Origin of the sequence: Bradyrhizobium sp. (assembly GCF_027307225.1) — a bacterium.
In the GTDB taxonomy this organism is placed as follows: Bacteria; Pseudomonadota; Alphaproteobacteria; order Rhizobiales; family Xanthobacteraceae; genus Bradyrhizobium.
In genome coordinates this window covers 1-53,028 of sequence record NZ_DAHUXJ010000041.1, presented here as the reverse complement: position 1 = coordinate 53,028, position 53,028 = coordinate 1, and the positions used below count along the sequence as shown (strand labels likewise).

Genomic DNA, 53,028 nt, shown 5'->3' with positions numbered 1-53,028 from the left:
GGTGGTCTCGCAATTCGAACTGGTCGATCGCGGCGCATAACGCGTCAGCGGCGAAGGCGTCTACCTCCGTTCGCGCACCGAGCCTTCCTGCGCAACGGAAGCCACCAGCGTGCCGTCCTGCTTGAAGATCAGCCCGCGCGTCAGGCCGCGGCCGCCTTGCGCGCTCGGCGAGTCCTGGGCGTAAAGCAGCCATTCGTCGGCGCGAAATGGCCGGTGAAACCACATTGCGTGATCGAGGCTCGCCGGCATCATGCGCCGGTCGAACAGCGTCCGGCCGTAGCGCGCCATGACCGCGTCGAGCAGAGAGAAATCCGAGGCATAGGCGAGCGCGCACATGTGCAGCGCCGGATCGTCGGGCAGTTTTGCCGCCGTCCTGATCCACACGTGGATGCGGCCGTCATCGATCTTTTGGCCGAAATAACGGCCGAGTTCGACCGGGCGCAGTTCGATCGGCCGGTCGGACTCGTAATAGCGGCGGATGAATTCCGGCATGTCGCGGAACATCGGCTGCTTGGCCATTTCCTCGGCGGTCAATTTCTCCGGCGGCGGCACGTCGGGCATCTTGTCCTGGTGATCGAAGGCGCCCGGCTCGGCGACGTGAAACGACACCATGATCGAGAAGATGGCATGCCCGTGCTGAATCGCGGTGACGCGCCGCGTCGAGTAGCTCTTGCCGTCGCGCAAGCGCTCGACCTGATAGATGATCGGAATCAGCGGATCGCCGGGCAAGATGAAATAGCAGTGCAGGGAATGCGGCAGCCGGCCCTCGACGGTGCGACATGCCGCAACCATTGCCTGCCCGATCACCTGTCCGCCGAACACCCGTTGCCAGGATGTCTTCGGGCTCTTGCCGCGAAACATGTTCACTTCGATCGGTTCGAGATCGAGAACGGAAATCAGGTCGATCAGGCTCTTGGACATCGGAAGCTTTCTCTCATCATTCCAGCCCCTTGCTTATAGACCCTGTTTCGCCCAGCTATAATAAGGTAGCAAGGCCGGTGGAGTGGATTTGACATTCGCTACCCACTTGGCTGCACGTTCGGAACGCGAATGTTAGAATCCGACCACTAGTTTCATTGATTTCGAGCGGGTCCAGCATGTCGGTTCAACGAGGCATTGTCATTGGCGGCGGCGCATTTGCCGGTCTTGCGCTCGCTTTGGCGATACGCCAAGGCCTCGGAAACGACTTTCCCATCACTGTCGCCGATCCGGCGCTCGCCACGCGACCGAGCCGTGACCCGCGCGCGACCGCGATTGTCGCGGCCTGCCGCCGTCTTTTTGAGGCGATTGGGGTCTGGGACCAGGTTGCGGCGAGCACGCAGCCAATCCTGGACATGGTTGTCACGGATTCGAAGTTGGAGGATGCGACGCGACCGGTGTTCCTGACATTTTCCGGAGATATCGAGCCGGGCGAACCCTTCGCCCATATGGTCGAGAACAGATATTTGATCGACGCGCTGGTTCAACGCGCCGAGGCTGAAGGGGTCGATCTTCGCGCGCTTGCGGTTTCCGATTTTTCGACCCATAGCGGGGGCGTCGACGTCACGCTTTCGGACGGCAACATCATCGAAGCGAGCCTTCTGGTGGCTGCCGATGGCGCGCGGTCGAAGCTACGCGCGCGCGCCGGAATAGCCACCCATGGCTGGGACTACAATCAATCGGGAATCGTGGTCACCGTCGGACATGAGCGGGAACATCAGGGCCGCGCCGAAGAGCATTTTCTTCCCGCCGGTCCCTTTGCGATTCTGCCGCTTTCCGGCAAGCGCTCGTCACTGGTCTGGACCGAGAAGCGCGACGAGGCGGCGCGGATCGTCGCGCTCGCCGATCAGGAGTTTCACGACGAACTCGAGCGGCGCTTCGGTTTGCGTCTCGGCGAGGTGAGGGCGCTCGACAGGCCGCGCGCCTTTCCGCTTGGCTATTTCGTGGCGCGCTCTTTCATTAGCGAGCGCCTGGCGCTGGTAGGCGATGCCGCCCATGTCATTCATCCGATTGCGGGGCAGGGGCTCAATATGGGTCTGAAGGATGTCGCCGCGCTCGCTGAGGTGCTCGTCGATGCGGCAAGGCTCGGCATCGATCCCGGCCAGGCTGACGTGATCGAGCGCTACCAGCGCTGGCGGCGGTTCGACACCATGGCGATGGGCTTAGCTACCAACTCGCTCAATTTCCTGTTCTCCAATCAATCGACGCTGCTACGCACCGTGCGCGATATTGGTCTCGGTCTGGTCGATCGCGCCCCGCCGCTGAAAGGCATCTTCATTCGCCAGGCTGCGGGCCTCGCCGGCGAGGTTCCCCGGCTTCTCAAGGGCGAAGCGCTGTAACGCATGATCCGGACCCGGAGGGCCGCGTTAGCGCAAAGTGTGAAGCGGTTTTCCCTCGCGCCAAACGCTTGAGCGTTTGCGCGTAGATCAGCGCCGGTCTTCCGACTGGATGAAAGCGGCGACAGCTTCGACCATCTTCGCGTCGAGCGCACGCTCCGGCTGATTGTAGGCGGCGAGATTATCGGCGTCGTCGGTCACGTCGACCAGAACGTGATTCATTTCCGGCTGCCAAAGCGTTTTGGCCAAGGGTGCAGCCGTAGCGAGCGCAAAGAAATCAAGCCGCGCCACCTGCAAGTCGTGGCCGCCGCCGACAATCAGGATCGGTTCGTCGATCGCTTTCAAGGGATCGATCGGATCGATAACAAAGGCCGAGGCGAGGCTCGGCTGCATCGACGGCGGCACGTCAAAGCCCCGGGGCGGCGGGTCGACGGTCCGCCCGGCCATGATGCTGTCGATCGCGTTGGCGATTGGATCCAGGATGTCGGGCGGGATCTGTCGCTTTTCAAGCTGCGCCTTGACGAGATCGCCCTGACGCCGCGCCGCGGTGACGAGCAGCACCAGCCGGTCGATCTGCACCTGCCGTGCGGCGAGGATCGCAACCAGGCCGCCCTCGCTGTGCCCGACCACGGCCACGCTGGAATATTTTCCGCTCGCGCGCAGGTAGTTCACCAGCGATGCCGCGTCATCGACATAGTCCTTGAAACGAAAATCTTCGGGTTTGCCGAATTCTGGCTTCCATCCGCCCGCGCCGCGCTTGTCGTAGCGAAGCGTCGCGATCTTCTGCGCCGCCAGTTGCTCGGACAGCTTCTTCAAGGTTGCAGGCTTGGCCCTCGGTCCGTTGCCGTCGTGGTCCGTTGATCCGGAGCCCGCGATCAGCAATGCGACCGGCGGTTTTTCGACCCCGGGCGGGGTGGTCAAAAAGGCATCGAGATTGCCGACGCGGATTTGGGTCTCGTCGGCCGAAGCACTCGTCACTGCGCAGCAAAGGCCGAGGAAGGCGAGCGCCACGATCAGCCTGCGTTTGCGCATGGCTCTTTCCTTCAATCGATCTTTCTTGCCTCTTCGGGCAGCATGATCGGAATGCCGTCACGAATGGGATAAGCAAGCTTGGCGGCGCGCGAGATCAGCTCCTGCCGTGCGGCGTCATATTCAAGCGGGCCCTTGGTCATCGGGCAGACCAGGATTTCCAGCAATTTGGGGTCGACGGCGCCTTCGGGGCGTTCGGGCAAGGCGGTCATGCTGGGCTCTCCGTGCAAATGTTGGAATCAGGCCACCGGTTACGTTCCCTGTATCATATTCGGACGCAGCGTATAGCGGGGCCAGAGTTCGGAGCGGCGGCCCTTGTGCAGGCGCCCATTCAGTAAAGGAAACTCGAATCAATCCGCTCAATTGCGATCTGAACTAATAGGTAGATTCCAACACTTCTCCGCTAAGACGGCAGGGTGCCAGATGGTTCTCTATCGGGCGGGCAAGGATCGACATGTTTGCAAATCGACGTACGAGCGAACGGCGCGTGTGCCGGAGTTTCGCCAAAATTCAGTTTGGGACGGGCTCGCTGCCGCGCGACTGTACTATCACCGATATCTCCTCGGGCGGCGTCAAGGTCATCGCCGAACACCTTGATGTTCCTTCGGAGTTCACCATCATCATGTCGGAAGGCCGGCCGCGGCAATGCCGGATGGCGTGGCGGATCGGCTACGAGTTCGGCGCCCAGTTCCTCGACTGAAGTCACAGGCAATTCGCGGCTAGTACCCACTTTCCGAAGTTCAAAACGTGGCTCCGCAAAATGCTGCGAACTTCGGAATCCGGACACTAGTGGAGTGGATTTGACATTCGCTACCCATCCGGCCGCGAGTTTGGAAAGCGAATGTCAAATCCTAAGCTCCACTAGAAACGGACATTTGCTAGTGGTCCTTTGATTCTAACATTCGCAAAAGTGCACGCTGAGAAGGGATGCGAATGTTAGAATCGGACCACTAGCGATCACGCCGGCTTAACCGGAATTTAGGGTTAAGCTGCAAGCATTTCTGGGACGAGTGCCGCCTGTTTGAAGTTCCTGCGCCCCCCAGCGGCGAAACCTGTTCAGGAACTTCAAATGGAAAGCGGCCCTCGAATTGTAACGTTGCTGGTGACCATAACCTTCGGAAGTTCGTGAACGGTGAGTGCTGCGAGGGCAGTACGAACTTCGGAAAGTGGTCACCAGGTGGTTCAGGTTCCAGAATGCATCTGCGATTGCCCCGGCCGTCCGGCCTTGCGAGACTTCGTGCCGCGCCGGTGTTATCGGCCATTCTGCTGCTGGGGCTTTGCGGCTGCCAGACCGACGGTCTGTCGGACATCACCGGATCGCTCGGCGACAAGTCGGAACAGGCGACTCCCGCACGGAGCCTCGATTTCTACCGCGATCGCTATCGCGCCCATCCCGACAGTGTCGAAGCGGTCCTGGCTTACGGGAAGGCGCTGCGTGCGAATGGGCAACGGTCTCAGGCGGTTGCGATATTGGAACAGGCCGCGATAGCTCACCCCAAGGACAAGGCCTTGCTCGCCGGCTTTGGCCGCGCGCTGGCGGATAACGGCAATTTCCAGCAGGCCTTCGAGGTTCTCGGCCGCGCCCACACGCCCGAGGACCCGGATTGGCGAATTCTGTCGGCGCAAGGCGCTGTTCTGGATCAGCTCGGCCGCGGCGAGGAAGCCAGGCAATATTACGCCCACGCGCTGCGCATCGTGCCGGATGAGCCGACCGTCCTGTCCAACCTGGCGCTCTCCTACGTTCTTTCAAAGGACCTCGCCATGGCAGAGGAAACGCTGCGGCGCGCCAACAGCCGTCCCGATGCGGATCCGCGCGTGCGGCTGAATCTCGCGTTGGTGCTGGGTCTGCGCGGGCACATGGCGGAAGCCGAAAGCCTCGCGAGAGAGGGCCGGCCTCCCGAGGAAGCGGCCGCCAATGTCGCTTACCTGAAGCGGATATTGGCCAAGCAGGCCGCAGCCAAACCTGCGCCAGGCAGCGTCGTCCGTACGGACTAGTGCGGCGAATTTGAAGTTCCTATCAGCGTTGCGGCAAGTTCTTCATAGGAACTTCAAATTCAAAGCCGCACTAGAAATCAATGAGTTACTAGAGCTCCTTTGATTCCGAAGTTCGCACCAGAGTTTGCCGCGATCGTTTGCGAACTTCGGAATCGGAGCTCTAGTGGAGTCAATTTGACATTCGCTACCTGAGAAGGGGATGCGAATGTTGGAATGGGACCACGAGGCGTGCGATCAAACTCGCGCGCGCCGGCGTGATCAGCCTTTGGCGCGCAGCTTGTTGATGATCGGAGCGAACAGCGAGCTCTTCGGCTTCTTCGGTTCGCCGCGCCCGGTGAGCTGATTTGCGATGTGCACGAAGGTCTTGCTGATGCGATGACCGGCGGAGATTTCAGCAATCATCTGGCCGTTATTGGCGGCAGTGCCGAACATCTTGGGGTCGAACGGTATAGCGGCGAGAGAAGGGCCTTCGATTGCCTTGGCAAATTCGCGCGGGGAAATTTCCGGCCGCCTCGACATGCCGACCTGATTGAGACAATAGAGCGGCGACCGGTCGTTCGGTCGCGCGGCCTTGAGCATGGTCAGCATGTTCTTGGCGTTGCGCAAGTTGGCGAGGTCCGGTTCGGCGACGATCAGGATATCGTCGGCTCCGACCAGTGCACGGCGCGTCCATCCTGACCATTGGTGCGGAATATCCAGAACGATCACCGGCGTCGTCAGGCGCATGGTATCGAAGACCGCGTCAAACGCGTCGACGCCGAAATCGTAAACGCGCTCGAGCGAAGCGGGCGCGGCCAGCAGGCTGAGATGATCGTTGCACTTGGCGAGAAGACGCTCGATGAAGGCGCTATCGGGCCGCTCAGCGGCGAACACCGCGTTGGCGATGCCCTGCAGCGGGTCCTTGTTATAGTCGAGACTGGCCGTACCGAACGCCATATCGAGGTCGATCACGACCGAATCAAGCGCGAGGTCTCGCGCGATGGCCCACGCCACATTGTGGGCGACGGTGGACGCGCCGACGCCGCCCTTGGCGCCGACCACAGCGATGATGCGCCCGACCGGCGTGTCTTCGGACGCCGAGAACAGGCCGCAAATCGCGCGGACCACGTCGAGCGTTTGGACGGGACCGATCACGTAGTCGCTGACGCCGCGGCGTACCAGTTCGCGGTATGGCGCGACATCTTCGTCGCTTCCGATCACGACGACGCGCGTTCCGGCGTCGCAGACGCTCGCGAGTTCGTCGAGGCCGGTCAGGATGTCGTGGCCGGCCTTGGTCTCCAGAATGATGACGTTCGGGGTGGGGACGCTGTGATAGGTCTCGATGGCGCTTTCCATGCCGCCCATCTTGATCGTCAGATGCGCTTTCGCCAGCCGCCGGTCGACGCCTGCCGATTGCAGCGCGTCCGCAGTTGCCGTGGTTTCGCAGAAAGCCTGCACCGACACCCGTGGAGCCGGCGCGATATAGTCGTCGCTGAGCGGGGGCAGTTCATCCGGCCCGTCGGAATTGTCACGCGAATAGATCATTTGCCTGCATCGCTGAGTTTGGCCTTATCTGCATCGGGATATTCGGTCGCGGTGCTCGTGCCCTTGCGGTATTTTTCAAAGCCTTCGGTGCGCCGTACCGTATAGGCCGGGGTCTCCGGCCGCGGCTGCGCGAGGTCCGACGGATTTGCCACCATCGCCGCCATGTTGCGCTGATAGGCGCAGCCGAAATTGTAATAGGACTTGTTCTCGAAGTAGCCCGGGTTCTTGATGGACGGCCCGAGATCTTCAGGCCACTCGCCACAGGGGCCTGCGACCGCCGTCATCCGCGGATAGGTCAGGCGCACGGTTGCCAGCGTGCGGGGATCGTCCGGCGTGTAGCGATGCAGCTTGATTCCATTCGCCGGCACGCCGCCCGCTTCGAGCAGGCTCCTCGCTTCGCGAACCGCGCTTTCCGCTGCACGCGAATTGGGCGCGTTGACCGGCACATCAATGACAACGGCGCCGGTGCCCTCAGCGACCCAACCGCGTGCGAGGCCGAAGACGTCAGCACGCTGGGTTGCCGACAATCCGCCGCGCGCATGGCCGACGAAGAGAACAATGGAGTGGTTGGCTTCCTGGACCGCGATCGGATGCCGCAAGCGATAATCGTCCGAAGCGCTCACGGGCTGCGCCACGCTTCCGGTCGTCTCGGAGCAGGCGCCCAGGATGACCGCAAGTCCGACCATCGCGCCGGTCATTGCCGCCCATTTGAAATCCCTGTGTCGCAAGAGCGCTCTCGCGCGATCGACCGACGTCTCGTTTGTCATCGTGCTTCCCCCGCCACGGCCGGCCTAGTCGATGATGAAGCCAAAATTGGCCTGATAATTTCCGATCTGTTCCACCCGCGCCGGAACGCCATAGATGCGGTTGATCTGCGCAAACAGCGCCGATTGAGCATCGGAAGCCGGCGCGAAACCGTCATCCGGCCGCGAGAGCTCTTTCTGGGCGACCGCGCGCACTACATAGGGCGTGACGATGACCATCAGTTCGGTCTGGTTCTTGACGAAGTCCTGGCTGCGGAACAGCTGGCCGAGCACCGGAATCTGGTCGACACCGGGCATGCCGTTGATGGCCTGTTTGGTCTGCTCCTGAATGAGCCCTGCCATCGCGAGCGAGCCGCCCGAGGGAATCTCCACCGTCGTTTCGGCGCGGCGAGTCTTGATCGAGGGAATCGTCGTTCCGCCTGAGCCGCCCTGTAGGGCGTTTTCCAGCGAAACTTCGGACACTTCCGTCATGACGCGGAGGCTGATTTTGCCTTCGGTCAGCACGACCGGGGTGAAATTGAGCGAGATGCCGAATTTCTTGAAGCTTACGGTCTGAACGCATTGTCCAATGGCGCCCGCGGTCGTGGTTTGACAGGTAACGCCGGTCGGAATTGGAAATTCGCCGCCGGAAATAAAGGTCGCCGACTCGCCGGAGATGGCGGTCAGATTGGGCTCCGCCAGCGTATGCACGACGCCGGCGCTTTCCATCGCGCGCAGGGTTGCCGTCACCGTCGGGATGCCGGCCTTGTTGAGGGCCGCGGCGGCGAGGCCATTGCCCGAGACAAGTGGCCCGCTGTTCGCGGTGAAGGGGTTGGAGTTGTTGAAGTTCACCACCGCCGTGCCGTAGTTCATGTTGGCGCCGATATCGATGCCAAGCTGCTTGATAATGCTGCGCTGGACTTCCGCGACGGTGACTTTCAGCATCACCTCGTCGCGGCCACGAACCACGATGGAATTGACCACCTTGTCCGCGCTGCCGACCAGCCGCGCGACGACGTCGCCGGCCTGTTGTGACTCGATCGGGGTCGCGACCGATCCGGTCAGCATCACACTGTCACCGATGCCTTCGGCCTGGATCGCGGCGGCCGGCAAAAGCTGCTTCAGCGCGGCGCGAACGCCGTTCAGGTCGCGCTTGATCGCGATGTCGTAGGCCGCGATCTGCTGGCCGTCCGCATCAAAGAACACGACGTTGGTTTGTCCGACAGCCGAGCCGATGATGTAGGCGCGCTGCGACGACCGGATCACCGCATTTGCAATCTTCGGATCGGCCACGAGCACGTCCTTGGCGTCGCGCGGCAGGTCGATGACGGCCGACTTGCCAACGCCGAGCGCAAGAAAGCGCGTCTTCGTCACATCGTGCGGGATGCTGGACGTCGTCGCCAGCGCGGCGCTTGCCGACGAGGTGCTCGCGGCAGCCATCGACGCCGGAACGCTGATGATGGCCGGGCCGGATTTCGGCGCGGAATCACCGTCGGCTGCGGCGGCTGGCGCCAGACTTGATGCAAGCGCAAGCGCAGCCGCGGAAGCCGACAGGGCACCGATCAATAAGGTCCGCATCGGCGTCCGGCTTCCCCTGCTAGCCATATTCTTCGTCCTTCTGGTCATAGGCGCCGTTCGGGTCACTTCGTCGCCGCGGTACTTGGATTGGTGACGCCGTAGCGGACCACGTTGATGCTGGGATGCTGGATCTGTTCGTTAGTGCTGACCGCAACCTGGTTGGCGTCGGCGATGCTGCGCAGGGCGAGCGACAGCGTTCCAGCCTGTCGCGCGGTCGCGAGGTGGGTTGTCTCCTCGGGCTTCAATGCAAGCGTGACCGTCCGGCCGATGACGCTGTTGGTGCCGTCTTTTTCCTTGGGTGCCTGATCAATCGCGAGCACGCGAATATTGGTCAGCGCGACCTCCGAGACGACGATGTCGGGCTGGGTAGGGTTCGGATTTTTGAGGTGACGGGTCAGAATGACGTCGACGCGGTCGTTCGGCAGAATAAAGCCGCCGGCACCGGTCTCCGCTGAAATTTCCGTCGCTACCGCGCGATAGCCGCTCGGCAGGATCGCAGCCATGAAACCGGAGCCGTCGGCCTTCACCAGCTTGGCTTCGCGGATCGGCTCGCCTGCAACAAAGGGAGCGCGCGCGATCGAGCCTGCAATCTGGTTGGTGGCGTCCGGGCGATCGCTGCGGCGAATGAAGCTGCCGCTCGCCGTGGACGCCGGCCAGGTCTGCCAGATCACGTCATTGGCGTTCAGCGTCTGGCCGAGACCGATGTCGGCTTTGGCTACCAGGACATCGACGGTCTGAAGCTGGGCGACGGGTGCGGCTGCGGGAGCGGGCGCCTTGCTGTCGGTCATTCCGCTGGCAAGATACGCCGCGACTCCGCCGGCGCTGAGAGCAATGGCTAATACAACAATGCGAGCGATGTTCATGCGCGATCTACTGTTACGCCAGGGTACAAACGGTCCTGGAGGCTCCCCTCCAAGGATGACTAAGCTGTAAAGGTATAAGCGACCTTGAATGCTGCGGCCTTTGCGCAGGACCGGCCGCCGATTTGTCCCGCATGGTGAACGCAAGGTTTATCGCTTCGAACATGCCGCGCAGAGGCGACGCCGAGATGCCGATTTCAGCTGGATTTCCCGGACAAAAGCCGTTGGCGATGACGCGCACGAGCGCCGCCGCAAATGGTGGCCGATGAGGTGGCGCATTCGAAAACGGATTGGTTTACCATCCGGACAGAAGCCGCGCGGCTGTTCTTCGAACGCCGGTTCTCAAGGAGACGCCTGTGATCGGATCGGCCCAAAACCAGATCATTGGCCAATCTGTTCACCTGGCCGTGAAATTACCGGGCATCGCAGACCGTCTGCGGCGCGGCTAACGGGGCATGTCAGTTTAAAATCCCTCTAAGATCACGGTGTTTTAGCCCGCCAAGCTTGACCTCAAGGCCTGTCGTTGAAAATACAGATTATGACCGCCATCGATATAACTGCCATCGATATGAACAGCACGACGCGCGAGACGCGACTTGGCTCGGCCAAACGCGGCTATGCCGGCGTGATCCGTCAGGTTGCCGCTGACGGGGTGAATTCCTCGCTTCCTCCGCTCGAGCTTGAAAGCCGCCTGCTTGAGCTCGGCTTTGTCGAAGGGGCCAGGGTCGAGGTGCTTCACGAAGGCATTGTCGGTGGCGACCCGATTGCCGTCCGCATCGATAACGTCACGGTCGCGATGCGCCGGCGCGAGGCGATGGCGATCATTGTCGTCTGAGTGGTGCGGCGAATTTGAAGTTGCTGCCAATGGGTCTGCAATCTCGTCATCGGAACTTCAAATTCGAAAAGCCGCACCAGAAACAATAGATTTCCAAAGCTCCTTTGATTCCGAAGTTCGCATCAGAGGCCGCCGCAATAGCTTGCGAACTTCGGAATCAGAGCTTTGAACTGTACGCCGTCATGGAAGCTCCGTTGATGCATCTGGCCCTGGTGGGCACGCCCAATAGCGGCAAGACCTCGCTGTTCAATGCGCTGACGGGCAGCCGTCAGAAGGTTGCGAACTATCCGGGCGTTACCGTCGAGCGCAAGGAGGGCTTTTTCGTCACCCCGCTTGGCCGTCAGGCGTCGGTGGTCGATTTGCCCGGCACGTATTCGCTGCGCGGCCGCAGCCCCGACGAGGAAATCACCCGGGATTTCGTGCTGGGACGTGCGTCGGGCGAAATGCCGCCCGATCTCGTGCTGTGCGTCGCCGATTCCACAAATCTACGGCTGACCATCCGCCTCTTGCTGGAACTCAAGCGGACCGGCCGGCCGTTGATGCTTGTGCTCAACATGTTCGACATCGCAACGCGGCGCGGCGTGACCGTCGATGCCGCGCGCATGTCCGAGATGCTCGGTGTTCCCGTGGTAACATCGATCGCGGTACGCAAGGCCGGAATCGCCGACCTGTTGCGCAAGACCGACGAATTCGCGCTGCAGGCGCAGGCGTCGGCGCGGCAAAATCTCTGGAAGGCGCTTTCAGTCACCGAGTTGCGTGCCACCCAGCGCGAAGCCGACCGCATCATCGCGGCGACCGTCAGCCTGCCGGCGCGGCCCGATACCTGGACGGCGCGAATCGACGCGGTCGTGCTGCATCCGGTGGCGGGCCTTTCGATTCTCGCGCTGGTTCTGTTTGTCATGTTCCAGGGGGTGTTTGCCTGGGCGCAGCCGCTGATGGACCTTCTGTCGGATGCATTCTCGACGCTCGGCGTGCTCGTGCACGACACGCTGCCGGCGGGGCTGTTGCAAAGCTTCCTGCAGAACGGCGTGATCTCCGGTGTCGGCAGCGTCATCGTCTTCCTGCCGCAGATCATCATCATCTTCCTGTTCATCCTGCTGCTCGAAGATTTCGGCTACATGGCGCGCGCCGCGTTCCTGATGGACCGCATCATGGGCGGTGCAGGCCTGCATGGACGGGCCTTCATCCCGCTGCTTTCGAGCTTTGCCTGCGCCATTCCCGGCATCATGGCGACGCGCGTCATCGACAACCGGCGCGACCGGCTGACGACGATCCTGATCGCGCCGCTGATGACCTGCTCGGCGCGGATTCCGGTCTACACCCTGATCATCTCGGCTTTCATCCCGGACCATCTGGTTTGGGGCTGGGTCAATCAGCGGGGCCTCGTGATGTTCGGCCTTTATGCCGCCGGCATCACCAGTGCGCTTGGCGTGTCGTTCCTGATCAAGTTTTTCATGCTCCGCGATTACGCGCCGGCCCCGTTCATGCTGGAACTGCCGGATTACAAATTGCCGCGCCCCAAGAGCATCGCGCTCGGCGTCTATAATCGGGCGAAGATGTTCCTGCATCGCGCCGGCACCACGATCTTTTCGATGATGGTGCTGATCTGGTTTCTCGCTTCGTTTCCGCAGCCGCCCGTCGGGGCAGACCAGCCGGCCATCAACTACAGTCTGGCCGCGATCATTGGCCACGCGCTGGCGCCACTGTTCGCGCCGGTCGGCTTCAACTGGCAAATCGTGGTCGCGCTGATTCCAGGCATGGCCGCGCGGGAAGTCGCGGTCGCAGCGCTTGGCACGGTCTACGCCATCGAAGGCGGCAAGGAAGCCGCCGATCAGATTGGGCAGGTGCTGGCCACCAAATGGAGCCTGGCGACGGCGCTGTCGATGCTTGCCTGGTATATCTTTGCCCCGCAATGCGCGTCCACGCTTGCCGTCATCCGGCGCGAGACCGGCGGCACCAGATGGATGGTGCTCACCTTCACTTATATGTTCGCGCTGGCCTATGCGGCGAGCCTTCTGACCTACAACGTCGCGGTTGCGCTCGGCGCAGGCTAGTGTCCCGGTTCTGACATTCGTATCATATCGCGGCGGGTTCGTTTACGAATGTCAGAACCAAAGGGACACTAGCAACCATATGATTCCAGTGTGGCTTTGACTCTGACGTTCCTTCGGAGAACTCGCTGCAACACTGAAAGGAACGTCAGAGTCGCCACACTAGTGGGGCGCGGCTGACGTTTGCCGTCGTCAAACGTCGCTCCCAACCTGGCTCTCGATGTTTAGTTTTGTTCTAATTCTAAAGTAGAGAGATTCCAGTCTCGCCAGCCCATTTTCGAATCCCGGAAATTGCTGGCAATGATTACTACGTGCCCGCGAAATCGCGGAGCTCCTGATCTCCGCGGATTGGGGGCTTCATGTCGCGGTGTCATTCTCTGCACGTCTCTTCGTCGCTATTGCCTTTGCTGGGCCATTCGATGCGGCGGATGCTGCTCGCCGCGACCGCGGTATCTCTCGTCGGTTGCAGCAGCGCCTGGGCTGCCGACGGCGACGTCAACGCCGCCGTATTGAAAAAAATGGAGGCGATGGAGAAGCGCATCGAGTCGCTTGAAGCTCAGCTCAAGCAAAAGCGTATCGCCGATGCCGCAGGGCCGGCATTGTCGGCCGACAAGCCGGCGCCTGCCGACAGGAAGCAAGCTATCGGATCAGAAAAGGCGCAGAAGAAGCCGCCCGCGGCCGAGGCCGACAAAGGACCCCAAGTCGCCGCCGCACCGGAGCCGGCGCTGGATCCGAAAGGCAAGGCGTCATCAAAATCCAAGACCCCCGACTTTTCCACCGTGCCGTCGGATCTGCCGATCCTGGGCGTCGCTCCATCACCGGTGGCGGGCCTCAGCATCGGCGCTTACGGCGAGGTCAAGTTCGGGTCGATGCAAAATCCCGCCGCCAACGGTCAATGGCAGAATGGCTTCGATACCGCGCGCATGGTGCTGTTGCCGACCTATGCGATCACCGACAACATCATCTTCAACGCCGAAATCGAATTCGAACATGCCGGTTCGGGCTTCGACAACGATGACAAACTGCATGGTACCGCTGAGATCGAGCAGCTCTGGATCGATTTCAAGATCATCGATCAGTTCAACTGGCGCGCGCCGGGCATCGATCTGGTGCCGATCGGATACATCAATCAGCATCACGAGCCGACGCAATTCTACAGCGTCAACCGGCCCGAGCTCTACAACAGCATCATTCCCTCGACCTGGAAGGCGCCGGCCACCAGCGTCTACGGCACGATTACCGACGGCTTGACGTATCAGGTCATGCTCAGCGCGACCAACGAGGACTTTGGCGATTCCTTTGATAATCGCACGGATGCCAAGACCGTGCCCCCGCCCGGCACGCCCTATTTTCCGGGTATTGACGGGCTCAATGCTCTGGCATTCTCAAACCCGCCGCTTGGGAGCTTCCAGCAGCTCTCCAACGCGCTTGCCGCATCCGGTCGGCTTGACTTCGCGCCAAGCTTCCTTCCGGGCTTTAACGGCAGTGTCAGCGGCTATTTTTCGCCAAACACGACGCCGCGCGGCGCCCACGACGATTTTGGCAACTTCCTCGGCAGTTCGAGCCTTGCCATGTTCGACGCCGAATTCCGCTATCGCGTCCCCGATACGGGTCTCGAACTCCGCGGCGAATTTGTTCGTGTCGCATTCGGTAATCCTGCAAACCTGCGCGCCAACAACGACAGCGACCCAACCGACAATGTCGGAAACGCGATGTTCGGCTATTCCGGCGAGATCGCCTATCACGTTCCGCTCGGCACCATTCTGAAGAGCGATTGGGAAGCCGTGCCGTTCTATAACTACACTTACGAAAATCTCCAGGCTGGCGGGTTCGCCGGAACCGACGCCAACTTGCCGACCGGGGCCGGTCAGCGCCAATTCCATACCGCGGGCGTTGCCGTATTCCCGTCGCCCAAGATCGTGCTGAAAGCGACCTATCAACACGTCATAGACAAGAGCCTCGTCGGCGCGCTTTCGGATTCGTACCTGGGTGGCGTGGGCTTCTTCTTTTAGGGCGGTGAGAAGCAAGTATGAAGAAACCGCCCTGGAGGGAGGGCGCGGCTGAATCGAATGACGGAAATCGGGTGAACTATGACGGAATGGATTCGATATGTGTTGCCGGCGGCTGCGATCGCGTCGGTCGCATCGCCTGTCTATGCGATGGAATATCTGTCGATTGAGGAAGCGCAGAAGCAGGCGTTCCCGTCCGCGACCCAGTTCATCGCTATTCAGGCAGGAAGGATATGGAAGGCCGAAGCGGGCGGACGCGTCACCGGCTATTTCATCTTCGACCGGGTCGTCGGCAAACATCTTTATATCGACTACGCCGTTGCGCTGACTCCCGCGGGAGCCGTACACAAGGTCGAAATCCTGCAATATCGCGAATCTTACGGAGGCGAGGTCCGAAGCCCCAGCTGGCTTGCGCAATTTGTCGGGAAAACGAACGCCAGCCCGCTCAAGATCAACGGAGATATCAGGAATATTGCAGGTGCGACGCTGTCATCGACGCACGTTACCGAGGGCGTGAAGCGGATATTGGCAGTCTATGGCAGCCGACTTAAATAGGGTGCGCCGCGCCAGACCGTTGCTCGGGACCTTCGTCGAAATCGAAGCGGCGGGGCCCGTGCAAGCCGAGGTCATCAGCGCGATCGATGCCGCGTTCGAAGCGGTCTCGATCGTGCATACGCTGATGAGTTTTCACGACCCGGACAGCGATGTGAGCCGCCTCAATCGGGAAGCTTTCGACCAGCCAGTCAAGGTTCATGAATGGACCTTGGATGTTCTCAAGACGAGCATTGAGCTTCATCGCAGGTCGGGCGGCCTCTTCAATGTTGCCGTCGCGCCAATCCTGCAGCGCATGGGACTGCTGCCGTCGCCTGATGACGCCGCCACAGGGGGGCGGAGGCCTGTGCTTGATGCGGTCGAACTGCTCGAACGTTCGATGATCCGCTTTCGCCATCGCCATGCGAAGATTGATCTCGGAGGAATAGCAAAGGGCTTTGCCGTCGATCGCGCGCTGGATGCGCTGCGCGGATCGGGCTCGCTAGCCTCTGGCATCGTCAATGCCGGCGGCGATCTCGCCGCCTTTGGAGCGGTGGTGCAATCGGCTCACATTCGCCATCCGCGCGATCCAGGCCGCGTAGTGTGCCGCGTCGATTTCGCCAACGAAGCGCTGGCATCGAGCGCGCGGCGGTTCGATTCCTTTCGGTCGACGGAAACCGCGGTGTCCGCGATCGTTGATCGCGACGGTCAAACTCCAGCAAATGCAATCGACGGCGTGACGGTGCGGGCTCCATCCTGCATGATCGCCGACGCGTTGACCAAGATCGCCATGATTTCCGGGACGGACGCGGGCAGCTTGCTTGAGCACTACAATGCAAGTGCGCTACTGATCACCTCGGACGCCGAAATCCAGATCTCCCCTGATTGGCAAAACGCAGTGCACCTTGCGGCTTAGTTCTTCATTCCGATACGCGATCTATGCGACCTTTGCGATCCTGGTGCTCACCGGGGCCGGTTGGCTTGTGGCGGATTGGCAAAAGGATATCTCGAGCGACGAAATCTGGCAGCAAAGCATCGCCTATCTCCTGATGGTGCATGGCGGCGCCGCAATGGCGGTGCTTCTCCTGCTCGGCGCCCTCATTCCGGTTCACCTGTTACGCTCGTGGCGGAGCCGGAAGAACCGCATTTCCGGATCAGCGATGGCAATTTTCAACGCGATCCTGATCGCGACTGCTTTCGGGCTCTATTATCTAGGATCGGAAACGTTGCGGCCGTGGATAAGCTGGATCCACATCGCCGCCGGATTTTCATTGGCCATGCTGTTCCCGCTGCACATTTACTGGGGTCGGCGCAAGCTGCCTTAGGGTCTCTGTCTGCGTTATTGCAATCCAGTGTCGTTGCTGGTGCGCTTCTTGGCGAGATCCATTTCGGTGATCGCGATCAGGATTTCGGCGCGGGTCTTGAGGTCGGGCGCCTCCAGCATCGCCTGCTTTTCCGGCGGCCCGTAGGGCGACATCATCGCAAGCGCATTGACCAGGGCCTCGTTGGGCGCGTTTTCGATGCCTTCCCAGTCGACCTTGAGGTCGTTGGCCTTCAGAAAATCCGTCAGCGCTTTCAGCAGAGCCTTGCGATCGACGGCGTTCTCGCCCTTTCGCGCCGTAAAGTCGTCGAGATAGGGAAAATAATCCACCCTGCATTGCCGATAGGCGGTCAGCACGGTCTGTTCCTCGACGATCTTGAAGCGCGAGATACCCGTGAGTTCGAGGACGTAGCGGCCGTCGCCGGACTCGGCGAGCTGTGTGATACGTCCGACGCAGCCGACGTGAAACAGCTTCGGTCGTGCCTCGTCCGGCGAGTGCGCGACATCGGGCTGGATCATTCCGATCAGGCGATGGCCGTCGCGAAAGGCGTCGTCGACCATGGCAAGATAGCGTTGCTCGAAAATATTGAGCGGCATTTGCCCGCGTGGCAGCAACAGCGCGCCCGGCAGCGGAAACACCGGAATGATCTCGGGCAGGTCGGAAGGTCCGCGATATTCGGCATTGATCGGCATTGCGGTCACCAGCGCATATCGTGGCTCTAGTGCGGCGAATTTGAAGTTCCGATCAGTTTCGCCGCGAGTCCATCATAGGAACGTCAAATTCAAAGCCGCACTAGAATTCATTAAGTTGCTAGAGCTCCTTTGATTCCGAAGTTCGTATAAGAGGTCGCCCAAATTGCATACGAACTTCGGAATCGGAGCTCTAGTGGTCCGATTCTAACATTTGCATCCCGATATGGCAGGCACTATTGCAAATGTTAGAATCAAAGGACCACTAGCAAATATGAGTTTCTAGTGGAGTTTTGAATTTGACATTCGCTTTGCGCATTTCCGGCTACGGGGGTAGCGAATGTCAAATCCACTCCACGTGCGGCGAATTTGAAGTTCCTATCAGCGTTGCGGCAAGTCCGTTATAGGAACTTCAAATTCGAAGCCGCACTAGAAATCAATAAGTTACTTGAGCTCCTTTGATTCCGAAGTTCGCATCAGAGATGCCGCGGATAGCTTGCGAACTTCGGAATCGGAGATCTAGTGCGGTGAATTTGAAGTTCCTATCAGTTTCGCGGTAATCTCGTCATAGGAACTTCAAATTCTAAACCGCACTAGAATCATATAATTGGCTAGTGCTCCTTTGATTCCGAAGTTCGTAAACGTGGAGCCCCAATATGATACGAACTTCGGAATCGGAGCACTAGTCAGCCCACGTCCTTCGTACCCTTGATGAAGCGGGCCAGCCCGTGGCCGCGGCAGGTTCGAAAACTACGAGAACAGGATCGTCGACAGCCGCTTTCTTCCTTCAACGGTCGCTTCGTCGGTTGCGCCCCACGCATCGAAGAACTGTACCAGCTGCTTGCGGGCGCCGTCGTCGCTCCACTTGCGGTCCCGCTTCACGATTTCGAGCAGCTGCTGGGTTGCCTCGGTACGCTGGCCGGCCGCGTTGAGCGCGGTCGCGAGATCGAACCGCGCCTGATGGTCTAGCGGGTTTGCGGCGACTTTCTGTTCAAGTTCGGCGAGCGGCCCAAGCGAGCTTGCCTGTTCGGCCAGATCAATTGTGGCCTGGACAGCCTTGACCGCGGCATCGCCGCGCTTGGATTCGGGAACCATCGCCAGCGTTTGCTTTGCCTGGTCGATCGCGCCGGTCGTGGCATAGCATTTCGCCAGCCCGGCAAGCGCTGCGATATTGGTGGAGTCGGCGGAGATGACTTCCGTGTAGATCGAAGCGGCGGTCGCGGGATCGCCTTCGGCGAGCACCGCCTCGGCCTCCTGGAGCACCTCCGCGATGTTAGGGCCGCTCGGCATGCCGGCGGTCAACTTGTTGACGAAGGCCGTGACCTGGCTTTCCGGCAAAGCACCCATAAAGCCGTCGGCCGGCTGGCCGTTGACGAAGGCGATGACAGCCGGAATCGACTGGATGCCCATCTGGCCCGGAATCGCCGGATGCTCGTCGATGTTCATCTTGACCAGCTTCACCTTGCCGTTGGCGGCGCGGACGACCTTCTCAAGAACCGGCGTGAGCTGCCGGCACGGTCCGCACCACTGAGCCCAGAAATCGATCAGCACCGGCTGCCGCTTGGATTCCTCGATCACGTCCTTGACGAAGGTCTGGGTGGACGTGTCCTTGATCAGATCGGCCGTTGCCTGCGGTGCGGCTCCGTTACCCTGCTCTACTATCGTCACGGGAATCCTCGTCTGATGTCATGCCGGTCGTCTGGCCGACCGCGACTGTCTAGCACGGTCCGGCCTCGCCGTTCAGAACTTCTCACCCCCAAATGGCGGCTGCTTGCGAAATTTCAATCGATTCTCCGCGATTTGGCCCGAGGTGCGCCCCGGTCGAAGGCTGCCGGAGAACGGGTGGGCATCGGCCCCCTGTCTCCTCAAAATGGCAGGGTATTCCGAGCTTCAGGAAGGCAAGCCATGGCGAAGGCCTATTACAGCACCGTGTTCGAGCAGCCGGCCCAGGGCATTTGGGAAATCATCCGCGATTTCAATAACTATACGGTGTGGGTACGCGGCGCCGGCGAGAGCCGGATCGAGGACGGGAAATCGGGCGACTGCGTCGGCGCCGTCAGAAATGTGCTGTACCAGGGCCGGCGCATCCGCCAGCGGCTGATCGCTCAATCCGATGTCGAGCGGTCGCAGACGTACGAGTTTTGCGAGGCTCCGACATTGCCGATGACCGGCTTCCAGGCGACACTGCGGGTCACCCCCGTGACCCACCGCGATCATGCGTTCGTTGAGTGGTGGACCCATTTCGATTGCGAACCCGCGCGCCGCGATGAGCTCGTCGAAACCTTGAAGGGTTGGTTCGGAAGCTGGCTCCAATCCCTGCGTGACTCGATGGAGTCCCAGCCAGCGCAGTTCCCGGCCGCGGTTGGTTCAGGCTCTGAATAGGCCATTTCAGGCCGATTTCGCCAAAATGGCTGCGATATCGGACGTTTAAGCTATTTTCGATTGCCCGCTGCTGGCTGTTGCATTCGCGGTCCGCATTTGGCATAGGTCTGCCGGTCGCTCAGGCGACTCCCTAAGGATGCGGGTGTAGCTCAGGGGTAGAGCACGACCTTGCCAAGGTCGGGGTCGAGGGTTCGAATCCCTTCGCCCGCTCCAGGTTTCCGCCAATACAGCGGCAGGTATATCCGATCGACCTGTCGTTTGGTGGAATTCTATTTTCCGAAAATGTGCGCAATTCGCATCGAGCGGATTCGATATCGACTTTAGGCCCGGGCTTTGCGCGCTTCTCTCCCGCAAAGGATGTGCTAGGATTTTTCCGGCCTCGCACGCAGATCAAGGTTCTGCCGCAGAGGTGTTTGAAAAAACGAAAATCTCAGCCGTGTCGGCTGTACAGGGAGAGAGACGCGATGAAATCGGCTTTCAATCGATGTATTCTTGCGTTCACAACGGTCCTCGCGGTGGGGGCAATCGGTGGTCAGGCCTGCGCGCAGGACAAGCCTCTGAAAAAATACGAATCCGGCAACAAGGAATTCTGGACTCATCCGCCGGATGACTGGTTCCTCGGCGATGAGACCCAGGCCCAGAAGGGTCTGACACCAAAAGCTGGTCCGCCGACCGGTTCCTCCGACGCCGAGCTCGCCGCAACGCTCAAGAACATCAAGCTGCCGCCGGGCTTCAAGATTGAGGTCTACGCCTCCGGTGTTCTTTCGGCGCGGCAGATGGCCTGGGGCGACAAGGGCACGCTCTTTGTCGGCTCGTTCGGCCTCGGCAACGTCTATGCCATCACGGACAATGGCGGCAAGAAACAGGTCAAGACCATCCTCAAGGGTCTCAATCCGCCGATGCCCACCGGCATCGCTTTCAAGGATGGCGCGCTGTACGTCATAAATGTCAACAAGCTGATTCGGTATGACAATGCCGAAGCCAATCTCGACAAGCTCGGCGAAGGCAAGGTCGTCTATGACGACATGCCATCCTATGCCGCACATGGTTGGAAATATCTCGCCGCCGACAAGGATGGCTGGTTCTATATTCCGTTCGGACCTCCTTTCAACATCGGCATTCCGCCGACCAGCGTGTCGCAGATCCGGCGCGTCGATCCCAAGACCGGCAATGCCGAACTGGTCGGGCTTGGCGTCCGCAACAGCGTCGGCGGCGACGTCGATCCACGCACCGGCAAATACTGGTTCACGGAGAATGCGCGCGATTGGCTGAGCGACGATACGCCAAGCGACAAGCTCAACATGATCTCGAAACTCGGCGAGCACTTCGGCTATCCCTATTGCCACGAGGGCGACATCCCCGATCCGAAGTTCGCCATGGGCCACAAGTGTTCGGAGTTTACGCCGCCCGTGCTCAAGCTCGGTGCGCACGTCGCTCCGCTCGGCATGAAGTTCTATACCGGCAACATGTTCCCGGCCGAGTACAAGAACTCGATCCTGATCGCCGAACACGGCTCGTGGAATCGGCATAAGTATCAGGGCGCCCGCATCGTCCGCGTCACGGCCGATCCGGACGGCAAGAATGCGAAGGAAACGGTGTTCGCCGACGGATGGCTCGATGGCGACCAAAGCTTTCACGGCCGTCCCGACGACATCCTCCTCAACAAGGATGGCTCGATCCTCGTCGCCGATGACTGGGCCGGTGCGATCTATCGCATCAGCTACAGCAAGTAGAGGCTAAATTTAAAAAGAGCTGCGGCCGCCCGGCAACGGACGGCCGCAGATTTTGCTTCTGGTGCCCACTTTCCGAAGTTCGTGCAATACCTCAGCTTCCACTTTCACGAACTTCGGAAAGTTATGGGCACCAGCAAATTTGATTCTAGCGTCGCTTCTATTGAAGTTCCTGGATCGAATTCGCCGCTTGTGGTGCAGGAACTTCAAATAGGCGGCGCTAGGCAGCGAATGAAATGTGATGGTGCCGCTCATGCTCCGATCTCTTCTCAGCATCCTCTGCGCAACCGCCGTGTCGGCTGCTCTGACCGCAGCCTCATTTGCCGCCGATCTCGAGGCGGCAAAGAAAAAGGCCGAAATTTGTGCCGGCTGTCATGGCGAGAACGGCATCTCGCAAATGGAAGGCGTTCCCTCGCTGGCGGGACAGCCCGACCAGTTCATTCAGTGGCAGCTGGTGTTCTTCCGCGCCGGCTCGCGCAAGAACGAGCAGATGCAGTCAATCGTCGAACAGCTCGACAACACGGATATCCGCAACCTGGGGGCCTATTTTGCTTCGCTCGCGCCGCCAAAAGCGCCGCCGGACAACGATCCCGATCTATCGAAGAAGGGTGCGCAAGCCGCCGTCGGCCGGCGCTGTGCCAACTGCCATACCGATAGTTTTGCGGGCACCAACGCGGTGGCGCGCATCGCCGACCAGCGCGAGGAATATCTCCTGAAAGCGCTGCACGACTACAAGTCGAGCGTGCGATCGGGCGGCGGGATGGCGGCGATGGCCGACGTCGCCTACCCCTTGAGCGAGGAAGAGATCACGGCGCTGGCGCATTATCTCGCGCATCTGTAGAGCATGATCCGGAAAAAGTGTGTAGCGGTTTTCCGAAAAGATCATGCTCGATCAAAGATCTAAAACGCGATCATGATTCAACCCAATCTCATCGCGCTCTAGCGGCCTTATCGCCTGGGGAGCGGCGACTTCGCCGCGTCTCGAAGGAGTATATCGAGGAAGTCAGCCGCGCTGGTTCTCATACGTCTTCAGATGCGTGTAGGCGATCTTGAGTTTCGGCAACGGCACCTTCGCGGCGTCGCCACGCGCGATCAAGTCGCCGATGATGTGATCGGCCTCGACCTTCAAGCCAGCCTTGACGTCGCGGAACATCGAGGCGGTGAGTGGCGAGCCCTCCGCGGTCAGCAAGCCCCGAACACGTTCGAAGAACGGGCCGGTGGGCCTGTGACCTTCGCTTGAAGCAACGGCGCTGCATTCATCGAGCATGCCGAGGATGAAATCCCTGCCTCCCGGGGCTGCAAGGATATGACCTATCGGCGCACGCATCGTGCAGGTGGAAGCGGCAAGCGAGGCGAGGAAAACCCATTTCTCCCACATGTCCTGGATCACTTGTTTGCTCGCCGCCGCGCCGAATTTGCCGCTCGCCATGGCGTCCGCGATCGCCTCCACCCGGTCCGAGACCTTGCCGTCGCGCTCGCCAAATCCGAGCGACTGCATCGGCGCCAGCTGAACGATCTCGCGCTGCTCGTTGAGGGTCACGGCAATCGCGCACAGCCCGCCCAGCACGGCAGGGGCGCCGAACCGTCGGTCGAGCACGTCGAGATGACGCATGCCGTTGAGCAGCGGCAGAATGGCGGTTTTCGGTCCGACGGCCGGCGCGAACGATTTGATCGCGTCATCCAGGTCGAAGGCCTTGCAGCTCAACAGCACGAGATCGAAGGTCTTGTCGAGCTTGTCGGCCTGCACCGTCGGTGGCGCTGTCAGGGTGACGTCGCCGCTCGGGCTCTTGATGACGAGGCCTGCGGACGCAAGTTCAGACGCGCGCCGCGGCCGGACCAGAAATGTCACGTCACGGCCGGCCTGCAACATGCGGCCGCCGAAATAGCCGCCGATGGCTCCGGCGCCAACCACGAGAATGCGCATGGGATGGGTCCTTCTTTCACGTCAAGAGCGGGTAGGCGAATAGCGAATAGGGAGTAGCGAGTAGTAAGGGAAGTTCGGCTTTGGCATTGCTTCCATTCGCTATTCGCTACTCCCTATTCGCTCCCCTCCGCTATTCGCCGCTCACCATTCGCTTCCTCACCACTTTTCGCCGAACGGACGAATTTCGAGCTCAAACGTCCAGGCGCTGCGCGGCTGCTGATAAAGCTGCCAATAGGATGCCGCGACGGAAGCGGGCGGCATCAGCAAATCCGGATTGTTGAGCGCTTCCTTGCCCCAGAGCTGCTCGCGCCGCTCCCGCACCCAGGCGGTGTCGACGCCTGAATCGATAATCAGATGTGCGACATGGATGTTTTTCGGACCCAGCTCGCGGGCCATCGATTGCGCCACCGCACGAAGGCCGAACTTGGCGCTCGCAAAGGCGGCAAAGCCGCTGCCGCCGCGCAGCGATGCCGTGGCGCCGGTGAAGAAGATGTTGCCCTGGCCTCGCGGCATCATCAGCCGAGCCGACTCGCGGCCGGCCAGGAAGCCCGCCCAGCACGCCATCTCCCAAACCTTCCGGAACACCCGATCGGTCGTTTCCAGGATCGGGAAATTGACGTTGGCGCCGACGTTGAAAATGGTCGCCTCGAGCGGCGCGTGCTTGTCGGCGTCATTCAGGAAGGCGGCGACCTCGTCTTCCTTTCGCGCATCGAGAGCGCGCGCGACAATCGACCCACCTGAGGCTTCGATCTCGCGAACGAGCGGCTCGAGCTTGGCGCCGTCGCGCCGGCCGGCGAAGACGGTGAACCCTTCAGCGGCAAATTTCTTCGCGATCTCGGCGCCGATATAGTCGCCGGCGCCGATCACGGCCACGGTGGCGTTGCGTTTTTGCATGTGACGGTCTCCTGCGCCTCGTCTTGAAGAATGGAGGTTCAATTGACGTCATTCCGGGATGGTGCGCGAGCACCAGACCCGGAATCTCGAGATTCCGGGTTCGCTCATATTATTCGCCCCGGAATGACGGCACAGTGCGACGCTTCGCTCGCATTCGCGACGTCAACTCCCCAGCACCATCTCCTCAACGTCGCGCAACTGCTCCTTGCCGAAGAAGATCTCGTTGCCGACGAAAAATGTCGGCGAGCCGAACGCGCCGCGTTCGACGGCAGCTTGCGTGTTCTCGATCAGTTTTGTCTTCACGTCGGCCTCGCTTGCGCGGGCGAACAGCTTTTTTGAATCAAGACCGGATGCCTCGAGCGCGCCAAGCGCGACTTCCGGATCGTCCATTTTCTTTGGCTCGACCCACATATGATGAAAGGCGGCATCGACGTATTTCTCGAAAACGCCCTCGAGCTGGGCGGCCACCGCTGCACGCATCAAATTCAGCGTATTGACCGGAAAGAACGGATTCCAGGTGTACGGCTTGACCTGAAAGCGTTTCAGGAATCGTTGCGTCTCGATCTCCTGGAATTCGCGCTTGTTCTTGATCCCGGCAAGTGTCTCAGCCGGCGAGCGGTTGTTGGTGGCCTTGAAAATGCCGCCGAGCAAGACCGGCACGTATTCGAATTTCGCCCCGATCCGTTTCTCGATCGGTGGGATCGCTTCATGGCTGAGAAAGGCGTTCGGGCTGCCGAAATCGAACATGAATTGCGGTGCTGTGGGGCTCATGAGCGTCTCCAGGGTGCCGGAACGAGTCATCATTGTGACGCAACCGAAGTGTCGCGTCCATCCTTTTTATGATGCGTATCATACCTTGACTCAGATCAGCCGCTTGATGGCACGTTTGCGCCATACCATCAGGTAATAGCTCATTTGCAGGAAGAACATCGCGCTGAACGTGATCGGATAGGCGGTCCAGATGCCGTCGATTCCGATCGTCCGGCCGAGCAGGATCGCGGAGGGAACTTCGATGCCGGCAATTGCGAACATCTGGATCGACAGCGGCGCCCATACCGTTCCGCTTGAGCGCATCGCCCCCGAAAACACCAGCGCCATCCCGAACACCACCGAACTCCACAACACGATGCGCAACAATCTTTGCGCTAGCTCAAGAACGGCGGGGTCGGTGATGAAGAAGCCCATGATGAGCCGCGATAACAGATAGGCCACGGCCACCAGGCTGCCGGTCAGGACGAGATTCATGACAAGCCCGGTGCGCACGATGGACCCGATCCGGTTCGACTGACCGCGGCCGATGGCCTGCGCACCAAAGATCGAGACGGTAATGGCGATCGACACCGCCGGGAACTGGGCAAACCCCAAAACCTGATTGACCGCGCCATAGGCGGCGGTCGCGCCAGCGCCGTAGCCGTTGACGAGACCAAGCAGGACCAACTCCGCCACCGACATGGTCACGATGCCGGCGGCCGAGGGAATTCCAATGTTGAGGACCTTGCGCAGGAAGGTTCTGTCGATCCACATCGCGCGCAGAAATGCGCCATCGAAGGCAAGGACATGTCGACGGCGCCGAAGGTCCAATGTCAGCCATAACAGCGTGAACACGCCTGAGATCACCGACGCCCATGCGGCGCTGGCGGTGCCGAGCCGCGGCAGGCCGAGCCAGCCCTTGATCAAGGCAGGCGTCGCCACAAGGCCGAGCCCCGCCGAGATCGCGAGCGCCACCAGCGGCGTCAACGTATCGCCGGTGCCGCGTAGCATCGAGGTCAGCAGAATAAAAACGAACGTCAGCGGCATCGAGACCAGCATGATGCGGGCATAGGATTCCGCTGCGTCGAGAATGGCAGGCGGCGTGGCGAGCGCGATCAGGATTTGCCGGCAGAACAGGCCGCCGAAAACAGCGATCATCGCCGAACCAAACAGGGCGACGGTCAAGGTCGTCCCCGCGACGGCCCTCACCTTCTCCGGTTCGCGCGCGCCCCAGGCTTGGCCGATCAACACGCTGGCGCCAGCGCCTAGCCCGATGACGAAGGAGATGAAGAAGAACATCATCGGGAAAAACGCCGACACAGCCGCCAGTGCGTCCACGCCGATCATCTGGCCGAGATAGATGCCGTTGATGGTGCCGACCAGGGATTGCAATATGTTGGTCAGCATCATTGGCGCCAGGAAGACCAGAAATGTCCTCCAGAGAGGCGGGGAATCGGACACGGGCTTTTCCTGGTTGACGTGGCGCAAGGGGTTGGCGCCCGCAATCTGGCGGTTCGAGGTTGCAGGGGTTAGAGAGCGATTGTGTTTAGTTAGGGATCAGCGCGGTCGCTAAAGGCAAGCTTGACGATGTGGTCGCGGATATCGTCGGGCCAGCCGGCGATCTGTTCGCTGAAACGCCGCCGCGCGCCGGCGAACAAGGCGCGCGAGGCCTCCTCGAAGCCGGGCAGGTTGCCCGCCATCGCGGACATGAAGTGATACGCCGCGTCCCTTGCCGCACGATGACGGTCGGCATCGCCATTGCTGCGGCGCGCTTCCTCGACCAGTTTTCGTAACGCCACGGACGCCCCGCCGGGCTGAGCGGCCAACCAATCCCAGTGACGTGGCAACAACGTCACTTCGCGGGCCACCACGCCGAGCTTTGGCCGGCCGCGACTGCGGGTCTCCGATGCAGTCGGCTCAGCGGCTGGCTCTTCCGGGGTCGAAGGCGTCAGTCGCGCGACGATCTCCTCGTCCGTGCCGCGCAGGTCGACGTCGATCGACCGCCCACTGGAGTCATCGAAGATCAGGACTGGCTCAGCGGTGACCGGTCTTGTCGTTTTTCTGACCGCAAGGGCCACATCGGCCAGTGAGCCGGAGGCGAGTTGCCGGTGGCCAATGAAGGCCGTGAACCATTGGGAGTGGGCTTGAAGCATTGTGAAAGCTCGAATTTTTGATTTTCTTCCGTAATTATACCCGGACAAATTAGGAAGTCAATATTACCCGGGTATAACTCATCCGGGCGCGGCCTCATTCTTCGCCCCTATTGGATCGATGGGCCGAGACTCATCGCCATCACGCCCGTCCGCTGCTAGGAGATCGAAAGCCAGAAATGACAGGCGCAGGGGGACGTCGCGATGCTCACGGTTCATCATCTCAACAATTCGCGTTCGCAGCGGGTGCTCTGGCTGCTGGAGGAACTCGGCGTCGCCTACGACATCGTGCGCTATCAGCGTCAGTCGGACATGCGGGCGCCGGCCGACTTACGCGCGATTCATCCGCTCGGAAAATCGCCGGTCATCACCGATGGCGGCAAGACGATCGCGGAATCCGGCGCGATCGCCGAATACCTCGTAGGCACTTACGGCAACGGAAGCCTGATCCCGCCGCCCGATACGCCGGAACGTTTGCGCTACACCTATTGGCTGCACTATGCGGAAGGTTCCGCGATGCCGCCGCTCCTGATGAAGCTGTTGTTCACGCTCATGCCACGGCGCGCGCCCGCCTTGCTTCGTCCGCTGGTGCGCAAGGTCTGCAATCAGGCGCTGTTGGCCATCGTCAATCCGCAGCTGAAGCTGCACATGGCGTTCTGGGAAGGCGAACTCTCCAAGAGCGAATGGTTCGCAGGCGACGCCTTCACCGCCGCCGATATCCAGATGAGCTTTCCGCTGGAGGCCGCGGCGGCGCGCGGCGGCCTCGAACAGGGCCACCCCAAGGCGATGGCGTTTCTGGAGCGGATCCACGCGCGGCCCGCCTATCAGCGCGCGCTGGAAAAAGGCGGGCCTTACGCGGTCGGGCGCTAAGCCCGGCCATTTTGCTGCGGCGCTTAATGCCGGAAGTGACGCACGCCGGTGAACACCATGGCGATGTTATGGGCGTCGGCGGCTTCAATGACTTCGTTGTCGCGCACGGAGCCGCCGGGCTGGATCACTGCGGTGGCGCCTGCTTCAATGCAGGCCAGCATGCCGTCGGCGAACGGGAAGAAGGCGTCGGAAGCGACGACGGAGCCCTTGGTGAGCGGCTCGGCCAGCTTCAATTCGCGCGCGGCATCCCCGGCCTTTCGCGCGGCGATGCGCGCCGAATCCACCCGGCTCATCTGGCCCGCGCCGATCCCGACGGTGGCGAGATCCTTCGCATAGACGATCGTGTTCGATTTGACGTGCTTGACGACGCGGAAAGCGAACATCAGGTCGCGCATTTCTGCTTCAGTCGGCTCGCGTTTGGTCGCGACCTTCAGCACCATGTCATCGACCACAGCGTTGTCGCGGCTCTGCACGAGTATACCGCCCGCGACAGTCTTTGCCGTCAGCCCCACCGCACGCGGATCGGGCAGCCTGCCGGTGAGCAACAGCCGAAGATTGCGCCGTTTGGCGACGACCGCGGCGGCTTCGTCCGTCGCCTCGGGTGCGATGATGACTTCGGTGAAGATTTCAGTGACGGCCTTCGCCGTTTCCGCATCGAGCCTGCCGTTCAGCGCGATAATGCCGCCATAGGCCGAGGTTGAATCGCAGGCGAGCGCCCGGCGGTAGGCGGTGACGAGATCAGGCCCCTCGGCGACGCCGCAAGGGTTGGCGTGCTTGACGATGACGCATGCCGCTGTGCGCCTGGGGTCAAACTCGGCGACGCATTCGAAGGCCGCGTCGGTGTCGTTGATGTTGTTGTAGGACAATTCCTTGCCCTGCAACTGCAGCAGGGTCGAGACGCCGGGCCGGCTTTCGGGCAGGCGATAGAACGCAGCCTTCTGATGCGGGTTCTCGCCGTAGCGCAGCGCCTGAATCAGGCGTCCGCCAAAGGCGCGGAAATCCGGCGCTTCGGTATTGAGTTCGGACGCGAACCAATTGGAAATCGCGGCGTCGTAGGCGGCGGTGCGCGCGTAGGCCTTCGCCGCAAGACGCCGGCGCAGGTGCAACGTGGTTGCGCCCTGATTGGCCTTGAGCTCATTGAGAACGGCCTGATAGTCGCTGGCGTCAACGACGACGGCAACGTCGTTGTGGTTCTTGGCCGCGGCGCGGATCATCGCGGGCCCGCCAATATCGATGTTCTCGACACACTCCTCGAAATCGGCGCCTTTATCGACGGTGGCTTCAAACGGATAGAGGTTGACCACCAGAAGGTCGATGGGCTCGATATCGTGCCTCTTCAGCGCGCTGGTGTGATCGGCTTTGCCGCGGATGGCGAGCAGCCCGCCATGCACTTTCGGATGCAGCGTCTTGACGCGGCCATCCATCATTTCCGGAAAGCCGGTCAGCTCAGAGACGTCCTTGACCTTCAATCCGGCTTCCGCGATCGCTTTCGCCGTGCCGCCAGTGGAAATGAGCTCGACGCCGTGGAGGGCAAGCGCACGCGCAAATTCGAGCAGGCCCGATTTGTCGGAGACGGAGAGCAAAGCACGGGTGATGTGGCGAAGTTGATCGGTCATGGGCAAGATCCTCTGTTCAAAGGGTGCTTTTGCCCAGGCGCGCGGCGGCTACTCTCACGCTTCCCGATGGTGCTCCATCCAAAGTCGCCAGTCGCGCGAGCGATGGCTGGTTAGCAGTTTTCAGCCGCGTTCACAACCGCCAGGCCTTGGCCTCATACCTTGGGCAGCATCTTCCTAGTGTGGCGGTTCAGAAGTCCGCATCATTACTGCCGCGGGCTCGTCATGCGGACTTCTGAACCAAAGCCACACTAGATCAATAGGCTTGCTGGTGTCCTTTCGATTCCGAAGTTCGAATCGTGGCTCCGTAAAAGGCTACGAACTTCGGAATCGGGACATTAGAGCGGCAGCTCCGGCTCGCGGCGGGTGCTGCGCTTTGCTGCTATGGTCGATGGCGACGACGTCGAGCGCGCGAAATTCCAGCGGATCGACGGCGCATGGTGCGACTCCTGGCGGATCACGATCTGGGAGGTGCGGCGCGGTCCGTCATTGCCGGCCAGAAACACGCTGTCCTCGAGTTCGACCCTGTCGTCGAGCGCCTCGAACGTCCAAACGTCGCGGTTCGGCAATACCAGCATGACGCCTCTGGCGTCGCTGAGACGGCTTGCCTTCACCGAAGGGTGAAGGTGGAACCGGAGCGCATAGTCGGTTTCGTTGGCCTTGCTTCGTCCCTCTGGCGCCAGCACCGCGGTGTCTTCACCGTCGAGCCGCGTGCCATCCGGCGCGAGCATCAGCGTTCGGCGATGGATCACGCCGAACCGGTGGAGGTAGCCGTCGTGCGAAGCCGTCAGCAGTATGCCGTTGGCGACGGCCTCGCGATGGCTTTCGACCTCGGTCGGACCGCTGACGATCGGCGCTCCTTGCAACAGCCGCTTCATCGCGGAAAATTCCACGAACTGGCACGACGACGTGTCGTGATAGGTCAGCGTCGAATGGGCCACCGTGCCTCTGGCAAAGCTGCGCCAATTGTCGCGGCTGGTCGACGGCATGCCGCAATTGGTGACGATCCGGCTCGTGCCTGCGGACAGTTCGAACGAAAGGCAGCCGGCATGCGCATCCTGGCTGACGCTTGGCGGCGGCGCCGGTCCGGTGTCCATGATCACGACGGTGTTGCCGGCATCCAGCCGCTGAAATCCGGTGTGCGGCATGTTCGACATCGGCGCACCGTGGGTGTCGTCATAGGCGAGCAAGGTCGCAAGCACGTCGGAAGGGGTGCCGCTCATTCCGTTGAACAACGCAAAACTGCCGTCGCCGTGCCGGAAGAAGCGCAACATCGGCATCATGCGGTCGATGGCGTTCAACAAGGCGCCTGGCGGGGCGATATTGCGCGCGGCGAAGGTCTGACGCAGCGGCAAAAGATCGGTCAGAAGCTCGATCAGCGCGCCGGGGTTGCGCGAGATGTGGCCTCCGTCGGGCAGGATCTGCCGCTGCAACTCCTCCGAAAGCTTGCGCGCGGCGTTCCGAATCTGGTTTGCCTGATTGGCAAGACAAAGCGAGGAATAACACAGAGCGATGAGCACCTGCAGCCGCGGCACGCCGTCCGCGATGTCGATCGTCGCGGAACGCAAGTATCGGATTTCGCGGGAAAGCCCGCGCAGATAGCGCCGATAGAATTTGCCGTCGGTGTCGCCGAGAACCAGCGGGGCTTGCGACAGCAAGGAGATGACGCGGCGCGCGCGCACGTCGGCGCGCCGCGCCAGCGGCCGCTTGAAATTTGGATTTGAAAGCCAGTCGTCGACCAGCGCGCGGGCGTTGGCGCGGGTCAGCGCGGTATCGGCGGCGCGCAAATGCCGCAACCATCCGAACCCGAGGAGCGCCGTTTCCCAATCCTCCGACGGCGGCTCGAGCTCGAAGATGGAGCGGCCGTGGCAGGTGACGATCTTGCCCGCGAAGACGAAGCGGCCGGCGTAGATCTCAGCCGCGCGCGTTGCGTCCGCGGTGCGCAGGTCGTGCGGCGCGATGATGAGGCGGTCGGTCCGGCTCGGCCACAATGACGACAACGCCACCGAGCCGGCGCCCGCCCGCGCCATCAGGTTGCGTGCAACGCGGCTGAGGATCAGCGTCGAGATACGTCTGCGTTGTGACACGCCCTGCCTTGGCTGGGAGGATTCTTTCCGGCCCCTTTTAATCCGGAAATGCCGCCAAAACACCACCTTGAAACGGTCCGAATCAGCGCAGCAGGCTCAAAAGCGGTGCAAAATCAGGATTTAGCCAGGTAGTACCCGTCTAATTCCGCCGCACCAGCCGCGCCGCGTAAAACCCGTCGAGGCCGCCAAGCCTCGGATCCGGATGCGGCAGGTGGCTGGGAAGGGTACGCAGATCGCCGTCGGGATTGAGGATTTCGCCGAGGCCTGCGACCTCGCTCGCCTCGATCCGCATGCGCTGCATCGTTGTTTCGACCTTCAGAAGTTCCGATATCGCTTGCTCACCTTCTTCCGGCTCGAGCGAACAGGTGCAGTAGACAAGCATGCCGCCAGGCTTGAGGGCGCTGACGGCGCGTTGCAGCAGTCGCTTCTGCGCGGCCGCCAACGGCGCAATGTCGGACTCCTGCCGCAGCCAGCCGATGTCGGGATGACGCCGGATCGTTCCGGTCGAGGTGCAGGGAGCATCGATCAAGATGCCGTCGAAACCTTCGCCCTGGTTCTGGCCGAGCCATTCGGCGCCGTCGGCCACCGCTAACTCCGCATTCAACGACAGCCGCTCCAGGTTGTCACGCAACCTCGCCATGCGGGCGGGCGAGCGATCGACCGCCGTCACCTGCGCGCCGCCGTGGACGAGTTGAGCGGTCTTGCCGCCCGGCGCGGCGCAGAGGTCGACGATCTTCTTGTTCGCGATGTCGCCGAACAGCCGAGCCGGTAGCGCCGCGGCGGCGTCCTGCACCCACCATTGGCCCTCGGTGAAACCGGGCAGCGTCGTCACCGAGCCCTGCAGCAGCGTGCGGACGGAGCCGGTCGGCAGCGTTTCGCCATGCAGCCGCGTCGCCCATTGCGTCGGGTCGGACTTCACGCTGATATCAAACGACGGTTCCTGCCCGAGCGCGGTTGCGATGTCGCGCGCAGCCGTGTCGCCGTAATGGGCCGACCAGCGCGCGAGCAGCCACGGCGCCACGTCGAGATTCTTCGACTTCACTTCGTCGATCAGCGGCTGGCCTTCACGCGCGCAGCGCCGCAGCACCGCGTTGACGAGGCCGGCATATTTCGCGGCGCGCCGATCCGATTGCACGAGCCGTACCGACAGATCGACAGCGGCATGGTCGGGCACATCCATCCAGAGAATTTGCGCGGCGCCGATCAAAAGCGCGCTTTGCGCGCGGGGCGCGTCGGTCGGAACGCCGCGATCAAGGAGCCGTGAAAGAACATGGCCGAGCGTGCCCAATCGCCGCAGAATCGTTGCGACCAGCCGCCGCATCAGCGCGCGGTCACGGTCGGAAAGACCTTTCAATGCAGGATGGGCGGAAGCGCCGTCGAGCTGTTCGTCGAGCGTGCGGTGCTTGTGCAGGACGCCGTCGAGAATGTCGGCTGCGATCCGCCGCGCCGCGAGGCCAGGCGCTTCAGTGGGCAGAGCGAATCGTTGCGGGGGCATGGAGAAGGTACATCTTGTATCGTGGCGCAGCAATTCGCATGTCAGCTCGTGGAGAGGATTTGACATTCGCGGCCGCTAGAAAAGGAAGGGATGCGAATGCCGGGATCGGGTCATTAGTGTCCTGGTTCTGACATTCGTATCATATCACAGCCTCACATTTACGAATGTCAGAACCAAAGGAACACTAGCAACTATGTGATTCTAGTGTGGCTGTGACTCAGACGTTCCTTTGATGAACTCGCGGCGGCCGCTGAAAGGAACGTCAGTGTCGCCACACTAGTGCGGCGAATTTGAAGTTCCTATCAGTTTCGCCGTGAGTTCGTTATTGGAACTTCAAATTTAAAGCCGCACTAGAAACAATAAGTTGCTAGAGCTCCTTTGATTCCGAAGTTCGCATCGGCGGGGCCGCATAGCTTGCGAACTTCGGAATCGGAGCTCTAGCCGGCAGGAATCGCTTTGGCATGAGAATATGCCATTTATAAGAATCTGGCGTATGACTTCGAGGTGACCAGCTATGACGGACGAGGCATCCGGGCCAAAGCCAGCCGCATCCGCGAGCGAACGTGAGCTCCCGCCGGCGGCCCAACGCGCGCTGGCCGAAGCCGAAGCGCGGCGGAAGGCCGCGGCGCTTGAGGCAAAATCGCCCTCGAAGGAGTTTCAGGGACCAAAGGGCCCCGAGCCGACGCGGTATGGCGACTGGGAGAGCAAGGGTATCGCCTCCGATTTTTGAAGTCGCGATGTCTGAAGTCAAAGATGCGTTGCCGCGATCAGCGCGTCACCACCACCGTGGTGCCGACCGAAACCCGCTCGTACAGGTCGGTGATGTCGCCGTTGAGCATCCGGATGCAGCCATAGGATACGAAGCCTCCGACGGAGCCCGGCCGGTTGGTGCCGTGGATGGCGTATTCGCCGCCCGCCAGCGTCATGGCGGCAACTCCCATCGGATTGTGCGGCGAGCCGCCAGGTATAAGATCGGGAATGCTCGGAATGTCGTGCTTGACTTCGGTCGGCGGTGACCAGGCCGGGTTGCGGTACTTGCCGCTGATCCGCGTGGTGCCGGACCACTGCTTGCCGTATTTGCCGACGCCGACCGGATAACGAACGGCACGGCCGGAATCGAGGATGAGGTAGAGGCGACGCTCGTTGGTTTTGATCACGATCGTCCCCGGCGAATATTCGCTGCTGACCCCGACCATCTCGGGACGCGCGTGCGCGGTACTGGTGGCCAGAAGCCCCATGCCGATGGTGGCCGCCGCCACCGCCATCCTGAACGACATTGATCTCTCCAATACGACCCAACCATTCGAAACTGGCCGGTTCCCCTTCAAATATTAACCGCGCCGATTAACCCGCGTTGTGCACGCGCGTGCCGCAGCGTGGTTTGCGAGGGCGAGGAAAGAAAATGTTGGAAATAAAGTAAATGACTGGAAAACCACACTCTCCGAGGAACCGTCCGCTGCCGCCAACCTTCGAATGACAAGCGCGTGAAGCGAGCGCGGGCGGTTCCCAGACGTCGCGTGCAAAAGCGCCGACGGGACTCTTCTGCGCTCACGCTTCGTCATGAGCGCCGCGACAAACGACGCTTCGGCGTGAAGATGCCTTTGAGTCTAGCAATGGGTCAACAGCGCGTCACCAACAGCACGCCGTTGCCCCGTAACCGACGCAGGCTTTTCGGCTTACGCCGTCGCGCGCTTGTTCTGCCGGTTCTTGACGAGATCGTCGACGACGGCCGGATCGGCGAGCGTCGAGGTATCGCCGAGGCTGCCGGGATCGTCCTCGGCGATCTTGCGCAGGATGCGCCGCATGATCTTGCCGGAGCGTGTCTTCGGCAGGCCCGGAGCGAACTGGATCTGGTCGGGCGAGGCGATCGGGCCGATGTCCTTGCGCACCCACGCGACCAGTTCCTTGCGTAGTTCGTCGCTCGGCTCGGTGCCCGCCATCAGCGTGACATAGGCATAGATGCCCTGGCCCTTGATGTCGTGCGGATAGCCGACCACGGCTGCTTCCGACACCTTGTCGTGCGCGACCAGCGAACTTTCGACCTCGGCGGTGCCCATGCGGTGGCCCGAGACGTTGATGACGTCATCGACGCGGCCGGTGATCCAGTAATAGCCGTCGGCATCGCGCCGGCAGCCGTCGCCGGTGAAATACTTGTTCTTGTAGGTCGAGAAATAAGTCTGCTCGAAGCGGGCTTGATCGCCATAGACGGTGCGCATCTGCCCGGGCCAGGACCTGACCAGACACAGATTGCCGCTGCACTCGCCTTCCAGCACCTTGCCGTCGGCGTCGACGATCTGCGGCACGATGCCGAAGAACGGCCGCGTCGCCGATCCCGGCTTGAGCTTGGTGGCGCCGGGCAGCGGCGTGATCAGAATGCCGCCGGTCTCGGTCTGCCACCAGGTATCGACGATCGGGCAGCGGTGGTCGCCGACCACGCGGTGATACCACTCCCACGCTTCCGGATTGATCGGCTCTCCGACCGAACCAAGCAGGCGAAGCGAGGCGCGCGAGGTCTTCTGCACCGGCGCGTCGCCGGCCTGCATCAGCGCGCGGATCGCGGTCGGCGCGGTGTAGAAAATATTGACCTTGTGCTTGTCGATGACCTGCCAGAACCGCGAATTATCCGGGTAATTCGGCACCCCCTCGAACATCAGCGTGGTCGCGCCATTCGCCAGTGGCCCATAGAGAATGTAGCTGTGGCCGGTCACCCAGCCGACGTCGGCCGTGCACCAGTAGATGTCGCCCTCGTGATAATCGAACACGTATTGGTGCGTCATCGCCGTGAAGACGAGATAGCCGCCGGAGGTGTGCAGCACGCCCTTCGGCTGGCCGGTCGAGCCTGAGGTATAGAGGATGAACAGCGGATCTTCCGCGTTCATGTGCTCGGCCGGGCATTCCGTCGTCACGACGGCAGCCGCCTCGTGGTACCAGAAGTCGCGCGACGGATTCATGTCGACCTTGCCGCCGGTGCGCTTGACGACGACGACCCAGTCGACGCCGCCGGTCTTGGCGATCGCCGCATCGACATTGGCTTTCAGCGGAACTTTCTTGCCGCCGCGCAGGCCCTCGTCGGCCGTGATCACGAACTTGGACTGGCAATCGTTGATGCGTTGCGCCAGGCTGTCCGGCGAGAAGCCGGCAAACACCACCGAGTGAATGGCGCCGATCCGCGCGCAGGCGAGCATCGCGTAGGCCGCTTCCGGAATCATCGGCAGGTAGATCGTGACGCGGTCGCCCTTCTTCACATTGCGGGTGCGCAGGATGTTGGCGAACTTGCAGACCTCGTCATGGAGTTGCTTGTAAGTGATGTGTTTGGACTCGGAGGGGTCGTCGCCTTCCCAGATGATGGCGGTCTGGTTGCCGCGTTTTCCCAAATGCCGGTCGATGCAGTTCCAGGCAACGTTGAGAACGCCGTCTTCGAACCACTTGATCGAGATGTGGCCGGGCTCGTACGAGGTATTCTCGACCTTGGTGAAGGGCTTCATCCAGTCGATGCGCTTGGCCTGCTCGCCCCAGAAGCCGTTGGGATCCTTGACCGAGCGCGCATACATCTCGCGGTACTTGGCATCATCCACCCAGGCACGCTTCGCCCAGTCAGCCGGTACGTCGTAAATTTTCTCGGACATTTCGATCCCTCCACCCGATTGCGGCCCACTGACACGAGAAACCGCCGTCTTGCTTGTTGAAACGATTATGCGCCCGCGCCGATCACGCCGACAAGCGCAACGACTACGACCTTCGGCGGGCTTTTCTGTTGCACCGGTTCAACTCTCGGCGCGGCTCCGCTCGATCCTTCAAACTGACCGCGATTCGGGTGAGACTTAAGACCGCAGGGCAGGGCTGCATCTGGCCCGAAAGGTATTTAGAAACCTCATCCGGAAAAGCCGGGGCTGGTGCGTTAAGTCATTCCCCCCTAAATGGCCTCGCTTGGGCCGAATGACCCCTTTGGGGGGCGCAGGCCCATGCCGGAACAAACAGAATCAGCCGGCATTAGCAGGGTAAGCGTTGGAGCAAGGCGTCTAAAGCTATGATGGATCAGCAGAATTTTGAGACTGCGCGGCCGGATGCGGCCGGTCCGGAGGTAGCTTTGGCCAAGGCGCTGGGACAATGGCCCAAGCTGGAGCCCGCCAAGCCAGGAACCCGCGCCCGCAAGCGCGCCCTCCCGACGGCTCCCTCGGTCGAGATTCTGGCGAAGGATCTCGGCCTGACGCTTGGCGAACAGACCCAACTCACCATCCGCCGCGTCAAGCGCGGCAAGAGCTATTCCTTTGTGCGCGCCAACGGCTCGCATATCCGCGATACCAGGACCATCCGGCGCCTGCACGCGATGGCGGTACCGCCGGCCTATGCCGAGGTGCGCTACGCGCCCGATCCGAAGTCGCATTTGCAAGCCGTGGGGCGCGACGCCGCCGGCCGGCTGCAATACCGCTATCACGCCGATTGGGAAAAGGTCCGCGAGCACCGCAAGGCGCATCGCCTCGCCAAGCTCGTCGGCGCTTTGCCGAAAATTCGCCGCCACGTCTCGATGCATCTCGCCGGCGACGCGCCGACGCGCGAGTTTGCGCTTTCGGCCGTGATCGAACTGATCGCGCGCACCGCGATCCGTCCGGGCAACGAGACCTACGCGCGGATGAACGGTACGCGTGGCGCCACCACGATGCTCAAGTCCAACGTCACGCTCGAGGACGATTGCTTCGTGCTCTCCTTCAAGGCCAAGGGCGGCAAGGCCGTGCGCAAGGAATGCGATGCGGCGAAACTCGTGCGCGCGATTCCGATTTTGCGGACCCTGCCGGGCAGGCGCCTGTTCCAGTATCGCGATGCGTCGGGCACGGTGCGCACGGTTTCGACCACGGCCGTGAATTCGTTCCTGCGCGAGATCGCCGGCATCAAGATTTCGCTGAAGGATTTCCGCACGCTGATGGCCTCCGCCGTGGTGCTGGAATCGCTGTCGCGCGTTTCCCCGGCGTCGAGCCAGCGCGGCCGCAAGCGCCAGGTGGGGGACGCGATCCGCGCCGCCGCCGATCAGCTCTCCAACACGCCCGCGATCTGCCGCAAGAGCTACGTGCACGACACCATCGTCACCGCGTTCGAGGACGGCATTCTGGAGCGCTTCGCCGCGACCATGAAAGGCTACCGCACGCAGAAGAAGCGCGAGCAGTTGCTGGCGCAGGTCGTACTCGCCGCCGCGGCATAGAGTTCTTTCCTTACCTTCTCCCCTTGCGGGAGAAGGTGGCGCGGACAACGTCCGTGCCGGATGAGGGGTCTTTCGCACGCGACGGGCTCTACCCCTCACCCGCCTCGCTTTCGCTCGGCACCCTCTCCCGCAAGGCGAGAGGGTTAAGTGCGGCACCGGCGGGCTCAACATCAGCAAGACACGCCTCTTCGTCCCCGCGGCTTTCTTTCACCCGAGCTCTTCAAATCGTTGTCCCTCTCTCGAGAGGGCGCAGGGAATGCCGGGCGCTCGCCGCGCCCGCAGCCTTGCGTGAAAAGAAAACACGCAAGTGTAGTCACCGCAGGTTTGCCGAAAACGTCCCGGCATTCCCCGCGCGAATGGTTTTACGGCTTATAGCGCGCTCTCCCTGGTGAACCGGGCTTTCTTGCCACCATCATCGACCCAATGCCGAAGCATCATTGTCGACTTGACGCCAGCGTCGGGGCGTCAGGACCACGCGACTTCGCCGTCCGCTTGTTTGCGTATTCGTCTCTTACGCAGTAAGCGTCCATCGCATCCCGCGCCCAACGTTTGGTGACGATGGCCAACGTCCCTCTGTCTCTGAGCCCAGGACGCGCGAAGAAGTGCCAGTGATTTGCCCGACGTCGCAAGTGAAAAATGCGCGACAGATTGGCATGACGGGCAAATCAACGAGAGCGGCGAGGTTGTATTGGATTTACGGTGCTCGGCAGCCTAGAGTGCGCTGAATGTAAACCCGCGAGGCCATGGAATATGGTAAACTTCGGCAAGCGACTAGCCAAAAAGGCGAGCGCCAAGCCTGTGGATCCGATCAAGATCTACAGCACGCTGGACCGTACGCACGACAAGGGGCCTCTTCGCCCATCTCAGGAGGCGGTGCTTCAGGAATGGAACGCCCGTCAGGCCTCCACGCGCGACGTCATCGTCAAGCTCCATACCGGTCAAGGCAAGACGCTTGTTGGCTTGCTCATGCTCCAGTCGCGGCTCAACGCAGAGAGGGGACCAGTGGTTTATCTGTGCCCCGATCACTTTTTGATCGCTCAGACCTGTGAGCAGGCAAGACAATTCGGCATCCGAACATGCACGGCCGAGGACGACCTCCCCGATGACTTCCTGAACTCTAGCCATATTCTCGTAACCTCGGTTCAGAAGTTGTTCAACGGCATAACAAAGTTCGGATTGAACAAGACGTCGATCGAAGTCGACACGGTCCTCATGGATGATGCACATGCTTGCGCTGACCGAATCAGGGAGGCGTGTCGCATCCGCATCCCGAGCGATGAGCCTGCGTATGCCGCGTTAAAGGCGCTCTTCGCAACCGAACTTGAGCAACAAGGCGTCGGCACGTTTGCAGATATCGAAAACGCCAAACGCGAGGCTTTGCTTCCAGTGCCCTATTGGGCATGGACTGAGCGGGAGAGCGAAGTCGCTTCGATTCTATCGGCTCAAACTCAGCGGAAGTCTGTAAGATTCGCTTGGCCGCTGCTGCGCGACATACTCGTGCATTGCCAGTGTATCGTCTCGGGTGCCGCGATCGAGATCGAGCCATATGTGCCACCTCTCGATTCCTTCGGATCGTACTCGCGCGCGGTGCACCGCATCTTCATGTCTGCGACCGTGACCGACGACGCATTTCTCGTAAAGGGATTGAGACTTTCACCCGAGACAATCACGGCACCCCTCACTTATGACCGCGAGACTTGGTCTGGCGAAAAAATGGTTATCATCCCCTCACTAATTCATGAGGAATGGGACCGAGATTCGATCGTTAATGGCTATGGCAAGCCCGATGCCAGCCGAAAGTACGGAGTCGTCGCGCTGACTCCGAGTTTTGCGCGGAGCAAGGCTTGGGAGGACAACGGTGCCTTAGTTGCGGTCCGTGACACAATCGAAGACGCCGTGAACGCTCTTCGACGCGGGGAGTGCGAGAAGACGGTTGTATTGGTGAACCGATATGACGGTGTCGATCTCCCCGACGATACCTGCCGCATCCTAGTCTTCGACTCCCGACCATATTCGGAGAGCCTCATCGATCTTTATGCTGAGCAGGTGCGCCCAGGCAGCGAAGCGACGCTAATGCGTACAGTGCGGGCGGTCGAGCAGGGTATGGGGCGCAGCGTTCGTGGCGAGAAAGACTATTCCGTGATCGTGGTAATAGGCTCCGATCTGGTACGCCTCATCCGTGAGAAAGCGACACGCCGATTCCTATCCCCACAGGTCAATAAGCAGATTCAAATTGGACTCGACGTTACCGATATGGCGCGTCAGGAGTTAGCTGAAGGCGAAGAACCCAGCAAGGCATACGTCACGCTGATCAAGCAGTGCCTCTGGCGCGATCCGGAGTGGAAGGCATACTATGCCGAGCAGATGGATGGGATTGTCCCGCGCGGTCCGAACGAGAGTGTACTTAAGCTCTATGCGGCCGAACTCGCGGCGGAAGAAGCTTACACCGCTGGCGATTACGTCGGTGCCTCTGAGCGTCTCCAAAAACTCATGGATGATGGCCACGTCGATAAGGACGATAAAGCATGGTATCTCCAGCAGCGCGCCCGCTACCATTATCGCTCAGATCGGACCGAATCTCAGGCGCTACAGGTCGCAGCGCATAAAAAGAACCGAATGTTGTTGAAGCCGCCAGGCGGCGTAACGGTTACGAAGCTTACCATTGTTAGTCAGGGGCGGACGGAACGCATAGCGGCCTGGGTGCGGGCATTCGGAACCTACGCGGAGATGGATGTGACTGTGTCCGACATCCTCGGGCGTTTGCGCTTCGGCGTGAAGGCGGACAACTTTGAGCACGCGTTTGACGAACTTAGCCGCGCGCTGGGGTTTGCGGGTGAACGCCCGGATAAGGAGTGGAAGGAAGGGCCCGATAATCTCTGGGCACTTGATGATACTAGGTATCTCATCGTCGAGTGCAAGAGTGAAGTCGACGTCACTCGAGCGGAGGTCAACAAACGCGAGGCCGAACAGATGAATCGGTCCGCCGCTTGGTTCGATAAGCATTATAAAGGTATGCAAGCTAGGCGCCTGATAATCCATCCCGCCAAACGAATCGAGAGCGCTGCCGCTTTCACACACGATGTACAAGGTGTGCCGGTCGCTGAATTGCGCAAGTTCGAGAAGGCTTGCCGGGAATTCTTTAAGGGCTTCGAAGGACAGAATTTCGCTGACCTGTCGCCCCAGCATATCCAGAAGATGGTGGATTCTCACCATCTATCCATAGATGACCTGCTTACCCTTTACTCGCGTAAGCTCAAAGACGTGAAGTAGAGCGCATTCGATCTGGCATGGCTTTATCTAGAGAAATGGCTTTATCTAGAGAATGCTGAAAGCCCACGCCTCAGCTTGCGCATATATTTCGGCTCCTCGGCCGCCAGCCGCATCGACAGCTGTAAAGATTTCACCGACGGCTATGGCATCGAATTTCTTGTCGGCCGTGATGTACACGCGCGAACTTGCCGGTCTTATCGGTCGGATCGGAATCCGTTCCTTGATCACGTCGGCGACGCCGACGATCTCTGGAACCGCGCAACTGCGACACATTGGCACGACGGGCAAATCGCGCGGATGTGACAACGCATATCCAGCGCGAAGCAACGATGGCGCCTTCGTCACGGCGAAGAGCGAATGCGAACGCTTGCTACAACGGCAGCTGCAAATTTCGCAAAAGCCGCGTCGCGAAATCTTCGCGCAACGCGGATTGCGAAAACAAAAGTCTAAAAACTAAAGTCTGACTCTACTTCACTCACTTGTAACTGGCACGCCGAAATTTTTCGGACGTAAGACGGGAGCGTTGTGGCTCTCTCGCGCCCGGCGGCGCGGCACACGTCCCAAAGAATAGCTCACGTTAGCAGGAGTGTTGTCATGCGAGCGTTCGCTCTCGCCCCCATTGCTCTCTTCGTTTCGACCTTGCTTGCTCCGGCCGCGATCGCGGCCGACGAGCACCAGCCCACCATCAAGGGCCTTTACCTGATGACCGATTATCCCGCGGTTACGATCAGGCCAGGCACCACCTCCAACATTCCGTTGCGACTTCAGGACTACGGTCTCGCGCCGGAGCGATATGAGCTCTCGGTATCTGGTGTGCCGGGCGGCTGGACCGCAACGATCCTCGGTGGCGGTCAGCCCGTGGCAGCCGCGATGCCCGCGCCCGACAAGGACGTTTCGTTGCAGCTGCGGCTCGACGTGCCCGCGAGCAGCAAGCTCGATCAGCAAACGCTGACGGTCGAAGCGAAAGGGGAGGGCAACCAGACGAGCCTGCCGATTCAGGTGGCGCTCGCCAAGGAACTGCCGGCCAAGCTCACCGTGAAGGCGCAACTGCCTTCGCTGCGCGGCAGCCCGAAATCCAATTTCGAGTATACGCTGACCATCAAGAACGATTCCGGCCGCAATTTGAATGTCAGCTTCGGTGCGCAGGCGCCGCAAAATTTCGAAACTTCGTTTACCGAGGCCTATGGCAGCCAGGAACTCTCCTCGATTCCGATCGACGCGGGTCAATCCAAGGACATCAAGCTGCACGTGCGGCCGCCGAGCACGGTGGATGCCGGTCATTTCCCGGTCACCGCAACGGTGAAGGCGGGCGATGCTTCCGCCACCGCCGATCTCGCCCTCGATGTCGTCGGCCAGCCGCGCCTGCAGGTAGCCGGACGCGATGGCCTCTTGAGCGCGCGCGCGGTTGCCGCAAAGCAGAGCTCGATCCCGATCGTCGTGACCAATACCGGCAGCGCGCCGGCCGAGAACGTCAAGCTGTCGGCGAGCGCGCCCTCCGGTTGGAAGGTTGCGTTCGATCCGGCCACCGTCGATCGCCTGGTGCCGGGCAAGGATGCCGAAGTCCAGGCGCTGGTGACGCCGAGCGACAAGTCGCTCGCCGGCGACTACATGGTCTCGGTCAACGCCAATTCGCGCGGCGAAAACGCTTCCAGCCAGTTCCGCATCACCGTCAACACCTCGACCGTGTGGGGCATGGTGGGCGCCGGCGTGATCGGCATTGCGCTGCTTCTGATGCTGACGGCTGTAGCGAGGTTCGGACGGCGATGAGCGAAACCGGGAAAGAAATCGCCTCTGCGTCGCCCGCCACGGTGATCGCAGCTGATGGTCTGACCAAGCGCTATGTCAACGCCAGCGCCGTCGACAACATCAGCTTCGATATCGCCAAGGGCGAGGTGTTCGGCCTGCTCGGTCCCAACGGGGCCGGCAAGACCACGACGATCCTGATGATGCTGGGGCTGACCGAGATTTCATCGGGCCGCATCAGCGTGCTCGGCTTCGATCCGGCGCGCCAGCCGCTCCAGGTGAAGCGCCGGGTTGGCTATCTGCCGGACTCCGTTGGCTTCTACGATCAGCTCTCGGCGGTTGAAAATCTCAGCTACACCGCCACGCTGATGGGGCTTTCGCTGAAGGAGCGGCGGTTCCGGATCGAACAGGCGCTCAAGCGCGTGCGTCTCGACGATGTGGCGCACAAGCGTGTCGCGACTTTCTCGCGCGGCATGCGCCAGCGGCTGGGGCTCGCCGAGATCATTGTCAAGAAGGCCGAGATCGCCATTCTGGACGAGCCGACCTCCGGCCTTGACCCGCAGGCGACACGGGAATTTCTCGACCTGATCCGCGAGCTCAAGGCCGAGGGCATTACGGTGCTGCTGTCGTCGCATCTGCTCGATCAGGTGCAGCGCATCTGCGACCGCGTCGCGCTGTTCCAGTCCGGACGCATCGTGCTGATGGGCTCGGTCGCCGAACTCTCGGTACAGGTGCTCGGCGCAGGCTTCGCGGTGGAGGTCGAGGCGGAGGGAAGCGGCATCGCGCGGCGGCTCGCCACGATTCCCGGCGTGTCCAATGTGGAGACGCTCGCCGAGGATCGCTTCCGCATGACAGCCGAGCGCGACGTGCGCCCCGACGCTGCGCGCGCGGTGGTCGCGGTGAACGGATCGTTGAAGCGCCTGTCGGTCGATGAACCAAGTCTGGAAGCGATCTACGCCCGCTACTTCCAGGGCCAGCAAGCGGGAGATGCGCGTCATGCGGCGTGAGGGCTCCCCGTTCCAGGGCCTCGGCACCGTCTTTGCCAAGGAACTGGCCGACAACGTCTCCAGCGTGCGCATGCTGGTGCTGGAATGGCTGATCGTGCTGACGGCGCTCGCCGCGCTCTACGGCGCGATCACCAACCTTCGCACCAACACCGCCGAGGATCCGTTCCTGCTGCTGCGGCTGTTCACGCTGTCGAATTCGCCGCTGCCGTCGTTTGTCGCGATCCTCGGATTCCTGATCCCGCTGATGGCGATCGGGCTTGGCTTCGATTCCGTCAACAGCGAGTTCAACCGCCGCACGCTGTCGCGTATCCTGGCGCAGCCGATTTACCGTGACGCGCTCCTGACCGGAAAATTCCTCGCGGGCCTTGCGACGCTCGCCGTCAGCCTCACCGCGCTGTGGTTGCTGGTGATCGGGCTCGGGCTGATCTTCCTTGGCGTGCCGCCCGGCACGGAAGAGATTCTGCGATCGCTGGTGTTTCTCGTGATCGCGATCTTCTATGCCGGCGTATGGCTGGCGCTCGCCATGCTGCTGTCGATCGTGTTCCGCTCGCCCGCAACGGCGGCGCTGGTTGCGCTCGGCATCTGGCTGTTCCTCACGGTGCTGTGGCCGATGCTGGCGCCGGCGCTGGCGCAGATCATCTCGCCGCCCGATCCGCGCTATGCCGCACTCGGGCTCGACACGCCCGACACAAGCCTTTGGGCGCAATTCCTGATGCGCATCTCGCCGAACGATCTGTTCGGCGAAGCGATGCTGGCGATCCTGTCGCCGACCACGCGCACCCTAGGCGCGGTGTTCCTCGATCAGCTTCGCGGGGCGCTGATGGGCGCGCCGCTGCCGCTCTCCGAGAGCATCATGATCGCCTGGCCGCAAACTGTCGGCTTGATCGCGGCGAACATCGTGCTGTTCGTCGCCGGCTACGTCGTGTTTCAGCGCCAGGAGGTGAGGGCGTGATGGCATTTTCCGCCTCAGTCAGGAAACGCCGCTGATTCTGTCGTCATGGCCGGGCTTGACCCACGGCTGTCCATCCCTATTGAAAAATGCTTTTTTCGAAGCGTGATGGATGCCCGCGTCAAGCGCGGGCATGACGGCCGAGTTGGCTGACGCGATGAGGTTCACACCCCGCCCATCTTGCAGACGTATTTCCATTCTTCGGCCGTCACCGGCTGTACCGAGAGGCGTGAGTATTTCACGAGCGCCATGTCGGCGAGCTTCTTGTCCGCCTTGATCGCGGCCATCGTCACCGGCGTCTCCAACGGCTTGTCCGCCTTGATGTCGACGCAGACGAATTTTCCGGTCTTGTCAGTCGGATCGGGATAGGCCTCCTTGATCACCTCGGCGATGCCGACGATCTCCTTGCCCTCGTTGGAGTGATAGAAAAACGCCTTGTCGCCCTTCCTCATGTTGACGAGATTCTGCCGCGCGGTGAAATTGCGCACGCCGGTCCAGGCCTCGCCCTTGGCGCCTTTCGCCACCTGCTGGTCCCACGACCAGGCCGAAGGTTCGGATTTCACCAGCCAGTAATTCATCGCGACTCTCTCCCCTTGTCATGGCCGTGTTTCGCCCGGCCATCCACGTCTTCCTTCTCTGCATTATCCAAGACGTGGATGCCCGCGACAAGCGCGGGCATGACGAAAGAGAGATATCTCGCGCCTTGTTACATCCCATTATCGCCCTGTCGCGATGACGATCATCGCTGGCGCGGTGTCATTCCCCGGATGCGGCGCAGCGCCCCTTGGCGGTGCGCTGCTGATCCGGGGTCCATATTCTTCATTCCTTGCGTGCGTGGGTCCCGGATCTGCGTCGCGTCATGTCATGCCGCGCCGCGTCCGGGACACGAAACCCTCACCCCTCCGCCTTGAACGGGCGCATCAGCAGGCCCTGAACGGCATCGTCGATCGTCACCGCGCCGCGCAGGATGTCGGCGACCGCGTTGGAGACCGGCATATCGACGTCCTCGGCCGCCGCCAATTCCACCAGCACCGGCGCGGTGAAGGCGCCTTCGGCGAGCTGGCCGCTCGGCGCCGCCTCGCCGCGTCCGAGCGCCTGTCCGAGCGCAAAGTTGCGTGACTGTGGCGTTGAACAGGTCAGGATCAGATCGCCAAGGCCTGAGAGACCGACCAGCGTTTCGCTGCGTGCGCCGAAGGCGCGGCCGAAGCGGGCGAGTTCGGAGAAGCCGCGCGTAGTCAGCGCAGCCTGCGCCGAGGCGCCGAGATTTTTGCCGACGGCAATGCCGGCCGCAATCGCGAGCACGTTCTTGGCCGCGCCGCCGATCTCGACGCCGCGAACGTCGCTCGTGTGATAGGGCCGGAACGTCGCCGAGCCCAGTGCCTGCACCAGCTCGCTCGCGAGCTTTTCGTCTTCGGCTGCGAGCGTTACCGCGGTCGGCAGGCCGCGCGCCACGTCGCTGGCAAAGCCCGGCCCCGACAGGATCGCCGCGCGCGCCTTCGGCGCCACTTCCGCGATCACCTCGGTCATGAATTTATGCGTGCCGCGCTCGATGCCCTTGGCGCAGGCGACGAGCGGCGTGCCGTCCTTGAGGTGCGGCGCGAGCGCTGAGGTCGCGGCGCGGAGATTTTGCGCCGGGGTTGCGATCAGAATAGCGTCTGCCAACGCGGCGCTGGCAAGATCGTTCGTCACCTGAATGTTGGCATGCAGGGTCGCACCGGGCAATTTCGGATTGCTGCGTGCGGATGCAATCGCAGCGGCGGTCTCGGCGCTGCGCGCGCAAAGGATCACGGTGCGCCCGGCGCGCGCCGCGACGCCGGCCAGCGCCGTTCCCCACGCGCCCGCGCCGACCACTGCGATGGAGTTGAATGCGCTCATCGGCTGCCTCTCAAAACTCCGCGCGTTCTTATCTCTCCCCCCGCGAAGCGGTGGGGAGGGAAGGCCGAAGCGAAGCGTAGGCCAGGGTGGGGGGCCGATCTATCGAAACACCCCCCACCCCGACGCTCGCTTAGAACTCGCGTCGACCCTCCCCACCACTCGCTGCGCTCGCGGGGGGAGGGATAAAAAAGCGCGCGTTCGGCCCTGCCTAACATGGGGAGATGAGAGTGGCATGCGGTGTGAAGGTCTTCACGCATCACGCCTCTCAAAACCCCGCGCGGGTGTTGGCGTAACCTGCCGGCGCCGTGGCGCCGGCGTCGAGCAGCCAGCGCGCTCGCGGCACGGTGTCCATCGTATCGGTCAGGCCCAGCGCCAGCCGTTCGGCGCCGGCCCACGCGATCATCGCGCCATTGTCGGTGCACAGCGCGGGCGGCGGAATGATCAACGTGGTCTCGGCTTTCGCCGCCACCTGCTGCAACGCGCCGCGGATCGCCTGATTGGCGGCGACTCCTCCGGCTGCGACCAAAGCGCGCGGCGCACCGAACCGCTCGTGGAACAGTTTGATGCCGACGCTCAGCCGATCGGCCGTCGATTCCAGCACGGCAGCCTGGAAACTCGCACAGAGATCGCGGATGTCCTGCGGTTCCGGCGCTATCAGTCGTGCGGCTTCGTTGCGTACTGCGGTCTTTAATCCCGACAGCGAGAAGTTGGCATCGTTGCGCCCGAGCATCGGCCGCGGCAACGCAAAGCGCGTGGGATCGCCGCCGCGCGCGGCGCGTTCGACCTCCGGTCCGCCGGGATAAGGCAGCCCGAGCATCTTCGCCACCTTGTCGAACGCTTCGCCGATCGCGTCGTCGACGGTAGTGCCCAGCCGGACATATTGGCCGATGCCGGTGACGGCGACGATCTGGGTATGCCCGCCGGAGGCGAGAAACAGGCAATAGGGAAACGCCAGCGCGCAGGTCAGCCGCGGCGTCAGCGCATGCGCCTCGAGATGGTTCACTGCAATCAATGGCGTGTCGTGAACCATCGCGATCGCTTTGGCGGTGGTTAAGCCCACGATCACGCCGCCGATCAGGCCGGGCCCGGCGGCGGCCGCGACTGCCGACAGCTGCGCAAAGCCCACGCCCGCATCCTTCATCGCGGTGTCAATAATGCCGTCTAACAGGTCGATATGGGCGCGCGCGGCGATTTCCGGCACCACGCCGCCATAGATCGCATGCTCCTCGGTCTGCGACCTCACGATATTCGACAGGATCTTCGCGCTACCGTCGCTTGCGCGCTCGACCACGGCGGCTGCGGTTTCATCGCAGGTGGTCTCGATCCCCAGCACCAATGTTCGCGCGTCGTCAGCCAATCTAGCACCCACTTTTCGAAGTTCGTACTCAATCGCAGCGCCCACCTTTACGAACTTCGAAAAGTCATGGGTGCTAGCAAACTTATTGATTCTGGAGCCGCTTTCCATTTGAAGTTCCTGGAAGGAGTTAGCCGCTTGCGGTGCAGGAACTTCAAATGGGCGGCGCCAGCGCCCTTGTACTTTCTGCCGATCCGGCGTTTCCCTATTCGGTAGCATTGCGCCTTCCAGCTGGGAAGTTCGATTAGATGGCCATTCTCGTCACGCGCCCGCTTCCGGACGGCGAGGCCACCGCGAGCGCCTTGCGCGCCAGGGGTTTTGAGGTGCTGCTGGCGCCGATGCTGCGGTTTGAGCCGGTCGCCTTCCAGGACGATGGCGATGCCTCCTACGGCGCGGTCGTCGTGACCAGCGCCAACGCGCTGCGCGGGATCGAAGCGCGGCTGCAAAACAGCCCCTTGCTGAAGCTGCCGCTGTTTGCGGTCGGCGAACACACCGCGCAGGCCGCGCGCGCCGCCGGCTTCGCGAACGTCATCTCGGCCAACAGCGATGCAGAAGGCCTGCGCGAACGCGTTATGGGATCCGTGAAGGCGAAGGCACTGAAGAAGACAAGCCCGCTGCTTTATCTGGCCGGCGCCGACTTCGCCCGCGACCTGCCGGGCGAGCTCGGCGAGCGCGGTTTCACCGTGGTCACCCAGACCACATACCGCATGGCGGCCGTCGCCGATCTGCCGGAGAAAGCCCGCAAGGCCTTTGCAACCGATGCCGTGGAAGCCGTGCTGCATTATTCAAGGCGCAGCGCGCGGGCGTTCATCGAGGCGATTCGCGCCGACGGCGTTGAAGTATCGGCGCTCTCGCTGCCACAATACTGTCTTTCCGCCGGCATTGCGACCGTGTTGCGCGATGCCGGGGCGGTGCGGGTGGTGGTTGCCGCCTCACCCGACGAGGCCGCGTTATTTGCCGCGCTTGTGCAGCGGATTTGACATTCGCTCACACCGCTCAGAGCAACGCACGCGAATGTCAAATCGGGGACACCCCTAAAAATCTATCTTTGCCAGTGGTCCTGAATTCTAACATTCGCCAAAGTAGGTCACGAAACCGGGAGCGGAAGGTAGAATCAGACTACTGACTACGTGCTTTGTTCTGATGATCGCGCTACAAGGCGCCGGTCGTGCGGCGAATTTGAAGTTCCTGTCAGTCTCGCCGCAAGTTCGTTAGAGGAATCCGCATGGACGACAACAGGCCCGATGATCCCACGCTGTCGCCGGATTCGGGCCGGCCCAGGCGCACCCCGCCGACCATCGACCTCGAAGCGTCCGAGGTGACGAAACCGGCTGAAGAAACAAGCCAGGAAAACACCAGCCGGAGTGAGGATACCAACCCCTCGTCCAGGCCTGCGTTGGCGGCGCTGCACCCGTTTTGGATCGCCGGTGCGACCGGCGCGGTCACCGCCGCCCTCGTCCTGGCCATTGTCTGGGCGGTGGGATGGCCAGCCGAGCCGGCGCGTCCCATCGCCGAGATCAATACCGGCGCCATCGAGGCGCTGACCTCCCGCGTCAGCGATCTTGAGGGACGAGTGTCGAAGCCCGCAACGCCAGACCCGGCAGTGGCGTCGCGGCTGGATGCGCTGTCAGAATCGCTCGCCTCGCTCAAGAACGACGTGAGCACCGCCCAGGCCCAATCGCAAAAACTCGCGGCCGAGCTCGATGCGGTGAAATCTGCGGCCCCGGCCCCGGCCGCCGCATCAGCTGTGCCGGATCTCTCGGATATCAAGGGACGTCTGGCCGAGGTCGAGCGCGCCGTCAACGCCGACAAGGAAAGCCTTGCAAAGGTCACGGGCAAGCCGGCCGACGACACGGCGCTGCGGCGGCTGGTCGTCGCCTCGATGCTCGAGATTTCGGTTCGGCAGGGGGAACCGTTTTCCGAGGCGCTGAACGCGGCCAAGGCGTTGGCGGCCGATCCGCAGCCGCTCAAGCCGCTTGAGGATTTCGCATCGTCGGGCGTGCCGAATCCGGCGGCCCTCTGCCGCGAACTGTTGACGCTGGTGCCGAAGCTCGAGCCGCCTTCGCCACCGAACGCCACGGCCAGCACCAGCATTGTCGATCATCTCAAGGCAGGCGCCGCAAAACTCGTCCGCATCGAGCGCACCGATGCCGTGGGCAATAACCGCGGCGCCATCGTCGCCCGCGTCACGGCCGCCGCCTTGCGCAACGATTTGCCGGAAGCGCGGCGCGAACTGAACTCGCTGAATCCTGACGACCGCGCCGTGGCGCAAGCGTGGCTTGCGAAAGCCGGCGAGCGGGATGCAGCGGTCGCAGCCTCGCGCCACTTCGCCGCCGAGGCGATGGCGGCGCTCGCCAAGCCTGCGCAATAGACCCAAGCGATGTACCGGATCATCCTCTTTCTGTTGCTGGTCGCACTGGCGGCCCGGGGCGCCGCCTGGGTCGCCGACCAGCCGGGCGACATCGTGCTGTCGTGGAACGGCTGGCGGGCGCATGCCACGCTGCCGGTCTTTGCGCTTGGACTTGGCATCGCCATCGTCGTGGCGATGATTGGCTGGAGCATCCTGCGCGGGCTCTGGCGGCTGCCGGAGAAAATCCGCCGGTCGCGGCGGGAGCGCCGTCACGCGCGGGGCCGTCACGCGATCACGCAAGGACTGCTTGCGATCGGCCATGGCGATGCCGCGGCTGCGCGCCTGCACGCCGATGTGGCGCGCCGCCATGCCGGCGCCGATCCGCTGACGCTGCTGTTGCATGCGCAATCGGCGCAGTTGGAGGGCAACCGCGCTGCCGCGCGTGAGGCATTCCAGTCCATGGCGGCGCGCGAGGACACGCGGCTATTGGGCCTGCGCGGATTGTTCATCGAGGCGCAACGCGCCGACGACGTCGGTGCCGCGGTAGCGATCGCGGAGGAAGCGCTGAAGGCACAGCCGTCCTCGACCTGGGCCTCGCAAGCCGTGCTCGGCTTTCGTTGCGCGAGAGGCGACTGGGTGGGGGCGCTTGCCATTCTCGAAACCAATTACGCGTCCGGCCTGATCGACCGGGACACCTATCGCCGCCAGCGTGGCGTGTTGCTGGCGGCGCGTGCGCTCGAACTCGAGACCGTCGACCGCGATCAGTCGCGCGAGGTCGTGATGGAGGCGGTGAAGCTGGCGCCGACGCTGGTGCCGGCGGCCGTGCTCGCCGCCAAATTCCAGAGCGAGGCGCATCAGATCCGCCGCGCCATGCGGATCGTGGAAACCGCGTGGCTGGCGCAGCCGCATCCGGATCTGGCCGACGCCTATGCCCACGTCAAACTCGGCGATTCCGCGCGCCAGCGTCTGGTGCGCGTCGAAACGTTAGCCGCGAAGGCGCCGGGTCATCTCGAGGGCGCGCTGGCGGTCGCACGTGCCGCGATCGATGCCAGCGAGTTTGGCAAGGCCCGCGACGCCTTGGGCCGGTTCGTCGACGCGCCGACGCAGCGCGTGGCGATGCTGATGGCGGAGATCGAGCGCACCGAACATGGCGACAGTGGCAAGGCGCGAGCCTGGACGTTGCGGGCGGTGCGTGCGATGCACGATGCGGTCTGGACCGCGGACGGTTATGTCTCCGACAAATGGCGGCCGGTATCGCCGGTATCGGGGCGTCTCGATGCCTTTCAATGGCAGACGCCGCTCGCCGCGCTGCCGTCCGCCGGTGGCGCCATCGAGCCGTCGCCGTTCGAGCAGGCGATGCTGGCGGCAAGCCCGCCGCGCGCGGAGCACGTGAACGAAATTGAGGACGCGCCAAAGGCCGAGTACAAGAACAAGGCTGAGCAGGAGGATGCGCCCACGGCTCCGTCCTTAGCCGAGGCCGCACCTGCGCCGCCGCCCGCGAAGCCCGCGCCTGCCGTTGAAGCGGTGGCCCCGCCACCCCTGCTGTTTCGCGCCCGCACCGACATTCCCGCAGGAAGCGAAAAATCCGCGTCCGTCATTCCGGCGGTCATTCCGATCATTCGGCCGCCCGACGATCCCGGCGTCGATGACGGAACCGGGCCGGACGAGTTCGCCGAGATATCTTCGCCGGCGCGCGGCCAGGCCGGCGGCTGGCGCGGCTTTCTTTCCCGCATGCGCGGCTGATTCGGGCCCGTTTCTTATCCTTCCCTCGCGGGACTGTATGGACCGGGGACATCGAGGACAATTTTGACGCCCGTTCGGGGACATCGAGGACACTTGCCGGACCTCTTAAGGGAGGTTTGGCAAGGGGGTCATTTCGATGCCTTGGCGGGAGCTTACGGTGATTGATC

46 protein-coding genes, 1 tRNA gene and 1 riboswitch are annotated in these 53,028 nt (G+C 61.9%); of the genes, 24 read left to right on the top strand and 23 right to left on the bottom strand.

Annotated features, from left to right (window positions below; genetic code table 11):
* Nucleotides 1–60: 60 nt before the first annotated feature.
* A complete protein-coding gene (gene tesB / locus M6D32_RS06865) occupies nucleotides 61–921 on the bottom strand; it encodes an acyl-CoA thioesterase II (protein WP_298254661.1) in 861 nt (286 codons plus the stop codon).
* A gap of 176 nt (nucleotides 922–1,097) precedes the next feature.
* Here tesB and M6D32_RS06860 point away from each other — a divergent pair, with 176 nt between their 5' ends.
* Complete coding sequence (locus M6D32_RS06860) at nucleotides 1,098–2,318, top strand: ubiquinone biosynthesis hydroxylase (protein ID WP_298254659.1); 1,221 nt, start codon at nucleotides 1,098–1,100, stop codon at nucleotides 2,316–2,318.
* Nucleotides 2,319–2,405: 87 nt separating this feature from the next.
* Here the strand turns inward: M6D32_RS06860 and M6D32_RS06855 are convergent, their stop codons facing one another.
* Together M6D32_RS06855 and M6D32_RS06850 are read right to left on the bottom strand one after the other, a co-directional pair.
* Nucleotides 2,406–3,347 (bottom strand): alpha/beta fold hydrolase, encoded by a 942-nt coding sequence (locus M6D32_RS06855; RefSeq protein ID WP_298254657.1) that lies wholly within the window; start codon nucleotides 3,345–3,347, stop codon nucleotides 2,406–2,408.
* A gap of 11 nt (nucleotides 3,348–3,358) precedes the next feature.
* A complete protein-coding gene (locus M6D32_RS06850) occupies nucleotides 3,359–3,556 on the bottom strand; it encodes a Trm112 family protein (protein ID WP_298254655.1) in 198 nt (65 codons plus the stop codon).
* 242 nt (nucleotides 3,557–3,798) lie between these two features.
* On the opposite strand from M6D32_RS06850, the gene M6D32_RS06845 reads away from it, so the two are divergent.
* Nucleotides 3,799–4,044: a PilZ domain-containing protein gene (locus tag M6D32_RS06845; protein WP_298254653.1), complete on the top strand. Its 246-nt coding sequence runs from the start codon at nucleotides 3,799–3,801 to the stop codon at nucleotides 4,042–4,044.
* Nucleotides 4,045–4,538: 494 nt separating this feature from the next.
* The gene (locus M6D32_RS06840) at nucleotides 4,539–5,339 is read left to right on the top strand and encodes a tetratricopeptide repeat protein (RefSeq protein ID WP_298254651.1); all 801 of its coding nucleotides are present in this window, start codon (nucleotides 4,539–4,541) and stop codon (nucleotides 5,337–5,339) included.
* 258 nt (nucleotides 5,340–5,597) lie between these two features.
* Here M6D32_RS06840 and M6D32_RS06835 read toward each other — a convergent pair whose 3' ends face one another.
* The 4 genes from M6D32_RS06835 to cpaB all read right to left on the bottom strand — a co-directional run bounded on the left by M6D32_RS06835 (nucleotide 5,598) and on the right by cpaB (nucleotide 10,047).
* Nucleotides 5,598–6,863 (bottom strand): AAA family ATPase, encoded by a 1,266-nt coding sequence (locus tag M6D32_RS06835; RefSeq protein WP_298254649.1) that lies wholly within the window; start codon nucleotides 6,861–6,863, stop codon nucleotides 5,598–5,600.
* The gene (locus M6D32_RS06830; RefSeq protein WP_298254669.1) at nucleotides 6,860–7,561 is read right to left on the bottom strand and encodes a CpaD family pilus assembly protein; all 702 of its coding nucleotides are present in this window, start codon (nucleotides 7,559–7,561) and stop codon (nucleotides 6,860–6,862) included. Before M6D32_RS06830 ends, M6D32_RS06835 begins: the two co-directional genes overlap by 4 nt.
* 93 nt (nucleotides 7,562–7,654) lie before the next feature.
* Nucleotides 7,655–9,184, bottom strand: coding sequence for a type II and III secretion system protein family protein (locus M6D32_RS06825; RefSeq protein ID WP_298254647.1), 1,530 nt, complete (start codon nucleotides 9,182–9,184; stop codon nucleotides 7,655–7,657).
* A gap of 62 nt (nucleotides 9,185–9,246) precedes the next feature.
* Nucleotides 9,247–10,047, bottom strand: coding sequence for a Flp pilus assembly protein CpaB (gene cpaB, locus M6D32_RS06820; protein WP_298254645.1), 801 nt, complete (start codon nucleotides 10,045–10,047; stop codon nucleotides 9,247–9,249).
* A gap of 565 nt (nucleotides 10,048–10,612) precedes the next feature.
* Here cpaB and M6D32_RS06815 point away from each other — a divergent pair.
* The 6 genes from M6D32_RS06815 (at nucleotide 10,613) to M6D32_RS06790 (ending at nucleotide 16,795) form a co-directional block, all read left to right on the top strand.
* Nucleotides 10,613–10,879, top strand: coding sequence for a FeoA family protein (locus tag M6D32_RS06815; RefSeq protein WP_298254667.1), 267 nt, complete (start codon nucleotides 10,613–10,615; stop codon nucleotides 10,877–10,879).
* A 182-nt stretch (nucleotides 10,880–11,061) separates the two neighbouring features.
* Nucleotides 11,062–12,933: a ferrous iron transporter B gene (locus M6D32_RS06810; RefSeq protein ID WP_298254643.1), complete on the top strand. Its 1,872-nt coding sequence runs from the start codon at nucleotides 11,062–11,064 to the stop codon at nucleotides 12,931–12,933.
* Between the two features lie 356 nt (nucleotides 12,934–13,289).
* Nucleotides 13,290–14,942 (top strand): hypothetical protein, encoded by a 1,653-nt coding sequence (locus M6D32_RS06805; RefSeq protein WP_298254641.1) that lies wholly within the window; start codon nucleotides 13,290–13,292, stop codon nucleotides 14,940–14,942.
* A 78-nt stretch (nucleotides 14,943–15,020) separates the two neighbouring features.
* The gene (locus M6D32_RS06800; protein ID WP_298254639.1) at nucleotides 15,021–15,494 is read left to right on the top strand and encodes an FMN-binding protein; all 474 of its coding nucleotides are present in this window, start codon (nucleotides 15,021–15,023) and stop codon (nucleotides 15,492–15,494) included.
* Nucleotides 15,475–16,386 (top strand): FAD:protein FMN transferase, encoded by a 912-nt coding sequence (locus M6D32_RS06795; RefSeq protein WP_298254637.1) that lies wholly within the window; start codon nucleotides 15,475–15,477, stop codon nucleotides 16,384–16,386. The genes M6D32_RS06800 and M6D32_RS06795 overlap by 20 nt, the downstream gene beginning before the upstream one ends.
* The gene (locus M6D32_RS06790; RefSeq protein WP_298254635.1) at nucleotides 16,376–16,795 is read left to right on the top strand and encodes a hypothetical protein; all 420 of its coding nucleotides are present in this window, start codon (nucleotides 16,376–16,378) and stop codon (nucleotides 16,793–16,795) included. The genes M6D32_RS06795 and M6D32_RS06790 overlap by 11 nt, the downstream gene beginning before the upstream one ends.
* A gap of 14 nt (nucleotides 16,796–16,809) precedes the next feature.
* On the opposite strand, the gene M6D32_RS06785 is transcribed toward M6D32_RS06790, so the two are convergent.
* A complete protein-coding gene (locus M6D32_RS06785; protein ID WP_298254665.1) occupies nucleotides 16,810–17,484 on the bottom strand; it encodes an LON peptidase substrate-binding domain-containing protein in 675 nt (224 codons plus the stop codon).
* Nucleotides 17,485–18,231: 747 nt separating this feature from the next.
* Complete coding sequence (trxA, locus tag M6D32_RS06780; protein ID WP_298254633.1) at nucleotides 18,232–19,149, bottom strand: thioredoxin; 918 nt, start codon at nucleotides 19,147–19,149, stop codon at nucleotides 18,232–18,234.
* Between the two features lie 237 nt (nucleotides 19,150–19,386).
* Here trxA and M6D32_RS06775 point away from each other — a divergent pair, with 237 nt between their 5' ends.
* The 3 genes from M6D32_RS06775 to M6D32_RS06765 all read left to right on the top strand — a co-directional run bounded on the left by M6D32_RS06775 (nucleotide 19,387) and on the right by M6D32_RS06765 (nucleotide 21,596).
* Nucleotides 19,387–19,863 carry an SRPBCC family protein gene (locus tag M6D32_RS06775; RefSeq protein ID WP_298254631.1) on the top strand — a complete coding sequence of 159 codons (477 nt, stop codon included), beginning with the start codon at nucleotides 19,387–19,389 and terminating at the stop codon, nucleotides 19,861–19,863.
* Nucleotides 19,864–20,001: 138 nt separating this feature from the next.
* Nucleotides 20,002–20,076: transfer RNA gene (locus M6D32_RS06770), tRNA-Gly, on the top strand.
* Between the two features lie 251 nt (nucleotides 20,077–20,327).
* Nucleotides 20,328–21,596, top strand: a complete 1,269-nt coding sequence (locus tag M6D32_RS06765; RefSeq protein ID WP_298254629.1) for a PQQ-dependent sugar dehydrogenase — start codon at nucleotides 20,328–20,330, stop codon at nucleotides 21,594–21,596.
* A 9-nt stretch (nucleotides 21,597–21,605) separates the two neighbouring features.
* Here the strand turns inward: M6D32_RS06765 and M6D32_RS06760 are convergent, their stop codons facing one another.
* Complete coding sequence (locus M6D32_RS06760; protein WP_298254627.1) at nucleotides 21,606–21,848, bottom strand: hypothetical protein; 243 nt, start codon at nucleotides 21,846–21,848, stop codon at nucleotides 21,606–21,608.
* On the opposite strand from M6D32_RS06760, the gene M6D32_RS06755 reads away from it, so the two are divergent.
* Nucleotides 21,847–22,434, top strand: coding sequence for a c-type cytochrome (locus tag M6D32_RS06755; protein ID WP_298254625.1), 588 nt, complete (start codon nucleotides 21,847–21,849; stop codon nucleotides 22,432–22,434). The genes M6D32_RS06760 and M6D32_RS06755 overlap by 2 nt on opposite strands.
* A gap of 162 nt (nucleotides 22,435–22,596) precedes the next feature.
* Here M6D32_RS06755 and panE read toward each other — a convergent pair whose 3' ends face one another.
* From panE to M6D32_RS06730, 5 genes are all read right to left on the bottom strand, one after another.
* On the bottom strand, nucleotides 22,597–23,517 hold the full coding sequence (gene panE, locus M6D32_RS06750) for a 2-dehydropantoate 2-reductase (protein WP_298254624.1): 921 nt from the start codon (nucleotides 23,515–23,517) through the stop codon (nucleotides 22,597–22,599).
* Between the two features lie 156 nt (nucleotides 23,518–23,673).
* Entirely contained in the window at nucleotides 23,674–24,411 is a 738-nt protein-coding gene (locus tag M6D32_RS06745) for an SDR family oxidoreductase (protein ID WP_298254622.1), read from the bottom strand.
* A 162-nt stretch (nucleotides 24,412–24,573) separates the two neighbouring features.
* Nucleotides 24,574–25,182 carry a 2-hydroxychromene-2-carboxylate isomerase gene (locus M6D32_RS06740; RefSeq protein WP_298254620.1) on the bottom strand — a complete coding sequence of 203 codons (609 nt, stop codon included), beginning with the start codon at nucleotides 25,180–25,182 and terminating at the stop codon, nucleotides 24,574–24,576.
* A gap of 90 nt (nucleotides 25,183–25,272) precedes the next feature.
* A complete protein-coding gene (locus tag M6D32_RS06735; RefSeq protein ID WP_298254618.1) occupies nucleotides 25,273–26,622 on the bottom strand; it encodes an MATE family efflux transporter in 1,350 nt (449 codons plus the stop codon).
* 89 nt (nucleotides 26,623–26,711) lie between these two features.
* Complete coding sequence (locus tag M6D32_RS06730; RefSeq protein ID WP_298254616.1) at nucleotides 26,712–27,314, bottom strand: DUF2239 family protein; 603 nt, start codon at nucleotides 27,312–27,314, stop codon at nucleotides 26,712–26,714.
* Between the two features lie 201 nt (nucleotides 27,315–27,515).
* On the opposite strand from M6D32_RS06730, the gene M6D32_RS06725 reads away from it, so the two are divergent.
* Nucleotides 27,516–28,181 carry a glutathione S-transferase gene (locus M6D32_RS06725; protein ID WP_298254614.1) on the top strand — a complete coding sequence of 222 codons (666 nt, stop codon included), beginning with the start codon at nucleotides 27,516–27,518 and terminating at the stop codon, nucleotides 28,179–28,181.
* Between the two features lie 23 nt (nucleotides 28,182–28,204).
* On the opposite strand, the gene purH is transcribed toward M6D32_RS06725, so the two are convergent.
* From purH to M6D32_RS06710, 3 genes are all read right to left on the bottom strand, one after another.
* On the bottom strand, nucleotides 28,205–29,797 hold the full coding sequence (gene purH / locus M6D32_RS06720; RefSeq protein WP_298254612.1) for a bifunctional phosphoribosylaminoimidazolecarboxamide formyltransferase/IMP cyclohydrolase: 1,593 nt from the start codon (nucleotides 29,795–29,797) through the stop codon (nucleotides 28,205–28,207).
* A 24-nt stretch (nucleotides 29,798–29,821) separates the two neighbouring features.
* Nucleotides 29,822–29,902, bottom strand: a riboswitch (ZMP/ZTP riboswitch).
* A 230-nt stretch (nucleotides 29,903–30,132) separates the two neighbouring features.
* The gene (locus tag M6D32_RS06715; protein ID WP_298254663.1) at nucleotides 30,133–31,824 is read right to left on the bottom strand and encodes a heparinase II/III family protein; all 1,692 of its coding nucleotides are present in this window, start codon (nucleotides 31,822–31,824) and stop codon (nucleotides 30,133–30,135) included.
* A gap of 196 nt (nucleotides 31,825–32,020) precedes the next feature.
* Nucleotides 32,021–33,376 carry a transcription antitermination factor NusB gene (locus M6D32_RS06710; RefSeq protein WP_298254610.1) on the bottom strand — a complete coding sequence of 452 codons (1,356 nt, stop codon included), beginning with the start codon at nucleotides 33,374–33,376 and terminating at the stop codon, nucleotides 32,021–32,023.
* Nucleotides 33,377–33,890: 514 nt separating this feature from the next.
* On the opposite strand from M6D32_RS06710, the gene M6D32_RS06705 reads away from it, so the two are divergent.
* Nucleotides 33,891–34,106 carry a DUF1674 domain-containing protein gene (locus M6D32_RS06705; RefSeq protein ID WP_298254608.1) on the top strand — a complete coding sequence of 72 codons (216 nt, stop codon included), beginning with the start codon at nucleotides 33,891–33,893 and terminating at the stop codon, nucleotides 34,104–34,106.
* A gap of 37 nt (nucleotides 34,107–34,143) precedes the next feature.
* Here M6D32_RS06705 and M6D32_RS06700 read toward each other — a convergent pair whose 3' ends face one another.
* Both M6D32_RS06700 and acs read right to left on the bottom strand, forming a co-directional pair.
* Entirely contained in the window at nucleotides 34,144–34,653 is a 510-nt protein-coding gene (locus M6D32_RS06700) for a L,D-transpeptidase (protein ID WP_298254606.1), read from the bottom strand.
* Nucleotides 34,654–35,052: 399 nt separating this feature from the next.
* Nucleotides 35,053–37,002, bottom strand: a complete 1,950-nt coding sequence (gene acs / locus M6D32_RS06695) for an acetate--CoA ligase (RefSeq protein WP_298254604.1) — start codon at nucleotides 37,000–37,002, stop codon at nucleotides 35,053–35,055.
* Between the two features lie 401 nt (nucleotides 37,003–37,403).
* On the opposite strand from acs, the gene M6D32_RS06690 reads away from it, so the two are divergent.
* From M6D32_RS06690 to M6D32_RS06665, 6 genes are all read left to right on the top strand, one after another.
* The gene (locus M6D32_RS06690) at nucleotides 37,404–38,570 is read left to right on the top strand and encodes a DNA topoisomerase IB (RefSeq protein ID WP_298254602.1); all 1,167 of its coding nucleotides are present in this window, start codon (nucleotides 37,404–37,406) and stop codon (nucleotides 38,568–38,570) included.
* Nucleotides 38,571–39,320: 750 nt separating this feature from the next.
* The gene (locus M6D32_RS06685) at nucleotides 39,321–41,840 is read left to right on the top strand and encodes a DEAD/DEAH box helicase (RefSeq protein ID WP_298254600.1); all 2,520 of its coding nucleotides are present in this window, start codon (nucleotides 39,321–39,323) and stop codon (nucleotides 41,838–41,840) included.
* 142 nt (nucleotides 41,841–41,982) lie between these two features.
* Complete coding sequence (locus tag M6D32_RS06680) at nucleotides 41,983–42,297, top strand: hypothetical protein (protein WP_298254598.1); 315 nt, start codon at nucleotides 41,983–41,985, stop codon at nucleotides 42,295–42,297.
* A 137-nt stretch (nucleotides 42,298–42,434) separates the two neighbouring features.
* A complete protein-coding gene (locus M6D32_RS06675; RefSeq protein ID WP_298254596.1) occupies nucleotides 42,435–43,607 on the top strand; it encodes an NEW3 domain-containing protein in 1,173 nt (390 codons plus the stop codon).
* Complete coding sequence (locus M6D32_RS06670) at nucleotides 43,604–44,590, top strand: ABC transporter ATP-binding protein (protein WP_298254594.1); 987 nt, start codon at nucleotides 43,604–43,606, stop codon at nucleotides 44,588–44,590. The genes M6D32_RS06675 and M6D32_RS06670 overlap by 4 nt, the downstream gene beginning before the upstream one ends.
* The gene (locus M6D32_RS06665) at nucleotides 44,580–45,542 is read left to right on the top strand and encodes an ABC transporter permease subunit (RefSeq protein WP_298254592.1); all 963 of its coding nucleotides are present in this window, start codon (nucleotides 44,580–44,582) and stop codon (nucleotides 45,540–45,542) included. The genes M6D32_RS06670 and M6D32_RS06665 overlap by 11 nt, the downstream gene beginning before the upstream one ends.
* A gap of 161 nt (nucleotides 45,543–45,703) precedes the next feature.
* On the opposite strand, the gene M6D32_RS06660 is transcribed toward M6D32_RS06665, so the two are convergent.
* The 3 genes from M6D32_RS06660 to tsaD form a co-directional block, all read right to left on the bottom strand.
* The gene (locus M6D32_RS06660; protein ID WP_298254590.1) at nucleotides 45,704–46,117 is read right to left on the bottom strand and encodes an EVE domain-containing protein; all 414 of its coding nucleotides are present in this window, start codon (nucleotides 46,115–46,117) and stop codon (nucleotides 45,704–45,706) included.
* A gap of 316 nt (nucleotides 46,118–46,433) precedes the next feature.
* A complete protein-coding gene (locus M6D32_RS06655; RefSeq protein ID WP_298254588.1) occupies nucleotides 46,434–47,414 on the bottom strand; it encodes an NAD(P)H-dependent glycerol-3-phosphate dehydrogenase in 981 nt (326 codons plus the stop codon).
* Nucleotides 47,415–47,679: 265 nt separating this feature from the next.
* Nucleotides 47,680–48,771: a tRNA (adenosine(37)-N6)-threonylcarbamoyltransferase complex transferase subunit TsaD gene (tsaD, locus tag M6D32_RS06650; protein ID WP_298254586.1), complete on the bottom strand. Its 1,092-nt coding sequence runs from the start codon at nucleotides 48,769–48,771 to the stop codon at nucleotides 47,680–47,682.
* A 245-nt stretch (nucleotides 48,772–49,016) separates the two neighbouring features.
* Between tsaD and M6D32_RS06645 the strand changes: the two genes are divergently transcribed.
* The 3 genes from M6D32_RS06645 to M6D32_RS06635 all read left to right on the top strand — a co-directional run bounded on the left by M6D32_RS06645 (nucleotide 49,017) and on the right by M6D32_RS06635 (nucleotide 52,861).
* Nucleotides 49,017–49,748 (top strand): uroporphyrinogen-III synthase, encoded by a 732-nt coding sequence (locus M6D32_RS06645; protein WP_298254584.1) that lies wholly within the window; start codon nucleotides 49,017–49,019, stop codon nucleotides 49,746–49,748.
* A 245-nt stretch (nucleotides 49,749–49,993) separates the two neighbouring features.
* Nucleotides 49,994–51,139 carry a hypothetical protein gene (locus M6D32_RS06640; protein ID WP_298254582.1) on the top strand — a complete coding sequence of 382 codons (1,146 nt, stop codon included), beginning with the start codon at nucleotides 49,994–49,996 and terminating at the stop codon, nucleotides 51,137–51,139.
* Nucleotides 51,140–51,148: 9 nt separating this feature from the next.
* Nucleotides 51,149–52,861, top strand: coding sequence for a heme biosynthesis HemY N-terminal domain-containing protein (locus M6D32_RS06635; protein ID WP_298254580.1), 1,713 nt, complete (start codon nucleotides 51,149–51,151; stop codon nucleotides 52,859–52,861).
* The last annotated feature ends 167 nt before the right edge of the window (nucleotides 52,862–53,028 follow it).

Excerpts from the sequence above, each read along its gene's own strand:
- M6D32_RS06830 (WP_298254669.1), bottom strand. The coding sequence starts at position 7,561 with ATGACCGGCGCGATGGTCGGACTTGCGGTCATCCTGGGCGCCTGCTCC.
- M6D32_RS06730 (WP_298254616.1), bottom strand. The coding sequence starts at position 27,314 with ATGCTTCAAGCCCACTCCCAATGGTTCACGGCCTTCATTGGCCACCGG.
- M6D32_RS06710 (WP_298254610.1), bottom strand. The coding sequence starts at position 33,376 with ATGCCCCCGCAACGATTCGCTCTGCCCACTGAAGCGCCTGGCCTCGCG.
- M6D32_RS06840 (WP_298254651.1), top strand. The coding sequence starts at position 4,539 with ATGCATCTGCGATTGCCCCGGCCGTCCGGCCTTGCGAGACTTCGTGCC.
- M6D32_RS06785 (WP_298254665.1), bottom strand. The coding sequence starts at position 17,484 with ATGCCGATCAATGCCGAATATCGCGGACCTTCCGACCTGCCCGAGATC.
- M6D32_RS06635 (WP_298254580.1), top strand. The coding sequence starts at position 51,149 with ATGTACCGGATCATCCTCTTTCTGTTGCTGGTCGCACTGGCGGCCCGG.
- M6D32_RS06645 (WP_298254584.1), top strand. The coding sequence starts at position 49,017 with ATGGCCATTCTCGTCACGCGCCCGCTTCCGGACGGCGAGGCCACCGCG.
- M6D32_RS06855 (WP_298254657.1), bottom strand. The coding sequence starts at position 3,347 with ATGCGCAAACGCAGGCTGATCGTGGCGCTCGCCTTCCTCGGCCTTTGC.
- M6D32_RS06685 (WP_298254600.1), top strand. The coding sequence starts at position 39,321 with ATGGTAAACTTCGGCAAGCGACTAGCCAAAAAGGCGAGCGCCAAGCCT.
- M6D32_RS06700 (WP_298254606.1), bottom strand. The coding sequence starts at position 34,653 with ATGTCGTTCAGGATGGCGGTGGCGGCGGCCACCATCGGCATGGGGCTT.
- M6D32_RS06825 (WP_298254647.1), bottom strand. The coding sequence starts at position 9,184 with ATGCGGACCTTATTGATCGGTGCCCTGTCGGCTTCCGCGGCTGCGCTT.
- M6D32_RS06805 (WP_298254641.1), top strand. The coding sequence starts at position 13,290 with ATGTCGCGGTGTCATTCTCTGCACGTCTCTTCGTCGCTATTGCCTTTG.
- M6D32_RS06860 (WP_298254659.1), top strand. The coding sequence starts at position 1,098 with ATGTCGGTTCAACGAGGCATTGTCATTGGCGGCGGCGCATTTGCCGGT.
- M6D32_RS06835 (WP_298254649.1), bottom strand. The coding sequence starts at position 6,863 with ATGATCTATTCGCGTGACAATTCCGACGGGCCGGATGAACTGCCCCCG.
- tesB (WP_298254661.1), bottom strand. The coding sequence starts at position 921 with ATGTCCAAGAGCCTGATCGACCTGATTTCCGTTCTCGATCTCGAACCG.
- M6D32_RS06795 (WP_298254637.1), top strand. The coding sequence starts at position 15,475 with ATGGCAGCCGACTTAAATAGGGTGCGCCGCGCCAGACCGTTGCTCGGG.
- M6D32_RS06715 (WP_298254663.1), bottom strand. The coding sequence starts at position 31,824 with ATGGCGCGGGCGGGCGCCGGCTCGGTGGCGTTGTCGTCATTGTGGCCG.
- M6D32_RS06760 (WP_298254627.1), bottom strand. The coding sequence starts at position 21,848 with ATGAGCGGCACCATCACATTTCATTCGCTGCCTAGCGCCGCCTATTTG.
- M6D32_RS06665 (WP_298254592.1), top strand. The coding sequence starts at position 44,580 with ATGCGGCGTGAGGGCTCCCCGTTCCAGGGCCTCGGCACCGTCTTTGCC.
- M6D32_RS06845 (WP_298254653.1), top strand. The coding sequence starts at position 3,799 with ATGTTTGCAAATCGACGTACGAGCGAACGGCGCGTGTGCCGGAGTTTC.
- M6D32_RS06690 (WP_298254602.1), top strand. The coding sequence starts at position 37,404 with ATGATGGATCAGCAGAATTTTGAGACTGCGCGGCCGGATGCGGCCGGT.
- purH (WP_298254612.1), bottom strand. The coding sequence starts at position 29,797 with ATGACCGATCAACTTCGCCACATCACCCGTGCTTTGCTCTCCGTCTCC.
- M6D32_RS06850 (WP_298254655.1), bottom strand. The coding sequence starts at position 3,556 with ATGACCGCCTTGCCCGAACGCCCCGAAGGCGCCGTCGACCCCAAATTG.
- M6D32_RS06740 (WP_298254620.1), bottom strand. The coding sequence starts at position 25,182 with ATGAGCCCCACAGCACCGCAATTCATGTTCGATTTCGGCAGCCCGAAC.
- M6D32_RS06765 (WP_298254629.1), top strand. The coding sequence starts at position 20,328 with ATGAAATCGGCTTTCAATCGATGTATTCTTGCGTTCACAACGGTCCTC.
- M6D32_RS06725 (WP_298254614.1), top strand. The coding sequence starts at position 27,516 with ATGCTCACGGTTCATCATCTCAACAATTCGCGTTCGCAGCGGGTGCTC.
- M6D32_RS06755 (WP_298254625.1), top strand. The coding sequence starts at position 21,847 with ATGCTCCGATCTCTTCTCAGCATCCTCTGCGCAACCGCCGTGTCGGCT.
- M6D32_RS06745 (WP_298254622.1), bottom strand. The coding sequence starts at position 24,411 with ATGCAAAAACGCAACGCCACCGTGGCCGTGATCGGCGCCGGCGACTAT.
- M6D32_RS06675 (WP_298254596.1), top strand. The coding sequence starts at position 42,435 with ATGCGAGCGTTCGCTCTCGCCCCCATTGCTCTCTTCGTTTCGACCTTG.
- M6D32_RS06655 (WP_298254588.1), bottom strand. The coding sequence starts at position 47,414 with ATGAGCGCATTCAACTCCATCGCAGTGGTCGGCGCGGGCGCGTGGGGA.
- M6D32_RS06800 (WP_298254639.1), top strand. The coding sequence starts at position 15,021 with ATGACGGAATGGATTCGATATGTGTTGCCGGCGGCTGCGATCGCGTCG.
- M6D32_RS06640 (WP_298254582.1), top strand. The coding sequence starts at position 49,994 with ATGGACGACAACAGGCCCGATGATCCCACGCTGTCGCCGGATTCGGGC.
- M6D32_RS06810 (WP_298254643.1), top strand. The coding sequence starts at position 11,062 with ATGGAAGCTCCGTTGATGCATCTGGCCCTGGTGGGCACGCCCAATAGC.
- acs (WP_298254604.1), bottom strand. The coding sequence starts at position 37,002 with ATGTCCGAGAAAATTTACGACGTACCGGCTGACTGGGCGAAGCGTGCC.
- M6D32_RS06660 (WP_298254590.1), bottom strand. The coding sequence starts at position 46,117 with ATGAATTACTGGCTGGTGAAATCCGAACCTTCGGCCTGGTCGTGGGAC.
- M6D32_RS06815 (WP_298254667.1), top strand. The coding sequence starts at position 10,613 with ATGAACAGCACGACGCGCGAGACGCGACTTGGCTCGGCCAAACGCGGC.
- M6D32_RS06775 (WP_298254631.1), top strand. The coding sequence starts at position 19,387 with ATGGCGAAGGCCTATTACAGCACCGTGTTCGAGCAGCCGGCCCAGGGC.
- M6D32_RS06670 (WP_298254594.1), top strand. The coding sequence starts at position 43,604 with ATGAGCGAAACCGGGAAAGAAATCGCCTCTGCGTCGCCCGCCACGGTG.
- M6D32_RS06705 (WP_298254608.1), top strand. The coding sequence starts at position 33,891 with ATGACGGACGAGGCATCCGGGCCAAAGCCAGCCGCATCCGCGAGCGAA.
- cpaB (WP_298254645.1), bottom strand. The coding sequence starts at position 10,047 with ATGAACATCGCTCGCATTGTTGTATTAGCCATTGCTCTCAGCGCCGGC.
- panE (WP_298254624.1), bottom strand. The coding sequence starts at position 23,517 with ATGCGCATTCTCGTGGTTGGCGCCGGAGCCATCGGCGGCTATTTCGGC.
- M6D32_RS06680 (WP_298254598.1), top strand. The coding sequence starts at position 41,983 with ATGGCATCGAATTTCTTGTCGGCCGTGATGTACACGCGCGAACTTGCC.